A 55428-nucleotide genomic window follows, 5' to 3' on the forward strand; every position below is an offset into this window, starting at 1 on the left:
CGCCCTGCAACTGAGCCCTCGGCCCAGCCGTCGAACCGGCTCCGTGAGGACTCTGCTCGTCCGGCGACGCCTCCTGGCCCGGTGACTCCGCCGCGCTCCGAGGGCGAGCCCCCGCGTGAGGCATCCGGCTCGCAGCGGTATATCCCCACGCGCCCGGGAACATCTGCCAGCCCCGCCACCCCGCCCCGCCCCACAGCCGAGCCCTCGCCCCAGCCGTCCGAGCGACTCTGCGAGGACTCCACTCGCCCGGGAACACCGCCCCGCCCCGCCCCCGAGTCCCCCTCGGAGACCACCGATCGGCGCCGACCGGACACCCCTTGGCGAGGTGAGTCGTTCACGGACCCCACCGGCGGTGCGCCCACCCGTGGTGCGTGGTCGCCCTCCGGTGCCAACCCGCCCTACCCCTCTGACACTCGGCCGGCCGACGCCCACCCCGCATCGCCCTACCCCTCCGGTACCCGCCCGACCGACGCCCACCCCAGTGGTCCCGCCGGCTCCGATTCCTCCGCGCCCGCCGCACAGAGCCCGACCGTCGACGACACCGCCGCCTGGTCACCAGCCGCTCCCAGTACGGCAGTTGGGCCCACCACCGACGACCCAGACACCCGAGCCTGGTCACCAACCCCTCCCGGTACCGGAGTTGGCCCCACCCCCGACACCACCGCCCCCCGATCCTGGCCAACGACCACCCCCGGCACCCCCGTTCACCCCACCCCCACCGAAACCACCCCCCACACCCCCGCCTGGTCCCCCTCCACCCCCGGCACCCCCACCCGCCCCGCATCCGAGATGCCGCGCCCCGCGCCCAACTCCACCCCCACCTCTCCCCCCGACCCCGCCTTCTCCTGGAACTCCCCCCTCCCGCCCCCCGCCGAAGGACGCCCGATCGTGTCGTTCGGGGAGCCCGAGGGGTACGACGAGCGGGTGCGGGCGCGGCCGTTGGGGGCGCGGATACGGTCCCGGACCGCTGCTGTCGGGGTGTGTGTCGTGCTCGGGATCGGGCTCATCGGCGGTGCGGTGACCGGGAGTTGGCTCACGGGGGACGACGGAGCGGACGGTGGCGCCACTTCCTTCGCCACCGCCGGGCAACTGTGGCACAGCGTGCCGGTCGATCAGCTCTTCCCGCCCAGCGTGGAGGGGCAGGGTGCCGGTCCCGGCGGTGCCGACCGTACCTGGACCCGGATCGCCGTCGCCCCGGACAGCGGGTGTGCCAACGCCTTCGACCCGCTGCTGAGCGACGTGCTCGCCCCCGTCGGCTGCCAGCGGCTCCTCCGCGCCACCTACACCGACGCCACCCAGAGCTACGTCACCACCGTCGGCATCCTCTTCACCAAGGCCGACATCGCCGCGATGACCGCCCTCTCCACCCGGTTCAAGAACGAGAACCTCGGCAACCGCACCGACCTCATGCCCCGCCCGTACGCCGCCAAGGGCACCCTCGCCGCCGCCTTCGGCGACAAACAGCGGGCCTCGTGGACCGTCTCCGTCCTCACCGACGCCCCCGTCGTCGTCTACGCCGTCTCGGGCTGGGCGGACGGCCGTACGGTCGACGTACCCGAACCCGCCGACCAGGCCGTCACGTCCGGCGGCACCGAAGCCCCCGCCCAGGCCGGTCTCGGCAACGAGGCACAAGGGCTCGCCGACCGCGTCGAGCGGAGCCTGCGCAAAACCGTCGACTCGCCCTCGGGGGCCTCGACGACCTCAGAGAGCTCGGAGAAAAAGACCTCATGAGCGTCATCGTCCGTCGGGCCGGTGTGCTGAGCGGCCTCCTGGCCGCCTCCCTCGCCCTGGTCCCGTCCACCGTCGCGCACGCCGACGGCATACGCGCCCAGGAATGGGCCCTGGACGCCATGCACACCCGGCAGGCCTGGCAGACCACCAAGGGCAAGGGCATCACCGTCGCCGTTCTCGACACCGGCGTCGAGGCCGACCACCCCGACCTCGCCGGCAACGTCCTCACCGGCAAGGACATGGTCGGCTTCGGAGCCAAGCCGGGCGACCGCGCCTGGGCCCGGCACGGCACCGCCATGGCCGGCATCATCGCCGGCCACGGACACGGCCCCGGCGACACCGACGGAGTCATCGGCATCGCCCCCGAGGCCAAGATCCTCCCCGTCCGCGTGATCCTCGAAGACGGCGACTCCGCCCGCGCCAAGGCCCGCACCACCCGCGGCAACGCCCTTGCGGACGGCATCCGTTGGGCCGCCGACCACGGCGCCGACGTCATCAACCTCTCCCTCGGCGACGACTCCGCCTCCGCACACCCCGAGCCCGCCGAGGACGAGGCCGTGCAGTACGCCCTGAAGAAGGGTGTCGCCGTCGTCGCCTCGGCCGGCAACGGCGGCGAGAAGGGCGACCACGTCTCCTACCCCGCCGCCTACCCGGGCGTGATCGCCGCGACCGCCGTCGACCGCTTCGGCACCCGCGCCTCCTTCTCCACCCGCCGCTGGTACGCCACGGTCAGCGCCCCCGGTGTCAACGTCGTCATCGCCGACCCCGACCACAAGTACTACGAGGGGTGGGGTACGAGTGCTGCCTCCGCCTTCGTCTCGGGCGCCGTCGCGCTCATCAAGGCGGCCCACCCGGGACTGACCCCGGCCCAGATCAAGAAGCTCCTCGAAGACACCGCCCGCAACCCCCCGGCCGCCGGCCGCGACGACTCCCGCGGCTACGGCTTCATCGACCCCGCCGCCGCCATCAAGGCAGCTGCCGCCCTCAAACCGACCGGCCTGCGCTCGGTCGCCTACGGCAAGAAGTACTTCGGCTCAGGACCGGACGCCGCCAAGACCGACAGCAGTACGTCCGACTGGGCGGGCCCCCTCGCCGGCAGCGTCGGCGGAGTCCTGCTGGTCGTCGCGGTCGTCCTGTGGCGCGGCCGACGCCGGCGCCCCCACGAGGGGTTCTGAGCGCGGCGGTGAGCGGCGGCGTCAGTCGGACGCGGTCGCGGACGCCGATGCCGTCGTAGCCGAGTCGCCGCTCTTCGCGAGCGCCGCCACCCCCGCCTTCGCCGCCGCCTCGATCAGCGTGATGCCCTTGGTCTGCGTCGTGCTGCCCTTCGACAGCACGGCGACCAGGTACGTGTCGCCGTCCGTGCCGGTCACCCGGCCGATGCTGTTGACGTCCCACAGACCGGTCGTGCTGCGCGCCAACCACCCGTTCTTCAACGCCCACTTGGAGCCGTCGGCCGCGGCCGACACCCCCCACTGCTGGTCGGCCTCTATCTCCTTCATCAGACCCTGGATGTACGACTGCGAGGCCGCACTCAGCTTCGAGTCGTCCCCGAACACCTGCTGGAGCAGGGTGAGTTGGTCGGCCGCCGTGGTCTGGGTCAGGCCCCAGAGCGGGCCCGCGCCACCCGTGGTGCCGGTCAGTCCGAACGTCTTGTTCGCCTTGCCGAGCCCGTCCGCCGTGCCGATGATGTTCCACAGCGCCGTCGCGGAGTCGTTGTCGCTGTTCTGGATCATCGTGGTGGCGTACGACTTCTCCGTCGCCGTCAACCGGCGCCCCGCGTCCTGCGCTTGGAGCAGCAGCGTCGCGAGGATGTCGACCTTGACGATGCTCGCCGTGTCGAAGGCGGCGTCGCCGTACGTGGCGCTCTCGCCGGAGGTCACGTCCAGGACCGCGACCGACACCTTCTGGTCGCCCGTCGGAGTCACCGACTTCATCGCCTTCGCCAGCAGCGCGTCGTAGTCCACCGTCGGCTGCGTCACAGGTTCCACCGTCGCCTCCCCGCTGCCCGACGCCGACGCCGAGGCCTCCGGCGCCGTCGACGACGATACGGCGCCGGAGTGAGCGTGTGCCTTCACATACACCGTTCCGGCCGCCGTGACGCCCACGACGGCCACAGCGGCGAGGGCGATGTAGGGGAGCGGACGGCGTCGGGAGGGACGCGCACGGTGGTTTCGGCGGTCGGCTCTGGAAGACTCCATGCCCGCGATGCTGCTGGCGCCGACTGTGCGAAACGTGAGACGGACGTTAGATGTCTGTCAACTGTGTCTGAGAAACGTGTGAAAGCTGTGTCCTTCGGGTTTCAGGACCCGCACAAGCCCTGCAGCATCCCCCCGATAGGGTCGGTCACCGTGGCGAACAAGAACATTCCCGACTCCGGCTACTCCGACGACGACGGCACGGCCGATCCCGCACTGAGCGCGGCGCTCGCCGCCTGGGCCGAGGACCGCACTGCCGTAGGACCCGTCCTGGAGGCCCTCAAGGGCGCCCGGTTGCTCGTGCCCGTGGTGGCCGTGCTCGGTGAGGTCGAGGAGGACGAGAACGGGCTGCGCCGCGAGAAGACCAGCGACATGGCCGTGCCCACGCTGAAGGCCGGTGGGCGGACCGCGCTGCCCGCCTTCACCTCCACCGACTCGCTGGCCCGCTGGGACCCGGCGGCGCGACCGGTGGCCGTACCGCTGCACCAGGCCCTCCAGGCCGCCGTGCACGAGAAGGCGGACACGATCGTGCTGGACCTGGCCGGGCCGGTGCCGTACGAACTGAGCGGGTCCGCGCTGCTCGCGGTGGCGGAAGGGCGGACTACCGCCGATCCGCTCACCGACCCGGCCGTGGTGGAAGCGGTACGGGTCGCGGTCGCCGCCGAGCCCGCCGTGCTGCGTGCGCACCTCGGTCCTGGCCAGGCCGACGGCACCCTCGCGCTCGTGCTCGACCCGGCCGCGCCCGCCGCCGACGCCGCCCGCGCGGTGGCCCGGCGTCTGGCCGACGACGAAACGCTGAGGGCCCGCCTGGTGCGCGGCCTCGACCTGGCACTGCTGCCGGCCGGGGCGACGCCTCCGGGCGAGCCCTTGTACGTACGTAGGGGGTGAGCTGCTAGCCGTAGATCGGGCCCGTGTACTTCTCGCCCGGGCCCTGGCCCGGCTCGTCGCGGACGAGGGATGCCTCGCGGAAGGCCAGCTGGAGGGACTTCAGGCCGTCGCGCAGCGGGGCCGCGTGGAACGAGCTGATCTCGGTCGCGCTCGCGTCGAGCAGGCCGGCCAGGGCGGTGACCAGCTTGCGGGCCTCGTCCAGGTCCTTGTACTTGTCGCCCTCCTCGGTCAGACCCAGCTTCACGGCGGCGGCGCTCATCAGGTTCACGGCGACCGTCACGATCACCTCGACCGCCGGGACCTCCGCGATGTCGCGGGCCATGGCGTCGAAGTCGGGGGCGTCAACATTCGGGGACTCGGGAGGCGTGTCACTCATGCCCCACACGATAGGGCCCGGTGTACGGCGGTTCGCACCACCCCCGGGGAGCTGCTAACCTTGTGTGATGACCGGCCAGGCACTGTGGTGCCCGGCCAACAAGTGGAGGCTCCGATCTCCCACCTGACTGTCCTCACGGACGGCGGGTCACCCCGGTCAGGCGGTCACCATCGTTCCGTACGGACGATGGAGTCGCCCGAAAGCGCGCCCCGCGATCATCGCGGCGGTGCTCCGGCAGTGTTTTGGAGCCCCGTCTTGTGATCGTCCGGGGCATTTTTTGTGTTCCGGCGCGGTTAGGTCTGTCTACCAGAGACAACGCGGCCGTCCGCCAGATGGCCGTGTGGTGCTAACCGAGGAGGATCCATCAGCACCGAGCCCCGTATCAACGACCGGATTCGCGTTCCCGAAGTGCGACTTGTCGGTCCGAGCGGCGAGCAGGTCGGGATTGTTCCGCTTGCCAAGGCCCTTGAGCTTGCGCAGGAGTACGACCTGGACCTGGTCGAGGTTGCGGCGAGTGCACGTCCGCCGGTCTGCAAGCTCATGGACTACGGGAAGTTCAAGTACGAGTCGGCCATGAAGGCCCGTGAGGCGCGCAAGAACCAGGCGCACACGGTCATCAAGGAGATGAAGCTCCGGCCGAAGATCGACCCGCACGACTATGACACCAAGAAGGGTCACGTCGTCCGGTTCCTGAAGCAGGGTGACAAGGTCAAGATCACGATCATGTTCCGTGGTCGCGAGCAGTCCCGGCCGGAGCTCGGCTACCGACTGCTGCAGCGTCTCGCGGAGGACGTGGCCGACCTCGGGTTCGTCGAGTCGAACCCGAAGCAGGACGGCCGAAACATGATCATGGTTCTCGGCCCGCACAAGAAGAAGACCGAGGCGATGGCCGAGGCCCGTGAGGCCCAGGCCGCCCGCAAGGCGGAAGCGAAGGCCAACCCGGGCAAGTCGCAGAACGCCGCGGAGTCCGAGTTCGACGACGAGAACCTCGCCGGCGAGGACAACGTCGACGCGGCCGAGATCGTCGAGGCCCCGGCCGAGGCTCGCGCCGACGCCTGATCCCCGGACTCCGGTCCAGGGATGTAACCGATACAAGAGCGACGCTCCACCGTGCCCGGTTTCACGACCGGGCACCGGAGCGCCACCGACGAGGAGATACGGCGCTATGCCGAAGAACAAGTCGCACAGCGGTGCCAGCAAGCGCTTCAAGATCACCGGCTCCGGCAAGGTGCTCCGCGAGCGTGCCGGCAAGCGCCACCTGCTTGAGCACAAGTCGTCCCGCGTGACGCGTCGCCTCACCGGCAACGCCGAGATGGCCCCGGGCGACGCCAAGAAGATCAAGAAGCTTCTCGGCAAGTGACGTACGCGGCGCTCCTGTTGAGCGCCGTACGTCTGGACCGGGACCCCATCGATTCCGGGCCGTGTGAGTCCCACCACGGCCCCGCTACAAGGAGTTAAACAAGTGGCACGCGTCAAGCGGGCAGTCAACGCCCACAAGAAGCGCCGGGCGATCCTCGAAGCCGCCTCCGGCTACCGCGGTCAGCGTTCGCGCCTGTACCGCAAGGCCAAGGAGCAGGTCACCCACTCGCTGGTCTACAACTACAACGACCGCAAGAAGCGCAAGGGCGACTTCCGTCGGCTGTGGATCCAGCGCATCAACGCTGCTGCCCGCGCCAACGGCATCACGTACAACCGCTTCATCCAGGGTCTGAACGCGGCGAACATCGAGGTCGACCGCAAGATCCTTGCGGAGCTGGCTGTCAACGACGCCGGTGCGTTCGCTGCGCTGGTCGAGGTTGCGCAGAAGGCTCTGCCCAGCGACGTCAACGCCCCCAAGGCTGCGTGACGCTGCGCTGGCTTGAGCGGTGACTTGAAGGACCCGCAGGTTTCTGCCTGCGGGTCCTTTGTTGCTGGGGCGGCCCGGTTCGTTGTCGGGTGCGGGTGCGTTGTCGGGTGCGGGTGCGTTGTGGCTGGTCGCGCAGTTCCTCGCGCCCCTAAAAGGAACACGGTCGGCCTGAGATTGAAGGTGAAGCGGAGTATGTCCCCGAACGGTCCCGAGCTTATTTCTCCCCGTTCCTCTCGTGTTGCCGCTGCTCGGCGGCTTGAGCGGCGGAATTTTCGGGGGAAGGAGCGGCTGTTCCTTGCCGAGGGGCCGCAGGCTGTGCGGGAGGCCGCGGGGTTCGGGGACACGCTCGTTGAGTTGTTCGCGACCGTTGAAGCCGCTGAGCGGTACGCCGACATCGTCGGTGAGGCTCGCGACGCCGGGGCCCGCGTGCATCTCGCCGATGAGCAGGTCATCGCCGACATCTCCACGACCGTGACCCCGCAGGGGCTCGTCGGGGTTTGTCGGTTTCTTGACACTTCCTTCGAGGAGATTCTCAAGGGGCGGCCCAAGCTGGTTGCCGTGCTTGCCAATGTGCGGGATCCCGGGAATGCCGGCACCGTGCTGCGGTGTGCCGATGCCGCCGGGGCCGAGGCTGTCGTACTGACCGATGCTTCTGTGGATCTTTACAACCCGAAGGCTGTACGGGCGTCCGTGGGCTCCCTGTTTCATCTTCCCGTTGCCGTCGGGGTGCCCGTTGAGCAGGCTGTGGCCGGGCTCAAGGGGATCGGGGTGCGGATTCTTGCCGCGGATGGGGCCGGGGGCGATGACCTCGACGACGAGCTGGATCGGGGGACCATGGGTGGGCCCACCGCTTGGGTGTTCGGGAACGAGGCGTGGGGGCTTCCGGAGGAGACTCGGGTGCTTGCGGACGCCGTTGTGCGGGTTCCGATCCACGGGAAGGCCGAGAGCCTGAACCTCGCCACCGCCGCCGCCGTATGTCTGTATGCGTCGGCGCGTGCACAGCGCGCCTCCGGAGGGTGCCGCTCTGTCACCGGCAGCTAGTAGGGTGACCAGCTCGGGGGCCACCTGCGCCGTATGAGAAGAGGTGGGGTACGGGGATGACTGTCGGCACGAGCAGCGCGCCGGGAGCACGGGGCGTGCCCCGGCCGTCCGAGGCCCGGCACGACGACCTCGGCATCGACCCCGACGAGCTGCCCGACGGTCTCGTGATCGCCGACGAGCACGGTCATGTCGTCTGCTTCAACGCCGCCGCAGAGCGCATCACCTCCATCGCCGCCTCTGATGCTCTCGGGCAGAGGTTGGAGAAGGCCCTTCCGTTAGAGGACCTTGAGGGGCGACGGTGGTGGCAACTGACCGATCCCTACGGTGGGTTGGCCATTCGGGTGCGGCAGCCCGAGCGGAATTTGCTGTTGCCGGGTGGGCATGAGGTTCTTGTCACCGCGCGCTATGTCCGTGCCGAGCCTCTCGGGCCTGTGCGGCGGGTTGTCGTCTCCCTTCGTGACACCGAGGCCCGGCGTCGTACCGAGCGCAGTCACGCCGAACTGATCGCCACCGTCGCGCACGAGCTGCGTTCTCCGCTCACCTCCGTCAAGGGGTTCACCGCGACCCTGCTCGCCAAGTGGGAACGGTTCACGGACGACCAGAAACGGCTGATGCTGGAGACCGTCGACGCCGACGCCAACCGCGTCACCCGGCTCATCGCCGAGCTGCTCGACATCTCCCGCATCGACTCCGGGCGGCTGGAGCTGCGCCGCCAGCCCGTCGACATGGGCGCCGCCGTCGGCCGGCACATCCAGGCGTACGTCGCCGCGGGGCAGACCGCCGACCGGTTCCTGCTCCGCGTCGAGCAGCCGTTGCCCGATCTGTGGGCCGACCCCGACAAGGTCGACCAGGTGCTGAGCAACCTGCTGGAAAATGCGGTGCGCCACGGCGAGGGAACCGTCACCATCGACGTCACGGCCTCCGCGTCCCCGCGCGAGGGCGAGGAGACCGGCACATCCGTGACGGTGAGCGACGAGGGCCCAGGCATCCCGGAGGAGTCCATGAACCGCGTCTTCACCCGCTTCTGGCGGGGCAGCAAGCGCGGCGGCACGGGCCTTGGGCTGTACATCGTCAAGGGCATCGTCGAAGCCCACGGTGGCACCATCACGGTCGGCCGCGCCCCCGGTGGCGGCGCCGAGTTCCGATTTACGTTGCCCGTGGGCACCCCGGCGTATCTGCAGTAGCCCTGCAGCGGCCGCCGACGAGGGCCCACGGGCGAGGTCACCTGCCTCACCCCCGTTAGACTCGGCCTTTGGCACCTTTGCGTCCCCGTTTCAGGGACGACGACGCGTCCCCCGAGTCGAGTCGGGACGGGGACCATCCGCCAGCCAACCGGAAGCACGGGAAGAGATGTCGGCACCGAATAAGTCGTACGACCCTGTAGAGGTCGAGGCCTTGAAACCGGAAGAGATCGAGCGCATGCGGGACGAGGCGCTCGCCGCCTTCGCCGCCGCCGGCGACCTCGACGCGCTCCAGGAGGCCAAGGTCGCCCACACCGGCGGCACCTCGCCCCTCGCCCTCGCCAACCGCGAGATCGGCGCGCTGCCCCCGCAGGCCAAGGCCGCGGCAGGCAAGCTCGTCGGCCAGGCCCGGGGTGCGGTGAACAAGGCCCTCGCCGCCCGCCAGGCCGAGCTGGAGGCCGACCGCGACGCCCGCGTCCTGGTCGAGGAGGCGGTGGACGTCACGCTGCCGTACGACCGCGTCCCGGCCGGCGCCCGGCACCCGCTCACCACGTTCATGGAGCGCGTCGCCGACGTCTTCGTGTCCATGGGGTACGAGATCGCCGAGGGCCCCGAGGTCGAGGCGGAGTGGTTCAACTTCGACGCGCTCAACTTCACCCCGGACCACCCGGCCCGGCAGATGCAGGACACCTTCTTCGTCCAGGGCCCCAAGGGGACTGAGGGCGACGAGTCCGGTGTCGTGCTGCGGACGCACACGTCCCCCGTGCAGGCCCGCGCCATGCTGGACCGCGAGCCGCCGGTCTACATCGTGTGCCCCGGCCGCGTGTACCGCACGGACGAGCTGGACGCCACGCACACCCCGGTCTTCCACCAGATCGAGCTCCTCGCCATCGACGAGGGCCTGACCATGGCCGACCTCAAGGGCACGCTCGACCACATGGTCCAGTCGCTCTTCGGTGCGGAGATGAAGACCCGGCTGCGGCCGAACTACTTCCCCTTCACCGAGCCGTCCGCCGAGATGGACATGCTCTGCTACGTCTGCAAGGGCGAGTCCGTCGGCAACCCCGACCGCCCCTGCCGTACCTGCTCCTCCGAGGGCTGGATCGAGCTGGGCGGCTGCGGCATGGTCAACCCGCGCGTGCTCGTCGCCTGCGGTGTGGACCCGGAGAAGTACAGCGGATTCGCCTTCGGGTTCGGCATCGAGCGGATGCTGATGTTCCGCCACAACGTCGAAGACATGCGAGACATCGTCGAGGGCGACGTCCGGTTCACCCGGCCGTTCGGGATGGAGATCTGATGCGCGTCCCGCTTTCTTGGCTGCGGGAATACGTCGACCTGCCGGCGACGGAGACCGGCCGTGACGTCCAGGCCAAGCTCATTTCCGTGGGCCTTGAGGTAGAGACCGTCGAGCAGTTGGGCGACGGCCTCAAGGGCCCGCTCGTCGTCGGCAAGGTCCTCACCATCGAGGAGCTGGAGGGCTTCAAGAAGCCCATCCGTTTCTGCACGGTCGACGTCGGCCACGCCAACGGCACCGGTGAGCCTCAGGAGATCGTCTGCGGCGCCCGCAACTTCGCCGTCGGCGACAAGGTCGTCGTGGTCCTCCCCGGCGCGGTCCTGCCGGGCGACTTCGCGATCGCCGCGCGCAAGACGTACGGCAAGACCTCGCACGGCATGATCTGCTCCGGCGACGAGCTGGGCATGGGCGACGACGGCTCCCACGGCATCATCGTGCTGCCGCCCGAGCACGAGGTCGGCACCGACGCGATCGAGCTGCTCCAGCTCGTCGACGAGGTCCTCGACATCGCCGTCACGCCCGACCGCGGCTACGCCCTGTCGATCCGCGGCGTCGCCCGCGAGACCGCCATCGCCTACGGCCTCCCGCTGCGTGACCCGGCCCTGCTGGACGTCCCGCAGCCGAACGCCTTCGGCTACCCGGTCCAGGTCTCCGACCCGATGGGCTGCGACCGCTTCACCGCCCGCACGGTGACGGGCCTCGACCCCGAGGCCCGCTCCCCGCTCTGGCTGACCCGCCGCCTCCAGAAGGCGGGCATGCGCCCGATCTCGCTCGCCGTCGACATCACCAACTACGTGATGCTGGAGCTGGGCCAGCCCCTGCACGCCTACGACCGTTCCCGCGTCCAGGGTCCGATCGGTGTACGCCGGGCCACGCAGGGCGAGAAGCTCACCACCCTCGACGGCACCAAGCGCACGCTGGACGCCGAGGACCTGGTGATCACCGACGACCGGGGTCCCATCGGCCTCGCGGGCGTCATGGGCGGCGCCAACACGGAGATCGACGACACCGAGGGCACCACCACCGAGGTCGTCGTCGAGGCCGCGCACTTCGACGCGCTCTCCATCTCGCGTACGGCCCGCCGCCACAAGCTGGCCTCCGAGGCGTCCAAGCGCTTCGAGCGCGGAGTCGACCCGCAGGCCGCGTCGGCCGCCGCCCAGCGCACGGTCGACCTCCTGGTCCTCCTCGCCGGCGGCACGGCGGACGCGGGCGTCACCGAGGTCATCGCACCCTCGGCCCCGCACACCATCACCATCCCGGCGGACCACCCGGACAAGGTCGCGGGTGTCGAGTACGGCCGCGAGACCGTCGTACGGCGTCTCCAGGAGGTCGGCTGCGACGTGTACGGGCAGGACGAGCTGATCGTCACCGTCCCGTCCTGGCGCCCCGACCTCACCGACCCGAACGACCTGGCCGAAGAGGTCATCCGCCTGGAGGGCTACGAGAACCTGCCCTCCACGCTCCCCAAGCCCCCTGCGGGCCGGGGCCTCACCGACCGCCAGCGCCTCCACCGCCGGATCGGCCGCGCGCTGGCCGGTGCCGGTTATGTCGAGGCGCCGAACTACCCCTTCATCGGCGAGCACGTCTTCGACCAGTTCGGCCTGACCGCCGACGACCCGAACCGCAAGGTCGTCAAGCTGGTCAACCCGCTCTCGGACGAGGAGCCGGCGCTTCGTACGACGTTGCTGCCGGGGCTGCTGGGTGCGCTGCGGCGGAACGACGGCCGGGGCTCGCACGACCTCGCCCTGTTCGAGACCGGGCTGGTCTTCCATCCGCGTGAAGAGCTGAAGATCGCGGTACGGCTGCCTGTCGACCGGCGTCCTACCGACGAGGAGATCGCCTCGCTCACCGAGGCGCTTCCTGTCCAGCCTCGGCATGCCGCCGTTGTCCTCGCGGGCGCGCGTGAGCAGGCCGGGTGGTGGGGCAAGGGGCGTCCGGCTGATTGGGCCGACGCGGTCGAGGCGGCGCGGGTGCTTGCGCGTGAGGCCGGGACCGAACTCGTTGTGCGGGGTGGGCAGTACGGGCCCTGGCATCCGGGGCGGTGTGCGGAACTCGCGGTTGTCGTCGAGGGTGTTGAGCAAGTCATCGGGTACGCCGGTGAGTTGCACCCGCGTGTGCTGAAGACCCTGGGTCTGCCCGCGCGTACCAGTGCGATGGAACTCGACCTGGATGTCCTTGAGTTGGCGTCTTCGGGGGTTCCCAAGGGGCCGAAGATCTCCACGTTCCCTGTTGCTACGCAGGATGTCGCGCTCGTTGTTGATGTGGCTGTGCCGCATGCGGGGGTTGAGGCTGCGTTGCGTGAAGGGGCGGGTGAACTGCTGGAGTCCATCCGGCTGTTCGACGTCTACGAGAATGCCGCGCAGCTGGGCGAGGGCAAGAAGTCGCTGGCGTATGCGTTGCGGTTCCGGGCGGGTGATCGGACGTTGACTGTCGATGAGGCGTCCGCGGCTCGGGATGCGGCGGTTGCGTTGGCCGGGGAGCGGGTTGGGGCGGTGCTTCGCGGATAAGACGCGGCTAAGGGGTGGGGAGCTGCTGTCGTTTGCCGGCTGCGGGTTCGTTGTGGCTGGTCGCGCAGTTCCCCGCGCCCCTGAAAGGGGCGCTCCTCCTGGCCTGTGTTTTAAGGCCCACCTGCATAAATGCACGCATCCCGGGGTGTCTCACTCGTTCGGGTGAGAAGTCTCGGTGATGTGGCCCGATCGGGGCATGTGGTCGACAGAATCGGACCGGCCTTTCGGGGTCGGTCCGATTGCGCTGTCGGGGCCTATTTGGGGGGCCACAGGCATGATCCGCATCAAGGCTGGGGTGCCCCGTAGGACGCGCCCGAGGACGCGTGCCCGCCGTCCGCTGCGCAGGGCGCTCGCCCTGGGGCTGCCCACGGTCTGGGGAGCCATAGCGATCACCTACAAACTCACCTGCCCGCTCGCCCAGCAGAACAGCCTGGGCGCCCGCATCGTCACCAGCGCGGTGTTCTTCGCGGTCGGCACCGGGCTCATCGTCCAGGTCCGCCGTTCCCTGCTCCGCGAACTCCGGCAGGTCCGCCAGATCGCCGGCGCCGCGCAGAACGCCCTGCTGCGACCGTTGCCGCCCCGTCTCGACGGGCTGAACATCGCCGCCGCCCAACTGTCCGCGGAGCGCGGTGCGGTGGTCGGCGGCGACCTGTACGAGGTGATCGCCACCGAGCACGGCGTACGGGTCGTGATGGGCGACGTGCGCGGCCACGGCATCTCCGCGATCAGCACGGTCGCCGCCGTCCTCGGCAGCTTCCGCGAGGCCGCCCACGACGAGCCCGACCTGGAGGGCGTCCTGCGCAGGCTGGAGCGCGCCCTCGCCCGCCACCTCCGCGAACGCGCCCGCGCGGAACACCCGTCGACGGGCACCCTCGATCCCGACAGCCCGGTCGCCGAGGAGTTCGTCACCGTACTGCTGCTGGAGATCGGGAGGGACGGGGAAGTACGGGGGCTGAACTGTGGCCACCCGTGGCCGTATTTGTTGAGTGGGGCGAGTGTCGAACCACTTGCCCGGGCGGATCCACTCCCACCTCTCGGCCCGTTCCCGTTGCCGACAGAGCTGCCGTTCGTCTGCTGCGGCCAACTCCTCCCGGGCGAGGCGCTGTTCCTGTACACGGATGGGGCGGAGGACGCCCGTGACACGCGGGGCCGTTTCTTTCCGTTGAAGGATGCGTTGACCGCCGCGGTGGCCCAACACCCGCTCCCCGTACCCCAGTCGGTTCTGGGTTCGGTCTTCACAGCATTACTCCGCCACGCGGGCGGCACCCCGACAGATGACGTGGCGATACTCATCCTGCGCAATGACAGAAAGCTGGCGTTTCCTAACCTAGGGGCGCAGGGAACTGCGCGACCAGTCACGGGCGACCCGCACCCGACCAACTACCCACAACACAACGGCGTTTAGTCGCACTGTTCCGAACCCCACCGCAAAGCCAGGCCGCCGCACTTACGAGGGGGAGCCGGCGGCCCGGCCGGCCTCTTGCGAGGCAATCCAGTCAACCGGTTCGGAACTCTCCGCAATAGCGCGCACACGCCACGGATTCGCGCACTCCGTTCACACCCGGTGTGAACCGAACCGCACTACTCTGTCCGCACCGATTCACCCGGGGGGCCTCCCATGCAGCCCAACACACTCCTCGACGCGATCCTGGACGAGGCGGGAATCTCGCACGCGGGACTCGCCGCCCACGTGAACCAGGCGGGACGGGCCCGAGGGCTCGCGCTACGGTACGAACACACCGCCGTGGCAAGGTGGTTGAAGGGCCAGCGGCCACGGGGGCAGGTCCCGGACCTGATCTGCGAGGTACTCGCGACCCGCCTCCACAGACCCGTGACCCTCGACGACATCGGCCTCGGCGTACCGGGCGAACCGTCCGCCCCGCACGGCACCTCCCTCTCCGGCTTCGTCGAACGGGCCACCGCCCTGTGGCGCTCCGACGAACAGCAGCGCCCGCACATCCTCGGCGCCCCCGCCGTCACCGGAACGCCCGCGGTGATGCCCGTGTGGGAGTGGGAGAACCCGCCCGACGACGTCGACGTCTCGCGCGGCGGCCGGCACCGGGTGAGCATGGCCGACATCGAGATGCTGCGCGCGGCCCGCGCCCACTACGAGCAGATGTACCGCAAGGCCGGCGGCATCGCGACCCGCACCCGCATCGTCGGCTTCCTCAACTCCGAGACCGCACCCCTGCTGCGCGGCAGCTACACCGATGCCACCGGCCGCCAACTGCACCGCGCCACCGGCGGGTTGGTGGCCATCGCCGGCATCTGCGCCTACGACTCGGACGCGCACGGGCTCGCCCAGCGCTACTTCCACCAGGCGCTCAGGCTCGCAAAGGCCAGCAATGACCGGGGACTTGGCGCGTACGTCATCGCGCTGCTCGTCAACCAGTCGTTGTTCATGCGGGAGTTCCGTCAGGCCGTCGCCTTCGCGGAGGCCGCGCTGCGGGCGGCGGGACGGCAGATCACCCCGGCGCTCGCCTCCGACCTGTACGCGATGCAGGCGAAGGCGTACGCGCACCTCGGCGACGGCACGAGCGCCCTGTCCTGCATCCGGCGTGCCGAGCAGGCCGCCGAACGCATCCGGCGCGGTTACGAACCCGACGAGACCGGCTATGTCCAGCCGGGCCTCGTCAACGTCCAGGTGGCGGAGGCGCTGCTCAGCCTCGGCGATCTGACGGCGGCGGGGGAACACGCCACGGCTGCCGTGGACACTCCGGCGCACGACCGGGGCCGGGTGCACCGGCTGGCCATGCTCAGCCAGATCGAACTGCGCCAGGGAAACGCCGACAAAGCGGTGGCCACGGCGGTGCAGATGGCCGAGCAGGCACGGGGGATGGAGTCCCAGCGGCTGCGCGACAGACTCCGCGCGGTCCGCGAGTACCTGGTGCGCAGCGACTGCGCGGGTACCACCGAGGCGGCCGAACTCATCGACGGGGCACTGCGCGTACCGCTGTAGAAGCGCCCTGGAAAGCGCCGTAGACCACAACACAGTCCCTGCTGCGATATTGCCACTTACTCGACGGAAGGTGGCAGAACCGTGCAGTGGACGAAACAGAACGAACAAACTGTGTACTCAAACCGCTGGTTCAGCGTCAATCTCGCGGATGTCGAACTACCCGACGGCCGACACCTCGACCACTTCCTCATACGGCTGCGCCCGGTGGCCGTGGCGACGGTGGTCAACGAGGCGAACGAGGTTCTCCTGCTCTGGCGGCACCGTTTCATCACCGACAGCTGGGGGTGGGAGCTCGCGGCCGGCGTCGTCGAGGATGGCGAGGACATCGCGTGCGCGGCCGCCAGGGAACTGGAGGAAGAGACCGGCTGGCGGCCGGGGCCCCTGCACCACCTGATGAGCGTGGAGCCGTCCAACGGGCTCACGGACGCCCGGCACCACATCTACTGGGCCGACGAGGGCGAGTACACCGGACACCCCGTGGACGACTTCGAGTCGGACCGCCGGGAGTGGGTACCGCTCAAACTCGTACCCGACATGGTCGCCCGCGGGGAGGTCCCGGCCGCCAACATGGCGGCCGCGTTACTGCTGTTGCACCATCTGAGGCTGGGGCAGGATGCAGCGCCCCGTTCGGCCGCGCCCCAAAGGGGCGCGGGGCAGTGACATTGGCGGCTCCGCCGCGGAGCGCGACCAGCCACAACGGATCCGCAGCCAACCCACCGGCCTTCGAACACTAGCGCCCCAGCACCTGCCAGACAGTCACGACAAGGGCACCCACGGCGGTGAGCGCGGCGATAGCCGGCAGCGGCCACCGCGTGTGCTCCAGTGCAACGATTCGCGCGCTCAGATCGTCCAGTTCCTTGTCCGTCTCCTCGGTGCGATGACTGAGCAGGGCCAGCCCACCCTCGACCCGCGCGTACGCGACATCGAGGCGGCGGCGTAACTCTGCGAGTTCTCCATGGACCACGGGATGCTCGGGGTCGGCGGTCACGGGTCCGCTCCTTTCCGTAGTCGGAACATCCCTTGCATGCGCATGAAGAGTCAACTCGCCTGGTGGACACCGGGGGAGAGTGTGCGAGCGGCATATGCGGGCCCGGCGCGCACACGGTGTGTGAATGCCGCGGGCCCGGCACTCCGAAGAGTGCCGGGCCCGCAACCGCCAAAGTATTACGGTGAGTTGCCGCGAGGGAAGTGCTCAGGCGTAGGTGTAGAAGCCCGAGCCGGACTTACGGCCCAGCCGCCCCGCGTCGACCATGCGCTGGAGCAGCGGGGGAGCGGCGTACAGGGGTTCCTTGTACTCCTCGTACATCGAGAACGCGACCGAGGCGACCGTGTCCAGACCGATCAGGTCGGCCAGCTTCAGCGGGCCCATCGGGTGGGCGCAGCCGAGCTCCATGCCGTTGTCGATGTCCTCGCGGCTGGCGATGCCCGACTCGAACATCCGGATCGCGGACAGGAGATAGGGGATCAGCAGCGCGTTGACCACGAACCCGGAGCGGTCCTGCGCGCGGATCGCGTGCTTGCCGAGCGCCTTCTCGGCGAAGAGCTGAGCGCGGCTGAGCGTGCCCTCGGAGGTGGTCAGCGCCGGGATCAGCTCGACGAGCTTCTGCACCGGGGCCGGGTTGAAGAAGTGGATGCCGATGACCTGGTCGGGGCGCGAGGTGGCGACCGCGAGCCGTACCAGCGGGATCGAGGAGGTGTTGGAGGCGAGGATCGCGTCGGGGCGGGTCACGACCTGGTCGAGCACCTGGAAGATCTCGGTCTTCACCTGCTCGTTCTCGACGACGGCCTCGATGACGAGGTCGCGGTCGGCGAACTCGCCGAGATCGGTGGTGAAGCTGAGCCGCGCCTGCGTCTCCGCCAGCTCCTCGGCCGTGATCTTGCCGCGCTCGGCCGCCTTGGTCAGCGAGTTGAACAGCCGGGTCCGGCCGATCTCCAGGGCCTCACCGGTGGTCTCGGCGACCTTCACGTCCAGGCCGGAGCGGGCACACACCTCGGCGATACCGGCGCCCATCTGGCCGCAACCGACCACTCCGACGCGCTCGATGTCGGTCACATCGTCCCCTTCGCTGATCTACGGGCTGGTCGCAGGACCCCGTTGTTCGACGCCTGCTCCGATCGTGCACGTTACCCGCAAGTATCGATGATCGATCGCCGGGGTCGGGCATTCTGGGGCGCGGAGACGATCCGTGACGGCACGGATCCACAGCGTATGGGGGTGTGCAGATGGGGCGATTGTCACGTCGGGCGTTCGCGATGGCAGCGCTGTCGACGCTGGCCACGACGGGCAGCGCGGCGGCCGACACCGGGCACGCGCCGAGGCCGGCAGGGCGTCCGCGCGGGGTCACCGAGATGCGGGGCGTGTGGCTGGCGACGGTCGCCAACCGCGACTGGCCCTCCCGCCCGGGCCTCACCCCGGCACAGCAGCGCACCGAACTGATCGCCCACCTCGACACGGCGGTCCGCGACCGCCTCAACACGGTGATGTTCCAAGTCCGGCCCACCGCCGACGCGTTGTGGCCCTCACCGTACGAGCCCTGGTCGCAGTACCTGACCGGCACCCAGGGTGTGGCCCCCGGCTGGGACCCGCTCAAGACGGCCGTAGAAGAGGCGCATGTGCGGGGGCTGGAGCTGCATGCCTGGTTCAATCCGTACCGGATCGCCAACAACACCGACCTGACCAAGCTCGTGGCCTCGCACCCCGCGCGCAAGCATCCGGACTGGGTGGTCGCGTACGGCGGGAAGCTCTACTACAACCCTGGACTGCCGCAGGTACGGGCCTTCGTCGAGGACGCGATTCTCGACGCGGTGAAGAAGTACCCCGTGGACGGGGTGCACTTCGACGACTACTTCTATCCGTACCCGGTGGCCGGGCAGACCTTCGACGACGACGCGGCCTACGACAAGTACGGCGGCGGCTTCGCCGACCGGGCGGCTTGGCGGCGCGACAACATCGACAAGTTGATCCGCGAGACCGCGGCCCGTATCGAGCAGATCCGGCCGGGCACCCGCTTCGGAATCAGCCCCTTCGGGGTGTGGCGCAACATCGCGACCGACTCGCGCGGCTCCGACACCCGGGCGGGGGTGCAGACGTACGACGATCTCTGCGCGGACACCCGGAAGTGGGTGCGTGAGAACTGGATCGACTACATCGTCCCGCAGCTGTACTGGAACATCGGCTTCGCCGCCGCCGACTACGCCAAGCTGCTGCCCTGGTGGGCGGAGGTCGCGCGCGGTACGAAGACGCGGCTGTACGCCGGTGAGGCGCTGTACAAGGCGGGCGACCCGGCGCAGCCCACGGCCTGGCAGGACCCGGCCGAGCTGTCCCGGCATCTCACCCTCGCCGCCAAGTACCCGCAGGTCGGCGGGCATGTCTTCTTCGCGGCCCGGGACGTCGCGGTGGACCCGGTCGGGGCCATGGCGCGGGTGGTCGCCGACCACTATCAGCAGCCGGCGGGGGCTCCGCGCTGAACTACCGTTCCGGGGCCGGGTGGTTGAGCTCCTGGTGCTTGATCTCGCAGTCCGGGCCGGGTGACATCACGGCCTCGTGCCCGTCGGCGAAGCGGACGCGGTAGGGCGGACCGCCCTCCGCGCCCATCACCTCGACGACTTCCGAGACCTGGTCGTGCACGCCGACCACGCGGCCGTGCTGGACGAGCCGATCACCCACGATCGCACGCATCTGTCGCGCCTCCTCACCGAGTACGGGAGCAGCGGTCCATGCCCTCCGATTCTACGGCGGCACGCCCGGCCGGGACCGGGCCGTGCACGCCCCTCAACTCCGCGCCCGCTGTGTGACGGCGATGCACACCAGCACTGCCGCCGCGGTGAGCGGGGCGGCCACGGGCAGGTGTTCGCCGAGCAGCAGTACCGACCACACCAACGTGAGGAGCGGCTGGGCCAGTTGGAGCTGGCTCGCCTTCGGGACGCCGATCGCGGCCATGCCCCGGTACCAGACGACAAGACCGAGGAACTGCGAACCGGCGGCGACCCACAGCAGTCCGGCCACACTGTGCGCGGTGAGGTGCGGGGTGTCGTACGACAGGGCGAGCGCGGCGGCGGGCACGCTCAGGGGGAGGCACAGGACCAGCGCCCAGGCGATGACCTGCCAGCCGGGCATGACCCGGGCCAGCCGGCCGCCCTCGGTGTAACCGGCCGCGCAGACCAGGAGCGCGGCGAGGAGATACAGGTCGGCGGTGGTCACGGCGCCGCCGCTCTGCTGGACCGTGAACGCGAGCACCGCGCCGGCGCCCGCGAGCGCGGCCGTCCAGAAGGTGCGCGAGGGGCGGATGCCGGTGCGCAGCGCGGAGAGCGCGGCGGTCGTCAGCGGCAGCAGACCGACAACCACCGCCGCGTGGGCGGTGGTCGAGGTCTCCAGTGCGAGCGTGGTGAGCAGCGGGAAACCGACCACCACTCCGGCGGCTACGACGGCCAGCCCGCCCCAGTGCCGACGGCCGGGGACCGGGACGCGCAGCGTCAGCAGACAGCCGCCCGCGATGACCGCGGCGAGGACGCTGCGCACGGCCACCAACGACCAGGCGCCGAAGCCCTCCAGCCCCCACGCGGTGGCCGGGAAGGTGAGGGAGAAGGCGATCACACCGAGCGCGGCCTGGACCGTACCGGCGCGGACCGTCGCTGTCGTACTGGGGGAGGTGCTGACCGCTATCGGACTCGGGGCAGTAGCGCTATCGTGTGCTCTCATGCAAGAGCGTAGCAGTGTCGGCGAACTGGCGAATCACCTGCGGCAGGAACTCAACCGCTACTCTCCCGGTGGAAAGCTGCCGTCGAGCCGGGCGCTCGTCGAGCGGTTCCGGGTGAGCCCGGTGACCGTCTCGCGCGCGCTCGCGCAGCTCGCCGCCGAGGGACTGGTGGTCACCCGGCCCGGCGCCGGCGCGTTCCGGGCGACGCCTCGCCCCGCGACCGCCACCGCCTCGGGGGACACCTCGTGGCAGGAGGTCGCGCTCAGCGCGGACGGCACCGCCGACTTCGTGCCGCGCACGGTGGACGCCTCCGCGGTCCTGGCCACCCTGGCCGTCCCGCCGCCGGGCGTGATCGAGTTCAACGGCGGCTATCTGCACCCGTCCCTGCAGCCCGAGCGCGCGCTGGCGGCGGCCCTGTCCCGGGCGGGCCGCCGCCCGGGCGCCTGGAGCCGGCCGCCGATGGAGGGTCTGCCGGAACTGCGCGAGTGGTTCGCGCGCGGTATCGGCGGCGCGGTGACGGCCGCCGACGTTCTGATCAGCGCGGGCGGCCAGACCGCGCTCACCACCGCACTGCGCGCCCTCGCACCCCCCGGCGCACCGGTCCTCGTCGAATCCCCCACCTACCCGGGCATGTTGGCGATCGCCAGGGCGGCGGGCCTGCGCCCGGTCCCGGTGCCGGTGGACGCGGACGGCGTGAAACCGGACCTGCTGGCCGACGCGTTCCGCGCGACCGGCGCCCGGGTCTTCGTCTGCCAGCCCCTGTTCCAGAACCCGACCGGCGCGGTCCTCGCCCCGGCCCGCCGCCCCGAGGTCCTGCGCATCGCCCGGGACGCGGGCGCGTTCGTCATCGAGGACGACTTCGTACGACGGCTGGTGCACGAGGACTCCGGCCCGCTGCCGCGTCCGCTCGCCGCCGACGACCCCGACGGAGTCGTCGTCCACGTCGGCTCGCTCACCAAGGCGACCTCGCCCAGCTTCCGGGTCAGCGCCCTCGCCGCGCACGGCCCGGTACTGGAACGCCTGCGCGCCATCCAGGTCGTCGACACCTTCTTCGTCCCCCGCCCACTCCAGGAAGCGGCCCTCGAACTCGTCGGCTCCCCGGCCTGGCCCCGCCATCTCCGCGCGATCTCAACGGAGTTGAAGACCCGCCGCGACACGATGACGACCGCCCTGCGCCTCGAACTCCCCACCTTCTCCCTCCCGCACATCCCCTCCGGCGGCTACCACCTCTGGCTCCGCCTCCCCGACGGCACTGCGGGCACCTCCCAGGCTTTCGGCTCTGGGGGAGAGCAGTCCCTGACAACAGCGGCCCTCCGCGCGGGCGTCTCCATCACCCCCGGCCGCCCCTACTTCAGCGCCGAACCCCCGGCCGCCCACATCCGGTTGAGCTTCGCGGCGGTCGCGGGGCCGGGGGAGATCGTGGAGGGCGTACGGCGGCTGCGGGCGGCCTGGGACGAGGTGCGCTAGACCAGGGCGCCGGTGAACTCCAGGGACGCGAGCAACTCCGGCGTCAGATGGACGCCCGTGAGGCGATGGGCGAGGGCGAAGGCGGCCTCGGTGTGCAGGTCGTAGCTCCGCTCCTCGCCCTCCCGCAGATCGAAGCCCGACTCCCGCATCCCGGTGAGGAGTTCGGGTTCGTCGGCGTGACTGCCGTCCCGGGAATAGGCGAAGAGCGGCTCGAAGCGCAGCCGTGTCTCCCCGTCCTCCCACCAGTAGAAGCGGTCCACCGCGTTCACGTTGCGGAAGTGGGAGACCACCGTGCGCCCGCGCGAGATGGGGAGCATGACCGCGTCGGTGACGCCCAGATATCCGTTGTGCTCGACCATCAGCGACCAGTCGCCGACCGCCGCGACACCGACGAAGAGCGGGTCCCCGAAGTGCTCGCTCCAGGTGTCGTACGACGGCTCGCGCAGGGGCTCGACACCCGTGACCCGTATCTTCTCCGGCTCCGCTCCCAGTTCATGGAGCAGCCGGTCCGGGGTGATGTCCCGGACCAGCGTGACGCAGTAGGCATGCAGCAGCGCGGAATGCTCCGTCTGGAGCCAGGTGTAGTCGGCGGCGGTCGGCGTCCGTGTCATGTCTCGAAGCCTGCCACCCACCACTGACAACGCCCGCCCCACCGGCCAAAACCGCTCGACACCCCAGCCCGTGGCCTGGGATTCTCCCGCCATGAACGACATCCCGAGCCTCCCCGACGGCTACGAGTTCTCCGCCGACCCCGCCCGCGTCGACATCGACCGCACCTACCGCTGGCTGTCCACCGACGCCTACTGGGCGATGGGCAGGCCCCGCGAGAAGCACGAGCGGGCGGTCGCGTCCTCGATGAACTTCGGGGTGTACGACACGGCTTCGGGGGAGCAGGTGGCGTACGCGCGCGTGGTGACCGACCAGGCCGTCTTCGCGTGGCTCTGCGATGTGTACGTGGACCCGTCGGCGCGCGGCAAGGGCATCGGTACGGCGTTCGTCGGCGCCGTACGCGAGGAGCTGCGGCCGTTCGGACTGCGCCGGATCCTGCTCGCCACGCACGACGCCCACGGGGTGTACGAGAAGGTCGGATTCAAGCCGTTGGAGCGGCCCGACCGGTGGATGGCCCTCGGTTTGGAGTGAGTTGTCCGCCTGGTCCCCGACCTCGACGTGAGGTTTTGCCCACCCTGGGTAACTCTCATCCGGCCCCCCTTGACCTGCGTACTTCGGCGGGATCACGATCGCCGCATGCAACTTCGGGTCACGTTCGTCGCCGCCGCGCGCAGCTCCCCGCTGCTCGCGGAGCGCTTCGAGGACGATCGCCCGCTGGACCAGGCGGGATGGGACGAGGTGCAGCGCGCCGCACCGGTTCTGCTGCCGCTGGCCGCGGCGGAGCTGCGCTACTGCTCACCGACCCCGCGCAGCCGGACCACCGGCGACGGCCTCGGTTACACCCCGCTGGTCCAACTCGCCCTGCGGGACTGCGACATGGGCCGCTGGCGCGGACTGACCCTGGGTGAGGCGATGGCCCGCGAACCGGCCCTGGTCGACGCCTGGCTCGCCGACCCGCGCTCCACCCCGCACGGCGGCGAATCCCTCCTGGCCTTCATCGCCCGTGTGGGCGGCTGGCTGGACACCCGCCCCGACGACGACGGCGGCCGCATAGTCGCCGTGGCCGAACCCTCCGTCATCCGGGCCGCGTTGGTCTACGCCCTCAAGGCACCCCCGTCGACCTACTGGAACTTCGACGTACGCCCCCTGTCGACCACGACGGTCACGGGGCATGCGGGGCGCTGGAATCTGCGGTTCGACGGGGCGGCGGTTCAGGCGAGGCGGGGGTAGGGCGGCCCGAACTCCCTTTACGGTGGGCCGAGTTCACTGCCGCTCGGTGCGCTCGGTGCGTGCGGTGGGGTGAGCCGGGGTTGTCGCGGTCCGGCCCGTGCGTGCGCGCTCCGGTGCGAACTCCGCCTGGAATCAGCCGTATTCGGCGACACCAACCCCTGCACCCGCGGCCGACTCGAACCCCGCCCGGCACGGCCTGGCTCCGCCACCCCTCAACTCCCGCGCACATACTCCGTACTGAGCACCAGATCCTTCGCCGGCCCGCCCACCCGCCACACCGTCCGCCAGTGGTCCGCATCCTGTACGGCGAACTCGCCCCGGTAGAGATCCGCCGAGCACGGATGGTCGGCCACATGGTGCCCCGAGGTCAGATCCAGGTCGTGGAAGGGCCGCCCGTCCCCGAAGCGCACGTCGGCCAGCCCGGGCACCCCGCCCGGCAGGAACCGTAGCGTCCGCTCGGCGGGGCGGGCCACGCCCTGCCAGGTGAAGGTGCCCAACTCCGTGTGCAGCAGGCCCCCTTCGGGCAGTGCGGTGAAGACGGTCGTGCCCGCGAAGTCGCCCTCGTCCCCGCTCGCCAGGTCGCGTACCGACCGCCGCACCCGCCAACTCCCGGACAGATACGCCAGTACATCCGGAACCGGCCAGAACTCGTCCATCGTCACGCCTTCCCGCGCCGCCGCCGTCGCCACCCGTCCGGCGAGCCGGTGGGCGCCTTGCGTTCGCCCTGGGCCCGGATCTCGTAGTGCGAGGCGTGGCTCGTGGCCCGGAATGCCTCCTCGTACGCGGCCAGGGCGCCGCTCATGCCGCCTCCGGCGGTGCCGCGGCGGCGGATCCGCCGGGCCAGCCAGGTGAAGAAACCCGGGACGGCGGCGAGGAAACCGAGGAGAGCCAGGCAGGGCAGCAGCGCATCCATGCCCTCGACCTTACGTCCCTCCCCGCCCCCGCCCCATTGACGTGCTCACGTCCCGTCCCTATCTTGCCGTTCGAAGTGCTGACCCATGTCCGATATTTCGAACCGCCCAGAGGGGTGTCCCCCGGGACAACCTCCCTCGGGGCAACTTCAGAGCACCTTCAAGAGCCGCGGAGTATCCATGTCACGCACCAGCCGCACCCGCCTGAGACTTGCCTTGGGGGCAAGCGCTTTCCTGCTGGCGACGGCCGTCGTCCCCGCACCTGCCCACGCCGACGACGTCACGGACGTCACCGACTACGCGATCACCGTCGACCCGTCGACGCGGGGCGCCGCGATCGACAAGACGATGTACGGCGTCTTCTTCGAGGACATCAACCGCGCGGCCGACGGCGGCCTGTACGCCGAGCTCGTGCAGAACCGGTCCTTCGAGTACTCCACCGACGACAACAAGTCGTACACCCCGCTGACCGGTTGGACGGTCGCAGGTCGGGCCCAGGTGGTGAACGACGCCGGCCGCCTCAACGAGACCAACCGCAACTACCTCTCCCTGGCGGCGAGTTCGTCCGTCACGAACGCCGGCTACAACACCGGTATCGCGGTGGAGGACGGCAAGAAGTACGACTTCTCCGTGTGGGCCCGCGCCGACAGCGGCACCACCCTCACCGCGAACCTCCAGGACGCCGGCGGAACCCTGGCGACCGCACGTCAGGTGAGGGTGAGGAAGGACGGCTGGGCCCAGTACAAGGCGACGTTCACCGCGACCCGCACCAGCACCACCGGCCGCCTCACCGTCGCCTCCTCCGACGCGACCGCCCTCGACATGGTGTCCCTCTTCCCCCGCGACACCTACAAGCACGAGCCGAACGGCCTCCGCAAGGACCTCGCCGAGAAGATCGCCGCCCTGCACCCGGGTTTCGTACGCTTCCCCGGCGGCTGCCTGGTCAACACCGGTTCCATGGACGACTACAGCGCCGCCTCCGGCTACCAGCGCAAGCGCGCGTACCAGTGGAAGGACACCGTCGGCCCGGTCGAGACGCGTGCCGTGAACTCCAACTTCTGGGGCTACAACCAGAGTTACGGCCTCGGCTACTACGAGTACTTCCGCTTCGCCGAGGACATCGGCGCGATGCCGCTGCCCGTCGTACCGGCCCTGGTGACCGGCTGCGGCCAGAACAAGGCCGTCGACGACCCGGCGCTGCTCAAGCGGCACGTCCAAGACACCCTGGATCTCATCGAGTTCGCCAACGGCCCGGTGACCTCGAAGTGGGGCGGGCTGCGCGCCGAGATGGGCCACCCCAAGCCCTTCCACCTCACCCACATCGAGGTCGGCAACGAGGAGAACCTCCCCACCGAGTTCTTCGCCCGCTTCACCCAGTTCCGCACGGCGATCGAGGCCAGGTACCCGTACATGACCGTGATCTCCAACGCGGGCCCGGACGACAGCGGTTCGACCTTCGACACGGCCTGGCAGCTCAACAAGGACGCCAAGGTCGACATGGTCGACGAGCACTACTACAACAGCCCGCAGTGGTTCCTCCAGAACAACGACCGCTACGACTCCTACGACCGCACCGGCCCGAAGGTCTTCCTCGGCGAATACGCCTCCGGCGGCAACGCGTTCAAGAACGGCCTCGCCGAAGCGGCGTACATGACCGGCCTGGAACGCAACGCCGACGTCGTCAAACTCGCCTCCTACGCACCGCTGTTCGCCAACGAGGACTACGTCCAGTGGAGTCCGGACATGGTGTGGTTCAACAACCACGCCTCCTGGGGCTCCGCGAACTACGAGGTCCAGAAGCTGTTCATGAACAACGTCGGCAGTCGGGTGGTGCCTTCGACGGCCACCGGCACCCCGTCACTGCTCGCCCCGATCTCCGGCGCGGTCGGCCTGTCGACCTGGGCGACGAGCGCGGCGTACGACGATGTGACGGTGACCGGCGCCGACGGGACGTCGCTGCTGAGCGACGACTTCTCCGGTGACGCGTCCCGGTGGACCCATACGGGGGGCGGGAGTTGGAGCCTGGAGGACGGGCAGTACGTCCAGACCGACACCGCCGCCGAGAACACCATGGTCTCGGCGGGCGACCCGGCCTGGCACGACTACGACCTGCATGTGAAGGCCACCAAGAAGGCAGGAAAAGAAGGCTTCCTGGTCGCGTTCGGGGTCAAGGACACCGGCAACTACTACTGGTGGAACCTGGGCGGCTGGAACAACACCCAGACCGCCGTCGAACAGGCCGTGGACGGCGGCAAGTCGACGCTGATCACCAAGCCGGGGACCATCGAGACGGGCCGTGCCTACGACGTCGACATCAAGGTGAGGGGTCGTCAGGTCACCCTGTACCTCGACGGACAGGAGTGGGGCAGCTTCACCGACGACAAGCCGGCCGAGCCGTTCCGCCAGGTCGTCACCAAGGACGCCAAGACCGGTGACCTGATCGTCAAGGTCGTCAACGACCAGTCCTCGGCGGCCCGTACGGCGATCGACCTGGGCGGCGCCAAGGTCGCGTCCAGGGCGAAGGTGACCACGCTCGCCGCCGCGCCCGACGCGGTGAACAGCGAGACGGCGACCGCGGTCGCGCCGGTCGTGTCCACCTTCAAGGGGGTTGCGGGCAAGTTCAGTTACACCTTTCCCGCGAACTCCGTCACGTTCCTGAGGATCAAGCAGAAGTAGCAACTGCCCGGAAATCAGGCGGAGTTGGCTCCGGCCTGGGTGTCCGGCGTGGGCTGCTGTCCCAGCGGCAGCAGTCCACGCTCGGCGAAGACCTTCTTCGCGGCGAAGGTCGCGTTGAGCGCCTTGGGGATGCCGCAGTACACGGCGGAGTGGGTGAGGGCCTCGACGATCTCCTCGGGCGTGAGGCCCACGTTCAGCGCCGCGTTCACATGCACGTCGAGCTGCGCCTCGCAGCCGCCGAGCGCGGTGAGCATGCCCAGCGTCACCAACTGCCGGTCGCGCGGGGCGAGTCCGGGGCGGTCGTAGATCTCGCCGAAGGCCCAGGCGACGACCTGGTGACCCAGTTCGGGGTTGATGTCGGCGAGCGAGTCGACGACCCGCTCCCCGGCCTCGCCGTCGATGCGCTTCAGGACCTCCAGGCCGTGGGCGAAACGCTCTTCGCGGGTGGTGCTCGCGCTCATGTCGGTTCATCCGATCCCGGCTGCTCGTGATCGTGCTCGTGATCGCGATCGTGCTCGATCTCGTCGAGGAGCAGCTGTTCGTAGTGGTCGATCTTGTTGTCCAGCACTGCCGCGTTGCGGCGCAACGCCCTGATCCGGTCGGCCAGTTCGGCGCGGTGCTCGCGGAGCATCGCCAGCCGGTCGGCGACCGTGACGTTCCCCGCCGCCCGCAGCGCCGCGAACCGCTGCATGTCGGCGATCGACATGCCCGTCTCGCGCAGCCGCAGCAGAAACTCCAGCCAGGCCAAGTCCGCTGCCTGGTATCGCCGTTGGTTGCCGGTGGTCCGGCCGACCCGTTCGATCAGGCCGGCCTTCTCGTAGTAGCGGAGCGTGTCGTGCGAGAGGCCGGTGCGCTCGGCGACCTGGGCGATGGTCAGGGTCGGTTCCCGATCCTGACCCCGGTCCCGGGCGAGGGGCTTCGGGGGCTGTCCGCTGCTCATGAACACAACCGTAGAACCTGGAGCGCGCTCCAGGTCAAGCGGGCAGGGGACCGCCGTAGGCGCGGGACTCGTCCCCGAACCGTTGAATGCCGCTTGACCTGGGCATTACCCGCCCCGCACACTTGTCCGGCTCCCGGGGAGGGAGTGGGCGAGGGGGATTCCACATGAGCGGGACGACCGCGATCGACGTGTACCAGGACCGCTGCGAGCAGCTGTTCCTGGCCGGGGGAAACGCGGCCGTCCGGCGTGCCGCGCAGGAGGGGCTGGACGAGCTGGGGCCGCAGCCCGATCTGTACTGCTGGCTGGCTCTCGGGCATGCCGTCGAGGACGACGACGACCATGACGACCGTGCGGAGGAGGCGTTCCGGGCGGGACTCGCGCTGGACGCCGACCATCTCGGGCTTCTCGCCGGTTACGCCGAACTGTGCCTGCGCGCCGACGGGTTCGAGCACCCCGGCCGTGCCGCGCGCGCCTCCGTTCTCGCCCGGCGCCTGAAGGAGTCGGCACCGGAGTCCGCCGAGGCCGAACAGTTCGCGGCCGCTGAGCGCTGGGCCCGGCGCGGTTACTGGGACGACATCAGGATGAGGGCCGTGGTCGGTGCGCTCCAGGGCCGTGACACCGAGGCCCAGGCCCGCGCCCTGGCCGAGGACCTTCGGCAGCGGGACGGCGACGGCGACGGCGACGGCGGCGCGATCACGCAGGGGGCCGGGACCGTCGACCGGGCCGCCACCGTGCGCGCCGCGACCCTGGAGGCGCTGTCGGGTCCGTGGAACGCGCCGGTGCGCCTTCTCGGCCGGTACCGGACGGCCGCGTGGGCGGTCAGCCTCATCCTGTGCTTCGCCACCAACACGATGCTGCGGCGGACGGGAGTCGTGGACCACTTCAGCCTGTGGGGCTACCTCTGGCTGATCCCCGTACTGATCGTCGACCGCCGCTTCGCCGCCGTCCGCAAAGAGGCCGAGGCCCGCCACGTCGCCCACCTCGAAGCCGTACTCGCCGAGCGGTCCTGACCGGGCGGGAGGTGTCAGCCCTGAGCCGGCCGGTGCCGGAAGTGGCCGAGGGCGTAGTGCGCGGGGACGATCGTGATCCAGAACCACATCGCCGCGGTCGTGTCGACGTAGGCCAGGGGGATGGACAGGCCGAACACCAGGACGCTGGAGGCGAGTTGGACGGTGAAGCGGCGGCGGTCCAGGGCGGCGGGGGATGTGGGTGAGGGGTGCACCCGGCGTTGGGTGAGCAGGAGCAGGGTCGCATGCACGGTGTGGATCGCGGCCATGGCGCCCGCGTAGAGGGCGACGGCGTCGGGCTGGGAGGCGTACTCGGCCAGGGAGGCTGGTGGGGGAGGGGAGAAGGAGGACCAGGCGCAGGCGCAGGCCCATGCCCAGGCCGAGGAGGGTGAGGAATGCGCGCTTTGTACTTCCTGGACTGCCATTCCGGTAAGACCGGAAAGTCCTCAATGTTCATAGACCGCCTTGCCTGTTTGGGACGAGGTGGTCTTTTCTGGCAGCTCGCGGCATGGCAGCTTAGAGGTATGGGTGGAGGCGGAGGGCGAACGCTCACGGGGAGGCTCGGGGTGCTGCTCATCCGTCGGGGAGTGTTGTTCCGCAGGGTCACGAGTCTCGGATCCGGGCGACAGATTCGACGCCGAGGCGGCGCTCCGACCGCCAGTGCCGACTTGTCCCCGCATCGACGCGGTGGAACGGCGCACGCGTATGTGAACGGATTCGGTGCCGCGTTTCTCTGGGAAATGCCGGGCGGTGCCCAAGAGTTGATCGGTGGGTGCGAGGTCTGTCCAGCCGATTGCGATTCGCTGGGCTTTTCCATACGGACATTGAGCGAATTCAAGGAAACCCGCGCCTGCCCAAAAATTGCGGCAATAATCCAGAATGGGTGCCACCCATGAACGACCATCTCGCAGAGAATGTGCGGCCTCGGCGTCTGCAATAGCGGGCACCGGAGACAAGGCCCAGGATTCTCGACGCCGATGGTCAGATGTTTCTGGCGAGCGTCCTTCACGCGGCAGCAGGTAACGGAACTCCCTGGCCGGATTGGATCGAGTTCAACATCGACCAAATGACCGAAGTGAAAAAGCAGGGTGAGCTGAGGTCGCATATCGTCCTGGAGGATCACGTCGTCCAAATATCTGGAACGTGGTCCGGTCTGTTTCCATCATGCACAAGAGCGTTGTGGCGGTAATTGATCAACCGGAAGTTCTTCCTTTCGTGGACTTCTCGGAGGTTCGGGGCGAGAAGCTTTGCGCCGCCTTGCTCGAAAAGCGCGGCAATGAGGCTGACACCGAGACGGCATAGCTCCTCCAGCTCCCGTCAGGCCTCCCTCAGTTGTCCAACGCTGCTCGTCCCGGCCGTCCGCAGGACGAGGTGGACGGACCACGCCCCGCCTGACGTGTATTTACCTGCGGCCAGAGACTTTGGCGCGGGCTGAATGCCCGCGACTTCCTGTGAAAGTCCAGTGTGTCTTTTCCTGCGGCGCACATCCGCGCCCTCGCGCGTCACCGGTTGTTGCATCCCTGTAAATAGGGACGCGCAGGCGAACTGAGGGACGTCGTTTTTGGCAGGTCAGGTTCGATGATGAAAGCCTGAATCGGTCAAACGTGATCCGCACAACAGCAGACACCGCGCATGAACGTTCAATCACAGGGGTATGCAGGCTTCCGGTTACGTCCTGGCTGCTAGAGGAAGAGTTGTCGTGGAATCCATAGTTGCTTCTAGCAACGTCGATCGACGCGCACTGGTTTCGCTTTTCGCTCGTCTTCGCAGGGGTGAAGGACAGTCCAATCCGCTACCCATATACAATCATCTCAGGTCACTTGGTGAGGTGATGCCGGCGCCGTGGGGAGGGTATTTGGTGACTTCCTATCGGCTGTGCCACAGCATTCTGCGGGATAAGTCGTGGAGGGTTCCCGATCGTCAATGGCGCGCCAGCCAGACGGGCTCGAACCGATGGAATTCAGCGGCATCGTTCCAGATGGCTGCCACTCTGCCGATGCTGAATCCTCCGCTCCACACGCAGACGAGGGAAATCCTCGGAAGCGTGTTCAACAAAGGCTCACTCCCGCAGTTGAGCTCTTCGATAGAAAAGACGGTCGACCGTCTCCTCGACCAATTCTTCGAGGAGCTGAGTCAAGGGCCGGCGGATTTCGTGAAGAGCGTCGGTGAGGAACTTCCCGTAATCGCGATCGGTGAGTGGTTGGGCCTGCCCTCAGCCGACTACGGCCTCCTGCGAACCCTGACCCACGACCAGGTCTTCACCCAGGAGTTGTTTCCGTCCGCGACCGAGCTGTCACTCTCGGATGCCGCGACCGCTCGACTCCGGTCCTACTTCTCCGCGCTGATCAAGGACCGCCGGGAGAATCCTGGCACCGATCCCATTTCGAACTGGCTCAGGATCTGGGATGAACGAGAGCGCGACCGGGCCACCGTCGACGAGGCCGTCCACTCCATGGCCATGTTCATGATTCTCGCGGCCCTGGAGACAACGAGCCACGTGCTGTCCGCAATGCTTCGTCTCGTGCTCGACCACCGAGAACAGGAGGATTGGCTGCGCCAGTCCCCTCATCTCGTACCGGACGCGGTCGAAGAGGTCCTGCGCTACGACCCACCGATTCACATGATCAGCCGCATCGCCGGCACCGACACCGACTTCGGCGGAATCCGCGTGCCCGCAGGCGGGATGGTCCAACTCATGGTGGGAGCGGCCCATCACGACCCGGCCCACTGGACGGATGCCCACCGCTTCGATGTCCGTCGTCGTGAGACGAAGACGGCCGGGCCCCCGCACCTGAGCTTCGGAGCGGGCATTCACTACTGCCTCGGCAACCAGCTCGCCCGCCTGGAAGCGACCGTCCTCCTCAGATCCCTGCTCAAGCGCCCCCGGCGCCTTCGCATCAACGCACCTGTCCAGTGGGCGTCGCGGATCGCCTTCCGGCGCATGACTTCGCTGGAACTCGTCCTCGTATGACCCCCACCCACTCCAAGAGAGCTGACATGCCGACCGACTTCAAGACTCTGCGCGTGGTCGAAGAGGGCCCCGTCCTCCAGGTACAGCTCAACCGACCCGAGCACGGAAACGCCCTGTCCGGAGAGGTTCTCACCGACCTCCTGGAGGTGCTGCACATGCTTCAGGAGGACACCACGATCCGCGTCATGGTGCTCTCCGGAGCAGGAGACGATTTCTGCCAGGGAGGCGACCGCAGCGAGTTTCCCGCCCTGCTGGCCGAAGACCCCTCCGGTGGCTCACTTCGCGCGCTCGCCGCCAAGGCTGAGCGTGTGTGTGCCGCACTCTCCACACTGGAGGTGGTCACCATCGCCCGGCTCCAGGGAGACGTCATCGGGGCCGGCTTGGGACTCGCCATCTACTGCGATCTGCGCGTCGGTGCCGAGACCTGCCGCTTCCGGATGCCCGAGCTCGGGCTCGGGCTCCCGCCTGCCTGGGGAGGAGTCCTCGACCGGCTCCCCACAGAGGTGGGGCAGTCCTGGGTCCGCTACCTGCTGCTGACCTCGGAGCCTTTCGATGCCCATAGGGCCCGGGAGCTCTCCGTCCTCCACAATGTCGTTCCACCCGACGGCCTCGACGCGGCCGTCAGCCGTCTGGCCAAGACGATCGCACGCCGGGACCCTGCGGCCATCCGAATAACGAAGCGGATGCTGAGCGCACGGGCCAACGCTGCCCAGCTCTCCGTCGGCGGCTACTTCGACGGAGAGTTGCTCACATCCGCGGTAACCCGGGCGGTCAACGCACGTTCGTCGAGAGGACAGATGAGTTCCGACCCGAGCTGAGCCGACGGCTCCCCGGGCCGGTCCGCCCGGAGCCAGGGTCCGGTCGGTCACCCGCTCCGGGCGGATGGAAGGCGGCGGGACCTTCCGCGACTTCCGCCGGACGGATCTCTCCGCCGAGAGATCCCCGAACAGGCGGCGTGGCCTTCCCTGCGGGGGAGACCACGCTGTCGGCAGAAGTCCCGGGCACCACTGGGGGCTTCACCTTCGCCGGGCCCATCGCGTCCGGGCTCTGGTACGCGTGCGAGCGCTGTCGCCAGCACGTCAAGGCCGACCGGCGGGCCGACCTGGCCCCCGAGTGCGGATACCTCGCGGGCGGCAACCGGGCCGACACCCGGCAGCCCTTCCGTGCCGCACACCTTCCGCGGCGCACGCCTTCCCGGGCCGGGCTACGCCTGGCCGCATGCCGAGCGGTCCCTGGCCGGCCGTCGGCGCGAGGACAGCTGATCAAGGGCGCTCCAGACATACGGGCGCCGGCCTGCGACCACCGAGTACCGCCATCCGCAGGCGGCCGCCACTTCCCTGGCCGCCGCGAACTTCAGCGCGTCCTCTTCCTTGATCGGCCCCACCTCCGGTGCCCTCAAGAAGTCCGGCGCGACCAGCAGGCGCATCTCCTCCAACGACTCGAAGCCGTGCGTCCTGCCTGTTGAGGCCATCACCTCAAGCCTGGATCGGATTGCATAAACGTGCAACGAAACGTATAGTCATGCCATCGAAGAGGAGGGTTCCATGGCGGTACGTGCGGCAGTGGCCGGAGCGAGTGGGTACGCGGGCGGAGAGCTGCTGCGTCTGCTCCTGGCCCACCCCGAGGTCGAGATCGGTGCTCTGACCGGCAACTCCAACGCCGGACAGAAACTCGGCGCGCTGCAACCGCATCTGCTGCCGCTCGCCGGTCGAGTCCTCCAGGAAACTACCCCCGAAGTCCTCGCCGGACACGACGTCGTCTTCCTCGCGCTGCCGCACGGCCAGTCCGCCGCCGTCGCCGAGCAACTCGGCCCGGACGTCCTCGTCGTCGACATGGGCGCCGACTTCCGGCTGAAGGACGCGGCCGACTGGGAGAAGTTCTACGGCTCCGCGCACGCCGGCACCTGGCCCTACGGCTTGCCCGAACTCCCGGGCGCCCGCGCCGCGTTGGAGGGGTCCAAGCGCATCGCCGTACCCGGTTGCTACCCGACGGCCGCCTCGCTCGCGCTCTTCCCGGCGTACGCCGCCGGACTCGCCGAGAACGAGGCCGTGATCGTCGCCGCCTCCGGCACCTCGGGAGCCGGCAAGGCCCCCAAGGCTCACCTCCTCGGCAGCGAGGTCATGGGCTCCATGTCGCCCTACGGCGTCGGCGGTGGCCACCGGCACACCCCCGAGATCATCCAGAACCTCGGCGCGGCGGGCGGCGAGCCCGTCACCGTCTCCTTCACGCCCACCCTCGCGCCGATGCCCCGCGGCATCCTCGCCACGTGCAGCGCCAAGGCGAAGCCCGGTGTCACCGGCGAGTCCGTGCGCGCCGCGTACGAGAAGGCCTTCGCCGACGAGCCCTTCGTGTACCTCCTCCCCGAGGGGCAGTGGCCCGCGACGGCGTCCGTCTACGGTTCCAACGCCGTTCAGGTGCAGGTCGCGTACGACGAGGCCGCGGGACGGATCATCGCGATCAGCGCCATCGACAATCTGACCAAGGGCACCGCGGGCGGTGCCGTCCAGAGCATGAACCTCGCCCTCGGGCTCGACGAGTCCACCGGGCTGACGACGATCGGAGTCGCGCCGTGAGTGTGACGGCAGCACAGGGATTCACGGCCGCGGGCATCGCCGCCGGGATCAAGGAGAACGGCAACCCGGACCTGGCCCTCGTGGTCAACACCGGGCCCCGCCTCGCCGCCGCGGGCGTCTTCACCTCCAACCGCGTCAAAGCCGCGCCGGTCCTCTGGTCCGAGCAGGTGCTGAAGGGCGGCAAGGTCTCCGCCGTCGTCCTCAACTCCGGTGGCGCCAACGCCTGTACGGGGCCGAAGGGCTTCCAGGACACCCACGCCACCGCCGAGAAGGTCGCCGACACGCTGGGCCTGAATGCCGCCGAGGTCGCCGTCGCCTCCACCGGGCTCATCGGACTCCTGCTCCCGATGGACAAGCTGCTGCCGGGAGTTGAGAGCGCCGCCGGTCAACTCTCCCCGCACGGGGGCGAGAAGGCCGCCATCGCCATCAAGACCACGGACAGCGTGCACAAGACCGCCGTCGTGACCAGCAAGGCCGGCTGGACCGTCGGCGGTATGGCCAAGGGCGCGGGCATGCTCGCCCCCGGTCTCGCCACCATGCTCGTCGTCCTCACCACCGACGCCGATGTCGCAAGTGACGTACTGGACACGGCACTTCGGGCCGCGACCCGCACCACCTTCGACCGCGTCGACTCCGACGGCTGCATGTCCACCAACGACACCGTGCTGCTGCTCGCCTCCGGCGCCTCCCAAGTCACCCCCGACCAGGCAGAGTTCGCCGAGGCCGTCCGCGCCGTCTGTGACGACCTCGGGCAGCAGCTCATCCGGGACGCCGAAGGTGCCAGCAAGGACATCAAGGTCGAGATCGTCAACGCCGCGAGCGAGGACGACGCCGTCGAGGTGGGTCGTTCCATCGCGCGCAACAACCTCCTCAAGTGCGCGATCCACGGCGAAGACCCCAACTGGGGACGGGTGTTGTCCGCGATCGGGACCACCAAGGCCGCCTTCGAACCCGACCAGCTCAACGTCGCCATCAACGGTGTGTGGGTCTGCAAGAACGGGGGCGTCGGCGAGGACCGCGACAAGGTCGACATGCGCTACCGCGAGGTGCACATCGTCGCCGACCTCGCCGCCGGCACCGAGACCGCGACCATCTGGACCAACGACCTCACCGCGGACTACGTCCACGAGAACAGCGCGTACTCCTCATGAGCACTACTCGTAAGCACACCGCGCTGCCCAAGGCGCAGATCCTCATCGAGGCGCTGCCCTGGCTGACCCGGCACAACGGCAAGACCGTCGTCATCAAGTTCGGCGGCAACGCCATGATCGACGAGGACCTGAAGGCCGCCTTCGCCCAGGACGTCGTCTTCCTGCACCACGCGGGCCTCAAGCCCGTCGTCGTGCACGGCGGCGGCCCGCAGATCAGCGCCGCCCTCGACAAGCACGGCATCGTCAGCGAGTTCAAGGCCGGCCTGCGCGTCACCACCGAGGACGCCATGGACGTCGTACGGATGGTCCTCGCGGGCCAGGTGCAGCGCGAGTTGGTCGGACTGCTCAACCAACACGGGCCGCTCGCCGTCGGGTTGACCGGCGAGGACGCGCACACCATCACCGCCACCAAGCACCAGCCCGAGATCGACGGGGAGTTGGTCGACATCGGGCGGGTCGGCGAGATCACCGCGATCGACACCGGCGCGATCGAGGCTCTGCTCGCGGACGGCCGTATCCCGGTCGTCTCGTCGATCGCCAGGAGCGAGGACGACGGACATGTCTACAACGTCAATGCTGACACGGCTGCTGCGGCTCTCGCTGCTGCGCTGGGGGCCGAGACTCTCATGGTCCTCACGGACGTCGAGGGTCTCTACGAGGACTGGCCCAACAGCGACGAGGTGATCAGCCGCCTCACCGCCACCGAACTCGAAAAGCTGCTCCCGGAGTTGAGCTCCGGGATGGTGCCGAAGATGGAGGGCTGTCTGCACGCCGTGCGCAACGGCGTGACCACCGCCCGCGTCATCGACGGCCGGGTCCAGCACTCGATCCTGCTGGAGATCTTCACCGACGAGGGCATCGGCACGATGGTCGTGCCGGACGAGCTGCCCGACGCGAAGCCCGCGAAGAAGAAGTCCGCCAAGAAGTCCGGCAAGAAGCAGGGGGATGCCGTATGACCGCGAATGAGGAGCTGACCCAGCGCTGGCAGGGGTCGCTCATGAACAACTACGGCACCCCGAAGCTCCCCCTCGTCCGCGGCGCCGGCGCCAAGCTGTGGGACGCCGACGGCAACGAGTACGTCGACTTCGTCGGCGGTATCGCCGTCAACGCCCTCGGGCACGCGCACCCGGCGATCATCGAGGCCGTCAGCACGCAGATCGCCCAACTCGGCCATGTCTCCAACCTGTTCATCGCCGAACCGCCCGTCACGCTCGCGGAACGGTTGCTTGAGCGCTTCGGCCGGGACGGCAAGGTGTTCTTCTGCAACTCGGGTGCCGAGGCCAACGAAGGCGCCTTCAAGATCGGCCGGTTGACGGGCCGTCAGCACATGGTCGCCACCCAAGGCGGCTTCCACGGTCGGACGATGGGCTCCCTCGCCCTCACCGGCCAGCCCGCCAAGCAGGAGCCGTTCCTCCCGCTGCCCGGCGATGTGACGCACGTGCCCTACGGCGACGCGCAGGCGCTGGCCGCCGCCGTCACCGACGAGACCGCGCTCGTCATCATCGAGCCGATCCAGGGCGAGAACGGCGTGGTCGTACCGCCCGCCGGCTACCTGAAGGCGGCCCGCGCGATCACCGCCGCGCACGGCGCGCTGCTCGTCCTCGACGAGGTGCAGACCGGCGTCGGCCGTACCGGGCACTGGTTCGAGTACCAGGCCCACGAAGGCGTGCTGCCCGATGTCGTGACCCTCGCGAAGGGGCTCGGCGGCGGGCTGCCGCTCGGCGCGACCGTCGCGTTCGGACGCGCCGCCGACCTGCTCCAGCCGGGCCACCACGGCACGACGTTCGGCGGCAACCCGGTCGCCTGCGCCGCCGGACTCGCCGTCCTCGACACCATCGCGAACGAGGGGTTGCTGGAGAACGTCAAGCGGCAGAGCGAGAAGCTGCGGGACGGAATCGAGTCGCTGGGCGACCCGTTGATCGATTATGTCCGGGGCGCGGGCCTCCTCCTGGGTATCGTGCTCACCGAGCCGCTCGCGCCCCAGGTGCAACAGGCGGCTCAGGACGCCGGTTTCCTGGTCAACGCGCCCGCCCCCGATGTCGTACGGCTGATGCCACCGCTGAACCTCGGCGACGACGAGGCGGACGCGTTCCTCCGGGCGCTGCCCGGTGTCCTGGACGTGGCCAAGGGGGACGGATGATCCGGAGAATGAGTCGACGATGAGTCAGGCGCAGGAGCACGAGCACACCGCGGGGCCTGCCGTGCCGCAGACCCGCACCGCCCGCCACCGCCGGATCGTGGACATCCTCAACCGGCAACCGGTGCGTTCCCAGAGCCAGTTGGCGAAGCTGCTGTCCGACGACGGGCTGAGCGTCACCCAGGCGACGCTCTCCCGGGACCTGGACGAGCTGAACGCGGTGAAGATCCGCAACAACGACGGCGACCTCATCTACGCGGTCCCGAGCGAGGGCGGTTTCCGCACCCCGCGCGTGCCGCTGGGGGAGTCGGCGAAGGAGGAGCGGATGCGGCGGCTCTCCTCCGAGCTGCTGATCTCCGCGGAGGCCTCCGCCAACCTCGTGGTCCTGCGCACCCCGCCGGGCGCCGCCCAGTTCCTCGCCTCGGCGATCGACCAGGCCGAACTCCAGGACATCCTCGGCACCATCGCCGGCGACGACACCCTCCTGCTGATCAGCCGGGACCCGCTCGGCGGCCAGGCCCTCGCGGACCATCTGCTGCGGCTGGCGCAGAACGACCACTGACACACCCGTACGGCCAACGAGTCGGGGGCGCACCGGAGTTGTCCGGTTCGCCCCCGACTCGCATGGGGGATCCCTACCCGAGGCGGGCCGCCAGTCCGCCCGTGCAGCGCACCTCGTCGCCCGCCGTGATGAGCAGCGCCTCGACGTCCGGCAGCGACTCCAGCCAGGCCAGACCCTCGCGCGAGCCCATCGCGAACGCGGCCGTGGCCCAGCAGTCGGCCCAGGTCAGACGGGGTGCCACTACGGTGACGGCGACCAGGTCGGTCACCGCGGACTTGCCGGTGGACGGGTCCACGATGTGCGCCCCGCGCTCGGCCGTACCGGAGGTGGCCACGGCCAGCTCGTCGGTGCCCGCGGCCGAGATGACCGCCGCGAGACCGCCCGGGCGCAGCGGGTCGGAGACGCCGACGCGCCAGGGCCGGTGCGGTCCCGGTGTGCCGAACATCTGGACGTCACCGCCGCCGTTGACGCTGACCCCGCTCACCCCGGCCGCCGTGAACAGCCCGGCCGCGCGCTCGGCGGCCCAGCCCTTCACGATGCCGGTCGGGTCGAGCCGGCCCTCGTACGTCGTGCTGAACCAGCCGGCGCTGACCCGTTCCGCCTCGGCGCCCAGCTCCAGCACCTCGGCGACCTCGGCGTCGCACTCGGCCAGGGTCAGCTCGCCGCGGGCCAGCTTCGAGACCTGACTGTCGTCGCGGTAGGTGCTGAACACCTCGTTCACACGGTGGAGTTGGGCGATCGCCTGCTCCAGCGCGGACTGCACGGCCTCGGGCTCCCCGCCGCGGATGTCGAAGGAGAACACCGTCCCCATGACCTCCTCGGCGTGCCGCAGGGCGACGGGAGCCTCCGCGGGATCGGTCACCGTGTCAGCCACCGGCCTTGTCCAGCGCCGACTGCAGGGACTGCTTGTAACCACCGCTCGTGTACGACGCGCCCGACACGGAGTCGATGGTCGCGCTCCCGGCCGCGACGGCCTCCTGGTTGAGCTTGGGGATCGCCAGCGCCGTCTTCTGGTCGCTGGTGCCGCCCTTCGGCGCCTGGATCGCCTCGGCCTTGGTGATCTTGCCGTTCGCGACGGTGATGCGGACCTGGACGGGCCCGTACTCGGTCGTCGCGACATCACCGGTGACGGTCTTGGCCTGAGCGGCCTGACCCGCCCCGGCGGCCGAACTCTTCGACGGGGCGGGCGTGTTGGCGCCGGCCGCCTTCATCTTGTCGATCGCCGACTGCAGGGACTGCTTGTAGCCGCCGCTCGTGTAGGTCGCCCCGGACACGGACGTGATGTCCGCGCTCTGGGTGGCGACGACCTCCTGGTTGAGCTTGGGCACGGACAGCGCGGTCTTCTGGTCGCTGGTGCCGCCCTTGGGCGCCTGCACGGCCTCGGCCTTGGTGATCTTGCCGTTGGCGACCGTCAGACGGACCTGGACGACCCCGTACTGGGTCTGGGCCACGGCGCCGGTGACCGTCGAGGTCCCGGCCGCCGCTGCACCGCCCTGCGGCGACTCCTGCGCGGCGGCGGCTCCCTGGGCCGCCGCACCCTGCGCGGACGCCGCTGGATCCGACGCCGGCTTCAGGGAGAGCAGCAGCACGATCCCGGACACGGTGGCGGCGCTCGCGAGCAAAACACGCCGGATGGGGTGGCTCTTCTTCATCGCTCCTGACTCCCGTCGCTCACATCTCGAACGACTCGTGATGGATGCGGCGGGCGGGAACCCCCGCGCCGCGCAGTGCTTCGTAGACCGACTGCGCGAAGCCGGGCGGCCCGCACATGAAGACGTCGTGGTTGTCGATGTCGGAGATCTTCCGCCGCAGGGACTCCGCCGAGATGTCGGGGCGTTCCCCGTCGGGGCTGTTCACCGCGTACATCAGCCGGGCGCCGCGCTCGTCGGCGATCTTCGCCAGCTCGTCCCACAGCGCCAGGTCCTGCGTGGTGTTGGCCCGGTAGAGCAGCGTGATGTCACCGGCCGCGCCGGGCAGCGTCTCGAACAGCGCCCGCATCGGCGTGATGCCGACGCCGCCCGCGACCAGCAGCACCTTGCCGCGGGTGCGCCGCTGCGAGGTCAGCGCGCCGTACGGGCCCTCGGCCCACACCTTGGTGCCGGGGCGCAGTTCGCGCAGCCGGGCGCTGTGGTCGCCGATCGCCTTGACCGTGATCCGCAGCATGTTCGGGCGGGGCGCCGCCGACAGCGAGTACGGGTGCGAGCTGAACCGCATGCCCGGCGCCAGGAACCGCCACCGGAAGAACTGCCCGGCCTCGGCGCCGATCCGGTGCAGCTTGCGCCCGCTGATCAGCACCGACACGATGCCGGGCGTCTCCTCGATGACCGCCTCGACCCGCATCCGGTGCCGCATGTTGAGACGGATCGGGGTGAGGATCCGGTACCAGACGACCAGCGCGGTGACCGAGCCGTAGAGCCCGTACCAGACGGTCTTGGCGATCGGCGTCAGCGCGAAGTCGTTGCCGGTGCTGATCTGGTGCCAGAAGGTGAAGAACACCGCCGCGTACGTCAGCAGATGCACGTGGTACCACATGTCGTACGGCAGCCTGCGGCGGACGGCGCCGATCGACGAGAGGCCGATGAGCAGGAACAGGCCCGTGCCGATGGCGGCCTTGCCCATGTCGGGCAGCTGGTTCACCGAGTCGATGGTCTGCTGGACGATGTCGCTCAGCGTCTTGCCCGCCTGGAGGGCGTAGCCCCACATGATGAGGAAGACGTGCGCGAAGACCAGGCAGAGCGTGTAGCGACCGCTCATCGCGTGCCAGCGGGCGACCCGGTCGGAGCCGACCCGGCGTTCCAGGGCGGGCACCCGGGCCATCTGCAGCACGACGAGTGCCATCAGATAACCGGCCAACAGGCCGGTGATACGGCCCGCGTTGAGGATCTTGCCGTTCTGGTCGGCGATGGACGGCGTGTTGTGCCACCACAGCCACAGCACCCCGACCGCACCCGCCCAGACGGCGAGCAGCAGCAGGGTCGCTGGGGAGCGGCGCGGGCGGATGCGGCGCATCGTCTGTCGGCGGGCGGCACGTCCGCCTGCGAGCGTGGTGGTCACGGTTCCTCCGTGGACGGGGCAAGGGGGGGTGGGCTGGTCCCTTGGCCCTGAAGTACGTGCCGTTGCGCCTGTGCGTTCAGAGTCCCGCGGAGTCCAGTGCGGACTGGAGTGACTGGCGGTAACCGTCACTTGTGTAGGTGGCTCCCGACACCGTGTCGATACTCGCGCTCTGCGCGGCGAGTGCCTCGCTCTTCAACTGCGGCAGGGCATAGGAGTTGATCTCCTGGTCGCGCGGATTGTCCGACGGCGACTGGACCGCGGTGACATCGGTTATCTTGCCGTTCTTCACGGTGATCTTCACCTGTACGGGACCCCAACGGGTCTGCACCGTGTCGCCGGTGACGGTCTTGGTGCCGGTGGCGGTCGAACCCCCGGACCCGGTACCGGAGTTGGCGCCGGCCGAGCTGGAGGCGGCCGGCGCGGGCGCCACCGCTATCGCGGGTGCCGTGTGCGGCTTCAAGGCCAACAACATCACCAGACCGGACGCGGTGACCGCGCTCGCCAGCACGATGCGGCGCAGCGGACGGTTCTGCTTCAACGGATGCATGACGGCCTCACAGCTCGAACGACTCGTGGTGGATACGGCGGTCCGGCACACCGGCGGCGCGCAGAGCCCCGTACAGGTCCTGGGCGAAGGCGTGCGGACCGCAGATGTACACGTCGTGCCCGGCGAGATCGGGCACGGCCTCGCGCAGCGCCGCCGCGCCGAGCGAAGGGCGTTGCCCCTGCGGCCCGTTGAGCGCGTACAGCACCTTCGCCCCGCGCCACTGCGCGATGGCCTCCAACTCCGCTCCCAGCGCCAGGTCTTGGGCGGTCCGCGCCCGGTACAGCAGCGTCACCTCACCCGGCAGCGTCTCGAACAGCGCCCGCAGCGGGGTGATCCCGACCCCGGCCGCGATCAGCAACGACCGCTGCCCGGTGCTCCGTTGGGCGGTCAGCGAGCCGTACGGCCCCTCCGCCCACACCCGCGCGCCCGGCCGCAGCAACGGCACGGCCGCGCTGTGGTCGCCGAGCGCCTTGACCGTGATCCGCAGCAGGTCCCGGCGGGGCGGCGCCGACAGCGAGTACGGCGTCGAGGTCCAGCCCATCCCCTCCCCGAAGAACCGCCAGCGGAAGAACTGCCCCGCCTCCGCGCGGAGTTCGTCGACTTGGCGCCCGCGGACGACGACGGAGTACACACCCGGCGCCTCCCGGTGCACGGACTCGACCCGCAGCCGGTGCCGCAGATTGAGCCGCACCGGCGCGAGGATCCGGTACCAGATGACCAGAGCCGCGACGCCGAGGTACAGGCCGTACCAGGCGGCCGTGGCTCCGGCGTGGCCGTTGAACTCGTTGCCCAGGCTCAGTTGGTGGAAGAAGGTGAGGAACACGGCGACGTACGTGAGGAGATGGACGTAGTACCAGAACTCGTAACTCAGCCTGCGGCGCGCGGCGCGGGCCGAGGTGATGCCGACCGCGAACAGGATCAGGGCACCGAACGTGGCCTTCAGCATGTCCGGATAGTCGAGGACCACCGTGACCGTCTCGTGCACGATCGAGGCACGGTCCTGGGCGGCGTAACCGAGCAGGATGAACACGACGTGCACGACCAGCAGGCAGACCGTGTACCGGCCGGCCATCGCGTGCCAGCGGGCCACCCGGTCCGAGCCGACCCGCCGCTCCAGCAGCGGCACCCGCGCCATCAGCCCCACGAGCACCGCGCAGGCGTACCCGCACAGCAGCCCGGCGATCCGCCCGACCCCGGTCAGCCAGCCCGCGGCCCCGACGACCGAGCCGGTGTCCGCCCACCAGAGGGCGACCGAGGCCGCCGCCCCGGCCCAGATCAGCCCGAGCACAGCGCCCGCCGGTGAACGCCGGGGAGCCGGCGCCACGGGCGGTGCCGTCCGTCGTTCGTACACGGTGGTCATGTGTGTGTCCTTTCACCCGTCCTGCACACAACTGTGGGGGCCGAACTTCTGAGGGATCTCTGAGCGGACGACTTTCTCAGCTTTCTCAGAGGAAACTCAGAGCCGCTCACGGCGGCCGAGGACGTCACGAGGGGAGATGCTGGTAAGTGCCATGAACACGACCCGCTCCGGCCGACCGGCCCTCACCCGCCCCGACGGCACCCCCGTGCGCGTCCTCGTCGTCGACGACGACCCCGACCTCGCCGAGGTGCTCTCCGGCGCCCTGCGCTACGAGGGCTGGGAGGTCCGCACGGCGGCCGACGGCGCCTCGGCACTCGTCGGGGCCCGCGCGCTGCGCCCCGACGCCGTCGTCCTCGACGTGATGCTCCCGGACACCGACGGCTTCGCCGTGCTGCGCTCCCTGCACGAGGTCAAGCCCGACGTCTGCGTACTCTTCCTCACCGCCCGGGACACCGTCGAGGATCGCATCGCCGGCATCACCGCGGGCGGCGACGACTACGTCACCAAGCCCTTCAGCCTGGAGGAGGTCGTCGCCCGGCTGCGCGGACTGCTGCGCCGCGCGGGCATGGCCCGCCAGCAGGAGGAGGGCCCCCGGATGACCGTCGGAGACCTGGTCATGGACGAGGAGGCCCGCGAGGTCACCCGCGCGGGCGACCTCGTCGAACTGTCGCCGACCGAGTTCGAACTGCTCCGCTTCCTCATGCGCAACCCGCGCCGCGTCCTCAGCAAGGCCCAGATCCTCGACCGCGTCTGGTCCTACGACTTCGGCGGCCAGGCCCATGTCGTCGAGCTGTACATCTCGTACCTGCGCAAGAAGGTGGACGCGGGCCGCGCGCCCATGATCCACACGGTGCGCGGGGCCGGGTACGTGCTCAAGCCGGTGGCGTGATGATCACGGTACGACGGCCCGCCGGTCGGTGGCGCCTGCCCCGCATGTACACCCTGCGGGCGCGCCTGACGGCGGGCCTGGTGGTGCTGCTGGCGGTCAGCTGCGCCGCCGTCGGAGTGGCCGCGGTGATCGAGCTGGACGGCTTCCTCACCGGCCGGCTCGACCAGCAGCTGACCGAGGTCGGCACCCAGTTCCCGGCCAGCCTGGAGCACCCGTCCACGCTGACCGACCACGACGCGGACGACCGGGAACGCGGCGACACCCGCCGGCAGGCACCGGGCACGTTCGGCGCCCGCCTGGTCGACGGCACCGTCACCAACGCGGCCGTCGTGCCCGCCGACAAGGACGACACCACGACCGACCTGAAGGTCGCCCTGAGCGCGCGGGACCGGCGGGAACTCGCCGCGATCCCGGTCGGCGGCAGGGCCCACACCATCCACCTCTCGTCCCTCGGCAAGTACCGCGTCCTCGCCGCCAAGGGCAGGGACGGCGACGTGATGATCACCGGGCTCCCGCTGGAGTCGGTGGAGGCCACCGTCCACCGACTGGAGGCGGTCGAGGCGATCGTCTTCGGAGCTGCCCTCCTGATCACCGGCTTCGCGGGCGCGCTCTGGGTCCGTTGGTCGCTACGACCCCTCAGCCGCGTGGCCGCCACGGCCACCCGGGTCAGTGAACTCCCCCTGGCCAGCGGCGAGGTGACCCTTCCTTCCCGGGCACCGGAATCCGACCCCCGCAGCGAGGTGGGCCAGGTCGCCGGCGCCTTCAACCGCATGCTCGGCCATGTCGAGGACGCGCTCACCCACCGGCACGCCAGCGAGGAACGCCTGCGCAGCTTCGCCGCCGACGCCAGCCACGAACTTCGCACCCCGGTGGCGACGATCCGGGGCCACGCCGAACTCGCCCTCCTCCACCCGGACCCCGTCCCCCCGAAGGTCACCCGCGCACTGGAACGCATCGCGTCCGAGTCCACCCGCATGGGCGTCATGGTCGACGAAATGCTCCTCCTCGCCCGCCTCGACGCCGGCCGCCCCCTGGAACACAGCCCCGTCGACCTCACCCACCTGGTCCTCGACGCCATCACCGACGCCCGAGCAGCGGGCCCCGACCACCGCTGGACCCTCCAACTCCCCGAGGAACCGGTCACGGTCACGGGCGACGCCCACCGCCTCCAACAGGTACTGGCCAACCTGTTGGCCAACGCGCGCCTGCACACACCGCCCGGCACAAAGGTGACGGTGACCGTGGAGACGGGCGACGGCGTGACCTACTTGGTGGTCCACGACGACGGCCCGGGAGTCCCGCCCGAGATCCAGCCAGGAGTCTTCGAACGCTTCACCCGAGCGGACCGACGCCGAGCGGACGGCGGGGGAGGAGGAGCAGGCCTGGGCCTGTCGATCGTGGCGGCGGTGACGGAGGCGCACGGGGGAAGCGTGAGCCTGGAGAGCCACCCGGGCTCAACGACGTTCACGGTCCAACTCCCGTCGGCCTGACTCCCTCAGGGGCGCGGGGAACTGCGCGCTCAGCCCCATCCGGCGCGCACTCGCCACACGTCCGAAACCCCAACGGCGCTTCCGCGACTCAGTACCGAGTAATAGCCGTAGCCCCGCTCACAGTCCCGATAGCGATATGCGGCCCCCGCCCAGGATCAATCCAAGCAAGAAGCCGTCGCATCACACCCACCGGCACAGACACACAACCGGCAGTAGCCCCACGCCCGTTGACATGCAAAAAGATCCCGGCCCCCCGCCCCTTCACAGGCTTGGCGTAGTTGAACCCAACGACAAACCCGTACGCGTACTGGGTCGGATAAGAGATCAACCGCTCGGACTCGGACGCCCTGCAATCACGCGCCAGGGGCTCACTCCACCGGTTGTAGACCCGAGACCGAGTGTCCTCACACCACCAAGAACTCCCGCCCACCCGCCGGTACTTGACACGAGTCCCACCCGGAGCGCCCTGAATCCCAAAGGCATACGGCAGCTCGTACAACCCGGCGGGAGTCGTGTAGGACCCCTGCTTACGCACCCGCCCCTCGACAAGCCCCTTCGCCCCGAACCGAGCAGCGGCAGACCCGACCTCGACCCACACCCCGCTCCTCAACTCCCACCAACTCAACGTCCCGGACGTGGAGTTGGCCCGCGACGCCTCCGCCAGGATCAACTGACTCCCACCCCCGGTATCCGCGAGCAACGACGGACGCGGCGGCTCAGCAGCCCGCGCGGGCACCGCACCGAGCAGCAGAAGAAGGGACGCGGACGCAAGGGCGAGAACACCGGGACGCATGGCTCAGACGGTAGAGCGAGGACGAGGTGACGGCAGCTCAGATGGGCCAAACAGGGAAGACGCGGCCGGTCCGGACATCACCGTGGCCGCCCCGGCCGGCGTTCATCGGGGCGGCCACGGCTGCCTGTCACGTCACTTGGTGAGCGTGCAGGCGGCCAAGGAGTCGAGACCGGAGGGCTTGGTGCCCTGACGGCCGATGGCGATGGCGATCCGGTCGATCGTCGAGACCCGCTTGTCCTTCAGCGGGCCGAGGATCGCGTTCTGAACGAAGTTGGCGCCGCCCTGTCCGACCGTGTCGACGAGCCGCTTGTTGGCCTCGGCGATCTGGGTGTCGAGAAGGGCGAGGTTCCGGTCGACCTCGGCCTGCGCGGACGCCGGAACAGCGGGCAGCTGCGACTTCACGTCGGGGCAGGAGATGGTCCCGACCGCCGTGCTGGTGTCGGTCCCGCCGGCCGCGTCGTCGGCGGCGGACGCCGTGGCGCTCGGGGTCGCGGTGTCGGTCGCACCGGTATCGGTGCCGGTGTCGGTCCCGCCCGTCTCGGTACCGCCGACGTCGGTCCCACCGGTGTTGAGGGCGCAGGTGGCCAGCGAGTCAAGGCCCGTCGGCTTGGTGCCCTGACGCCCGATGGCGATGGCGATCCGGTCGATGGTGGACACCCGCTTGTCCTTCAGCGGGCCGAGGATCGCGTTCTGAACGAAGTTGGCGCCGCCCTGTCCGACCGTGTCGACGAGCCGCTTGTTGGCCTCGGCGATCTGGGTGTCGAGGAGAGCGAGGTTCCGGTCGACCTCGGCCTGCGCGGACGCCGGAACAGCGGGCAGCTGCGACTTCACGTCGGGGCAGGTGATCGTCCCCGGGTCCGCCAACGTACGGGCAGTCTGCGCGGAGCTGCTCTTGTCCGGCGTCCCGGCCAGAGCGGAACCGGCGATGACCGCGCCGGACAGCACCACGGCGGCGGCACCGCCGATGAACACGACGCGACGCTTGTTGTACTTGGGGAGAGCCCTGGACATGCGAATGCCTCACTCGGGTCAGGGATGAACGGGGGGGTGACTCGTGGGGGGAAACGCGGCGCCTGCGTTCGGCGAGAGGTACGGGAAAGCGGTTGCTGGCGTTCAAGGGCTCTTAAAATTGACGAAACATGCAGGACTCTGCATAATCATGCATGCGAGACAATGCGCGAGACGGTGCGAGACAACGCAGCGGAACAACGCGGAACGACGACCCATCCACGGCCTTTGAGGAGCAGCGCAAGTGAGCAGCAACAGCGGTGACGTACGGCTCTGGGGCGGTCGTTTCGCCGACGGTCCCGCCGAGGCCCTGGCGAAGCTGTCCGCGTCCGTCCACTTCGACTGGCGGCTCGCGCCCTACGACATCGCCGGTTCCCGCGCCCACGCGCGCGTGCTGCACAAGGCGAACCTCCTCACGGACGACGAGCTGACCCGGATGCTCGCGGGCCTGGACCAGCTCGAAGCGAATGTCGCCGACGGCACGCTGGTCGGCACGATCGCCGACGAGGACGTCCATACGGCCCTGGAACGCGGCCTGTTGGAGATCCTCGGCCCGGACCTCGGAGGCAAGCTCCGCGCGGGCCGCTCGCGCAACGACCAGGTGGCCACCCTCTTCCGCATGTATCTGCGGGACCACGCCCGCACGATCGGCGGCCTGATCGCCGACCTCCAGGACGCGCTGGTCGGCCTCGCGGAGGCCCACCCGGACGTGGCGATGCCCGGCCGCACCCACCTCCAGCACGCCCAGCCGGTGCTGTTCGCCCACCACATGCTGGCCCACGTCCAGCCCCTGTCCCGGGACGCGGAACGCCTGCGCCAGTGGGACGAGCGCACGGCGGTCTCGCCGTACGGCTCGGGAGCGCTGGCGGGTTCGTCCCTCGGCCTGGACCCGGAGGCGGTGGCGGAGGACCTCGGCTTCGAGCACGGCTCGGTCGCCAACTCGATCGACGGTACGGCCTCGCGGGACTTCGTCGCGGAGTTCGCCTTCATCACGGCGATGATCGGGGTGAACCTCTCCCGGATCGCGGAGGAGATCATCATCTGGAACACGAAGGAGTTCTCCTTCGTGACCCTGCACGACGCGTTCTCCACGGGTTCGTCGATCATGCCGCAGAAGAAGAACCCGGACATCGCGGAGCTGGCGCGCGGCAAGTCGGGCCGCCTGATCGGCAACCTGACGGGCCTGATGGCAACCCTCAAGGCCCTCCCGTTGGCCTACAACCGAGACCTCCAGGAGGACAAGGAGCCGGTCTTCGACTCCATCGACCAACTCGAAGTCCTGCTCCCGGCGTTCACCGGCATGATGGCCACCCTCACCATCCACCGTGACCGCATGGAAGAACTGGCCCCGGCCGGCTTCTCCCTCGCCACGGACATCGCCGAGTGGCTGGTCAAGCAGGGCGTCCCGTTCCGCGTTGCCCACGAGGTCGCCGGCGAGTGCGTCAAGGTGGCCGAGTCCGAGGACAAGGAACTGGCAGACCTCACGGACGAACAGTTCGCCAAGATCTCCGCCCACCTGACCCCGGAAGTCCGCACGGTCCTCAACGTCCCCGGCGCCCTGGCCTCCCGCAACGCCCGAGGCGGCACGGCCCCGAGCGCGGTAGCCATCCAACTGGCAGAGGTGAAGCGGGACTTGGCGGTTCAGCAGGCTTGGTCAACGGCGAAGAGCTAAGTGCTTTTAGGGGCGCGGGGCTGTATCCGACATGCGGCTCCGCCGCGTGGGCGCGAGCAACCACGACGCTCGCGCACCCGCCATACGACCGCACCGACCGAGCTCCAGGGCGAAGGTCATCCCGGGTTACGTTGGTCGGCAGCCGCACCACAGCCGACCAACCGGAGCCCGCGATGCCCTTCGCCCGACTGGCCAACGCAACAACCCCCACCAGCCACCTCGGACTGGGCCTCGCCGCAGTAGGCCGCCCCGGCTACATCAACCTCGGCCGCGAAGAAGACCTCGGAGAGCACCGCACCGTAGAAGCTCTCCGAGCCCGAACCCACGACCTCCTGAACGCCGCGTACGCGCAAGGCGTCCGCTACTTCGACGCAGCCCGCTCCTACGGCCGCTCCGAGGAGTTCCTCGCCGACTGGCTGAAGTCCCACCCCGACCTGGACGACATCGTGGTCGGCAGCAAGTGGGGCTACACGTACACGGCAGACTGGACCACGGACGCCGAGAAGCACGAGGTCAAGGACCACAGTGTCCAGACCTACGACCGCCAGCGCGCCGAGACCACCGACCTGCTCGGCAACCGCCTGGACCTCTACCAGATCCACTCGGTGACCCCCGACAGCCCGGCCCTCACCGACAAGCAACTCCACGCGAAACTGGCCGAGTTGGCGGCGACGGGCGTAACCATCGGCTTCTCGACGAGCGGCCCCGCCCAAGCCGACGCCATCAGGGCCGCGCTCACCGTGACGGTGGACGGCGAGCCCCTCTTCCGTACCGTCCAGTCGACGTACAACGCCCTGGAGACCTCCGCGGCCCCCGCCCTGGCAGAGGCCCACGACGCCGGCCTCACGGTGATCGTCAAGGAGGGCATGGCCAACGGCAGGCTCGCGGAGCCGTACGCACCGGACGCCCTGAAGGCCGTAGCCGAAGAGACCTCGCTCGGCGCGGACGCGATCGCCCTGGCCCTGATCCTGCGTGAACCCTGGGCCGGCGTCGTCCTCTCCGGCGCCGCGACCGTGGGCCAGCTCGCCTCCAACCTGCACGCGGCGGTCGTAGACCTGAACGACGACCAGCTCGCCCGCCTGGGCGCGCTGTCCGAGGACCCGCACACGTACTGGGACCGGCGCGGACAGCTGCCCTGGCACTGACGGACGCCTACACCTACACCCACTCCGCCCCGAAGCCGTGAGTCACGCATGCCCGCGCTGAGACATGAATGTCTCATGTGGGTTATGGTTGTCTCATGGCCTTCGATCGCGACCACATACTCCGCGCCGCCGCGGCCCTGCTGACCCGCAAATCCACCGCGACCATGGACGAGGTCGCCAAGGCGGCCGGGATCAGCCGGGCCACGCTGCACCGCCAGTTCGCGGGGCGCGACGCGCTCGTACGGGCGCTGGAGGCGCTCGGTATCGCCGAGTGCGAGGCCGCCCTGGAGGCGGCGCGGCTGGACGACGGCCGTGCCGAGGACGCCGTACGGCGACTCGTCCGCGAGGCCGAACCGGCCGCCGGCCTGCTGGCCTTCCTCTACACGGAGAACCAGCTGTTCGAGGGCGAGGAACAGCACGCCGGCTGGGCCAGGCTCGACGACCGCATCACCGCCTTGTTCCGGCGCGGCCAGCAGAGCGGCGAGTTCCGCATCGACCTGACGCCCGCCTGGCTCACCGAGGCACTGTTCGGCCTGCTGGCCTCCGGGGTGTGGATGGTGCAGAGCGGCAAGGGCGCGCCCAAGGACTTCACGCACATGACGGTCGAGCTGTTGCTCGGCGGCGCACTGCGCAGAGATGCAACACGCAGAGACGAAACACGGAGAGAGGAATCATGACCAGCACCCTGCGGCCGGCGATCGTGTCGGAGACGGAGAAGCGCCCGGGCCGGTGGCTCGCGCTCTCCGTCCTCGTGCTCGCCGTGCTGCTGGTGGCCGTGGACGCGACCGTCCTGGGCCTCGCAACCCCTTACATCAGCGAGGACTTGAAGCCGTCCGGCACCCAACTCCTCTGGATCGGCGACGTCTACTCCTTCGTCATCGCGGGCCTGCTCGTGTCGATGGGCAGCCTCGGCGACCGCATCGGCCGTAAGAAGATCCTGCTGATCGGAGCCACGGCGTTCGGCGCGATCTCGATCCTCAACGCCTATGCGTCCACACCGGAGTTGATGATCCTGGCCCGGGCGCTGCTCGGCGTCGCGGGCGCGACCCTGATGCCCGCCACCCTCGCCCTGATCCGCAACCTCTTCCACGACCCACGCGAACGCAGCCTCGCCGTAGGCATCTGGGGTGCAACCGCCTCCGCCGGTACGGCAGTCGGCCCGGTCGCGGGCGGCTTCCTCCTCGAACACTTCTGGTGGGGCTCGGTCTTCCTCATTAACCTGCCCGTGATGGCGGTCCTGGTCCTGGTGGGCATCAAGACGCTCCCGGAGTCCAAGAACCCCAACCCGGGCCCCTGGGACCTGATCAGCGTCGTCCTGTCCCTAGTGGGTGTGATCGGTGTGGTCTACGCAGTCAAGGAGGCCGCGACCCACGGCTTCGAGCTGCCCTCGCTCGCGGTGGGCGCCCTGGGCGCGGCGGCCCTGTACTGGTTCGTCCGTCGCCAACTCACGCTCCCGGCCCCCTTGTTGGACATGCGCCTGTTCCGCAACCGAGGCTTCAGCGCGGCCGTGTTGGCCGACCTGCTGACGATCCTCGGCCTGTCCGGCCTGGTGTTCTTCCTCTCCCAGTACCTTCAACTGGTCCAGGGGCGGGGCCCGTTCGAGGCGGGCCTGGCCGAAATCCCCGCAGCGGTGGGCGCGGTGGCGGCCGGCCTGATCGCGGGAAGGGTGGCCCGACGCTTCTCGGTCCGCGCGGTGGTGGCGGGCGGCCTGGCGGCGGTGGGCGTGGCACTTGCCGTACTGACAACGCTCAACCAGTCGACCGGCTACCCACTCCTCGGCGCCGCCCTCCTGGTCGTCGGCATCGGCGCCGGCTTCTCCTTCACGGTGACAGCCGACGTCATCCTCTCGTCGGTACCGAAGGAACAAGCGGGAGCGGCCTCAGCGGTCTCGGAAACGGCCTACGAGCTGGGCGCGGCCCTCGGAATCGCCGTACTCGGCTCCATCGTTACGGGCGTGTACAGGGGCTTCGTGGCTCCGGCGGGAACACCGAGCGGCGCGCACGAATCATTGGGCGGCGCGGTGGAAGCGGCGGCAACCATGCCCACGCAGGCGGCTCAGCAGATGCTGACGTCAGCGAGAGAGGCCTTCGTGAACGGCCTGAGCGTCGCATCGGCGGTAGGCGCAACAGTCCTACTGGCAACGGCAGTTGCGGCATGGTTCATGCTGCGAGGCCAACGGTTGGAAAGCGCCCCGTAAGGGGCGCGGGGAACTGCGCGAGCAACCACAACGCACCCGCGCCCAAAGAACAGCCTTACGCAGCCTTGGCCTTGGTCGCGTACATATCCACGTACTCCTGCCCGGACAACCGCATGACCTCAGTCATCACAGAGTCAGTCACAGCCCGCAACACATACCGGTCCCGATCCATCCCCTCATACCGAGAGAACTCCATCGCCTCACCGAACCGAACAGTGACCTTCCCCGGCCGAGGGAAACCCGCCCCACCCGGTTGCAACTTGTCCGTGCCGATCATCGCGAACGGAACAACAGGCGCCCCGGTCATCATCGTGAGCCGAGCAATCCCGGTCCGCCCCCGATACAACCGCCCGTCGGGCGACCGCGTCCCCTCGGGATAGATCCCGAAGACCTTGCCCTCTTCCAGGACGCGCCGCCCGGTCATCAGCGCGGCGACACCCCCGTTCGCCCCGTCCCGGTCCACCGGAATCATCCCGACCCCGGTGAAGAACCAGGCCATGAGCCGCCCCTTGAACCCCTCACCGGTGACGTACTCGTCCTTGCCGATGAACAGCACCTGCCGGTCGCAGACCAGCGGAAGGATCATGGAGTCGATGAACGTGAGGTGGTTGCCGGCCAGGATCACCGGACCGTCTCCCGGGATGTGCTCGATTCCCTCCACCTGGGGGCGGAACATCAGGCGCATGATCGGTCCGAGCACTGCCTTGATGAGCGCGAAGCGGGACAACGGGCCCTCCGGTGTCAAGGGGGTTCGATATAAATCTGTGCAGGTGAGGACGATACTCGCGGCCCCCGGGGTAATGCACATCGGGTTCACCGAGGTCTTACGCAGTGTTGACGCACGTTTACCTGCGGTGCCGCGCCAGGACCGCCCCGTAACCGGGCCGCCATGTTGTGACGCATCTCGCGTTCCTTGGTGACGGCGGGTCAAACCTGCCAGCCGGTACGACATCCAGCGTCACCGCCGTGTTCCGGCCGAGGTCTCCCGCCCGTCATCTACGCGCACCTACGATCGGCGCGCACCGACGGGGCGACGCCAGGAGGTTTCATGGACACGCAGGGAACACAGGGGCCGAACGAGCGAGCGGGCGGCACCGAACGACGGGCGCTGCTCGGCGCCGCCGTACTCGGCGCGGGAGTGGCCGCACTCGGACCGGCGGGCGCGGCGAGAGCCACCGAGGCCACGTCGGCCCGTCACGGTGGCGGTCTGAAGTACCTGCCCAAGCCGACGATCGTCGGTCACCGCGGCACCAGCGGCTACCGCCCCGAGCACACCTTCGGCTCGTACAACCTGGCCCTCGACCTGGGCGCCGACATCGTCGAGGCCGGTGACCTGGTCCCCACCAAGGACGGTCACCTGGTCTGCCGGCACGAGCCGGAGATCGGCGGGACCACGAACGTCGCGGACCACCCCGAGTTCGCCTCCCGCAAGACCACGAAGCTCCTCGACGGCGTCTCCACGACCGGCTGGTTCACCGAGGACTTCACGCTCGCCGAGCTGAAGACCCTGCGCGCGATCGAGCGCATCCCGGCCAACCGCCCGCACAACACGCTCTACAACGGCCGCTGGGAGATCCCCACCTTCGAGGAGGTCCTCAAGTGGCAGGACGAGCAGACCCGTAAGCGCGGCAAGCAGGTCTGGATCTACCCCGAGATGAAGCACCCCACCTACTTCCGCAAGCGCGGGTTCGAGATGGAGAAGCTGCTCTCGACGATCCTGCGCAAGCACGGCAAGGACCGTAAGAACTCGCCCGTCCTGATCCAGTCCTTCGAGCCGACCAGCATCCAGAAGATCAACAAGCTCGTCGGCAACCCGCTGGTCGTGCTGCTGTCCGGCACGGGCACCCAGCCCTTCGACTTCATCGACCAGGGCGACCCCCGCACGGTCGACGACCTGGTCACCCCGAAGGGCCTCGCGGAGATCGCGAAGTACGCGGACGGCCTGGGCCCGACGCTCGACCTGATCATCACGAAGAACGCCGACGGCAGCCTCAACAAGGAGACCACCCTGGTCGCCGACGCCCACAAGGTGGGCCTGATCCTGCACCCCTACACCATGCGCAACGAGAACCCCTTCCTGCCGCTGGAGTACCGCAAGGGCACGGCCGTGGACGCCTACGGCGACGCGTTCGGCGCCTTCAAGCGCTACTTCGCCACCGGCATCGACGGTGTCTTCACCGACAACGCCGACACCGGTCTGCTGGCCCGCGCGGACTTCGTCAACGGCTGAGCCCCGCGCCCCGTTGGAGTGACAGACGGCCGCCCCGGCAACCCAGTGCCGGGGCGGCCGCGTCGTGCCGCATATGACACACCAACTCGTCACC

General features: G+C 69.5%; 54 protein-coding genes and 1 pseudogene (1 of these 55 running past the window's edge). 34 read left to right on the forward strand and 21 right to left on the reverse strand.

Annotation, left to right across the window (positions count from 1 at the left end; translation table 11 throughout):
• Positions 1–888 precede the first annotated feature (888 nt).
• Positions 889–1731: a hypothetical protein gene (locus ACIBK4_RS34670; RefSeq protein ID WP_399001234.1), complete on the forward strand. Its 843-nt coding sequence runs from the start codon at positions 889–891 to the stop codon at positions 1729–1731.
• On the forward strand, positions 1728–2906 hold the full coding sequence (gene mycP / locus ACIBK4_RS34675) for a type VII secretion-associated serine protease mycosin (RefSeq protein ID WP_399001237.1): 1179 nt from the start codon (positions 1728–1730) through the stop codon (positions 2904–2906). Before ACIBK4_RS34670 ends, mycP begins: the two co-directional genes overlap by 4 nt.
• A 21-nt stretch (positions 2907–2927) precedes the next feature.
• Here mycP and ACIBK4_RS34680 read toward each other — a convergent pair whose 3' ends face one another.
• A complete protein-coding gene (locus tag ACIBK4_RS34680; RefSeq protein WP_399001241.1) occupies positions 2928–3929 on the reverse strand; it encodes a serine hydrolase in 1002 nt (333 codons plus the stop codon).
• Between the two features lie 150 nt (positions 3930–4079).
• Here ACIBK4_RS34680 and ACIBK4_RS34685 point away from each other — a divergent pair, with 150 nt between their 5' ends.
• Positions 4080–4814 (forward strand): SseB family protein, encoded by a 735-nt coding sequence (locus ACIBK4_RS34685; RefSeq protein WP_399001243.1) that lies wholly within the window; start codon positions 4080–4082, stop codon positions 4812–4814.
• Positions 4815–4818: 4 nt separating this feature from the next.
• Here the strand turns inward: ACIBK4_RS34685 and ACIBK4_RS34690 are convergent, their stop codons facing one another.
• The gene (locus ACIBK4_RS34690) at positions 4819–5190 is read right to left on the reverse strand and encodes a DUF1844 domain-containing protein (protein WP_033282172.1); all 372 of its coding nucleotides are present in this window, start codon (positions 5188–5190) and stop codon (positions 4819–4821) included.
• A gap of 338 nt (positions 5191–5528) precedes the next feature.
• Here ACIBK4_RS34690 and infC point away from each other — a divergent pair.
• The 10 genes and pseudogenes from infC to ACIBK4_RS34740 all read left to right on the forward strand — a co-directional run bounded on the left by infC (position 5529) and on the right by ACIBK4_RS34740 (position 16678).
• Positions 5529–6249 (forward strand): annotated as a pseudogene (gene infC / locus ACIBK4_RS34695) (translation initiation factor IF-3).
• A 106-nt stretch (positions 6250–6355) separates the two neighbouring features.
• Entirely contained in the window at positions 6356–6550 is a 195-nt protein-coding gene (rpmI, locus tag ACIBK4_RS34700) for a 50S ribosomal protein L35 (protein ID WP_019065473.1), read from the forward strand.
• A gap of 102 nt (positions 6551–6652) precedes the next feature.
• Positions 6653–7036, forward strand: a complete 384-nt coding sequence (gene rplT / locus ACIBK4_RS34705) for a 50S ribosomal protein L20 (protein WP_019066261.1) — start codon at positions 6653–6655, stop codon at positions 7034–7036.
• Between the two features lie 192 nt (positions 7037–7228).
• Positions 7229–8077, forward strand: coding sequence for a TrmH family RNA methyltransferase (locus ACIBK4_RS34710; protein ID WP_399001245.1), 849 nt, complete (start codon positions 7229–7231; stop codon positions 8075–8077).
• Positions 8078–8133: 56 nt separating this feature from the next.
• Positions 8134–9261, forward strand: a complete 1128-nt coding sequence (locus ACIBK4_RS34715; protein WP_399001247.1) for an ATP-binding protein — start codon at positions 8134–8136, stop codon at positions 9259–9261.
• Positions 9262–9427: 166 nt separating this feature from the next.
• Positions 9428–10555: a phenylalanine--tRNA ligase subunit alpha gene (gene pheS / locus ACIBK4_RS34720; protein WP_317775128.1), complete on the forward strand. Its 1128-nt coding sequence runs from the start codon at positions 9428–9430 to the stop codon at positions 10553–10555.
• A complete protein-coding gene (pheT, locus tag ACIBK4_RS34725; protein WP_399001250.1) occupies positions 10555–13059 on the forward strand; it encodes a phenylalanine--tRNA ligase subunit beta in 2505 nt (834 codons plus the stop codon). Before pheS ends, pheT begins: the two co-directional genes overlap by 1 nt.
• A 274-nt stretch (positions 13060–13333) precedes the next feature.
• A complete protein-coding gene (locus ACIBK4_RS34730; protein WP_399001252.1) occupies positions 13334–14464 on the forward strand; it encodes a PP2C family protein-serine/threonine phosphatase in 1131 nt (376 codons plus the stop codon).
• Positions 14465–14677: 213 nt separating this feature from the next.
• Positions 14678–16018, forward strand: a complete 1341-nt coding sequence (locus tag ACIBK4_RS34735) for a transcriptional regulator (protein WP_399001254.1) — start codon at positions 14678–14680, stop codon at positions 16016–16018.
• Between the two features lie 81 nt (positions 16019–16099).
• On the forward strand, positions 16100–16678 hold the full coding sequence (locus tag ACIBK4_RS34740; RefSeq protein ID WP_399001256.1) for an NUDIX hydrolase: 579 nt from the start codon (positions 16100–16102) through the stop codon (positions 16676–16678).
• Positions 16679–16748: 70 nt separating this feature from the next.
• On the opposite strand, the gene ACIBK4_RS34745 is transcribed toward ACIBK4_RS34740, so the two are convergent.
• Together ACIBK4_RS34745 and ACIBK4_RS34750 are read right to left on the reverse strand one after the other, a co-directional pair.
• On the reverse strand, positions 16749–17006 hold the full coding sequence (locus ACIBK4_RS34745) for a hypothetical protein (RefSeq protein ID WP_266767051.1): 258 nt from the start codon (positions 17004–17006) through the stop codon (positions 16749–16751).
• A gap of 204 nt (positions 17007–17210) precedes the next feature.
• The gene (locus ACIBK4_RS34750) at positions 17211–18071 is read right to left on the reverse strand and encodes a 3-hydroxybutyryl-CoA dehydrogenase (RefSeq protein ID WP_106971078.1); all 861 of its coding nucleotides are present in this window, start codon (positions 18069–18071) and stop codon (positions 17211–17213) included.
• A gap of 200 nt (positions 18072–18271) precedes the next feature.
• Between ACIBK4_RS34750 and ACIBK4_RS34755 the strand changes: the two genes are divergently transcribed.
• Positions 18272–19486, forward strand: a complete 1215-nt coding sequence (locus ACIBK4_RS34755; protein ID WP_399001258.1) for a glycoside hydrolase family 10 protein — start codon at positions 18272–18274, stop codon at positions 19484–19486.
• Between the two features lies 1 nt (position 19487).
• On the opposite strand, the gene ACIBK4_RS34760 is transcribed toward ACIBK4_RS34755, so the two are convergent.
• A complete protein-coding gene (locus ACIBK4_RS34760; RefSeq protein ID WP_399001260.1) occupies positions 19488–19697 on the reverse strand; it encodes a DUF1918 domain-containing protein in 210 nt (69 codons plus the stop codon).
• 93 nt (positions 19698–19790) lie between these two features.
• Positions 19791–20717: a DMT family transporter gene (locus tag ACIBK4_RS34765; protein ID WP_399001262.1), complete on the reverse strand. Its 927-nt coding sequence runs from the start codon at positions 20715–20717 to the stop codon at positions 19791–19793.
• On the opposite strand from ACIBK4_RS34765, the gene ACIBK4_RS34770 reads away from it, so the two are divergent.
• Positions 20716–22182, forward strand: a complete 1467-nt coding sequence (locus ACIBK4_RS34770) for a PLP-dependent aminotransferase family protein (protein WP_399001265.1) — start codon at positions 20716–20718, stop codon at positions 22180–22182. The genes ACIBK4_RS34765 and ACIBK4_RS34770 overlap by 2 nt on opposite strands.
• Here the strand turns inward: ACIBK4_RS34770 and ACIBK4_RS34775 are convergent.
• On the reverse strand, positions 22179–22793 hold the full coding sequence (locus tag ACIBK4_RS34775) for a DUF6461 domain-containing protein (RefSeq protein ID WP_399001267.1): 615 nt from the start codon (positions 22791–22793) through the stop codon (positions 22179–22181). The two genes, ACIBK4_RS34770 and ACIBK4_RS34775, sit on opposite strands and share 4 nt — an antisense overlap.
• Positions 22794–22884: 91 nt before the next feature.
• Here ACIBK4_RS34775 and ACIBK4_RS34780 point away from each other — a divergent pair, with 91 nt between their 5' ends.
• Complete coding sequence (locus ACIBK4_RS34780; RefSeq protein ID WP_399001269.1) at positions 22885–23322, forward strand: GNAT family N-acetyltransferase; 438 nt, start codon at positions 22885–22887, stop codon at positions 23320–23322.
• 105 nt (positions 23323–23427) lie between these two features.
• A complete protein-coding gene (locus ACIBK4_RS34785) occupies positions 23428–24021 on the forward strand; it encodes a histidine phosphatase family protein (RefSeq protein WP_399001271.1) in 594 nt (197 codons plus the stop codon).
• A 212-nt stretch (positions 24022–24233) separates the two neighbouring features.
• Here ACIBK4_RS34785 and ACIBK4_RS34790 read toward each other — a convergent pair whose 3' ends face one another.
• Together ACIBK4_RS34790 and ACIBK4_RS34795 are read right to left on the reverse strand one after the other, a co-directional pair.
• A complete protein-coding gene (locus ACIBK4_RS34790) occupies positions 24234–24677 on the reverse strand; it encodes a DUF6314 family protein (RefSeq protein ID WP_399001273.1) in 444 nt (147 codons plus the stop codon).
• Positions 24678–24679: 2 nt separating this feature from the next.
• Entirely contained in the window at positions 24680–24934 is a 255-nt protein-coding gene (locus tag ACIBK4_RS34795) for a hypothetical protein (RefSeq protein WP_399001275.1), read from the reverse strand.
• A 178-nt stretch (positions 24935–25112) separates the two neighbouring features.
• On the opposite strand from ACIBK4_RS34795, the gene ACIBK4_RS34800 reads away from it, so the two are divergent.
• Positions 25113–27608, forward strand: a complete 2496-nt coding sequence (locus tag ACIBK4_RS34800) for an alpha-L-arabinofuranosidase C-terminal domain-containing protein (RefSeq protein WP_399001277.1) — start codon at positions 25113–25115, stop codon at positions 27606–27608.
• 14 nt (positions 27609–27622) lie between these two features.
• On the opposite strand, the gene ACIBK4_RS34805 is transcribed toward ACIBK4_RS34800, so the two are convergent.
• Entirely contained in the window at positions 27623–28069 is a 447-nt protein-coding gene (locus ACIBK4_RS34805) for a carboxymuconolactone decarboxylase family protein (protein WP_399001279.1), read from the reverse strand.
• Entirely contained in the window at positions 28066–28548 is a 483-nt protein-coding gene (locus tag ACIBK4_RS34810; RefSeq protein WP_399001281.1) for a MerR family transcriptional regulator, read from the reverse strand. Before ACIBK4_RS34810 ends, ACIBK4_RS34805 begins: the two co-directional genes overlap by 4 nt.
• 164 nt (positions 28549–28712) lie before the next feature.
• On the opposite strand from ACIBK4_RS34810, the gene ACIBK4_RS34815 reads away from it, so the two are divergent.
• The gene (locus ACIBK4_RS34815; RefSeq protein ID WP_399001283.1) at positions 28713–29558 is read left to right on the forward strand and encodes a hypothetical protein; all 846 of its coding nucleotides are present in this window, start codon (positions 28713–28715) and stop codon (positions 29556–29558) included.
• Between the two features lie 14 nt (positions 29559–29572).
• Here the strand turns inward: ACIBK4_RS34815 and ACIBK4_RS34820 are convergent, their stop codons facing one another.
• A complete protein-coding gene (locus tag ACIBK4_RS34820; protein ID WP_399001285.1) occupies positions 29573–29980 on the reverse strand; it encodes a hypothetical protein in 408 nt (135 codons plus the stop codon).
• 1433 nt (positions 29981–31413) lie between these two features.
• Here ACIBK4_RS34820 and ACIBK4_RS34825 point away from each other — a divergent pair.
• Together ACIBK4_RS34825 and ACIBK4_RS34830 are read left to right on the forward strand one after the other, a co-directional pair.
• Positions 31414–32526, forward strand: a complete 1113-nt coding sequence (locus ACIBK4_RS34825) for a cytochrome P450 (protein ID WP_399001287.1) — start codon at positions 31414–31416, stop codon at positions 32524–32526.
• Positions 32527–32552: 26 nt separating this feature from the next.
• Positions 32553–33344 (forward strand): enoyl-CoA hydratase/isomerase family protein, encoded by a 792-nt coding sequence (locus ACIBK4_RS34830; protein WP_399001289.1) that lies wholly within the window; start codon positions 32553–32555, stop codon positions 33342–33344.
• A gap of 386 nt (positions 33345–33730) precedes the next feature.
• Here the strand turns inward: ACIBK4_RS34830 and ACIBK4_RS34835 are convergent, their stop codons facing one another.
• Complete coding sequence (locus ACIBK4_RS34835; protein ID WP_399001291.1) at positions 33731–33997, reverse strand: hypothetical protein; 267 nt, start codon at positions 33995–33997, stop codon at positions 33731–33733.
• Between the two features lie 73 nt (positions 33998–34070).
• Between ACIBK4_RS34835 and argC the strand changes: the two genes are divergently transcribed.
• Genes argC through ACIBK4_RS34860 form a run of 5 tightly spaced genes read left to right on the forward strand, consistent with a single transcriptional unit; the run spans position 34071 to position 38949 of the window.
• Positions 34071–35099 carry an N-acetyl-gamma-glutamyl-phosphate reductase gene (gene argC / locus ACIBK4_RS34840; protein WP_399001293.1) on the forward strand — a complete coding sequence of 343 codons (1029 nt, stop codon included), beginning with the start codon at positions 34071–34073 and terminating at the stop codon, positions 35097–35099.
• Positions 35096–36250, forward strand: a complete 1155-nt coding sequence (gene argJ, locus ACIBK4_RS34845) for a bifunctional glutamate N-acetyltransferase/amino-acid acetyltransferase ArgJ (RefSeq protein ID WP_399001295.1) — start codon at positions 35096–35098, stop codon at positions 36248–36250. Before argC ends, argJ begins: the two co-directional genes overlap by 4 nt.
• Positions 36247–37206: an acetylglutamate kinase gene (gene argB / locus ACIBK4_RS34850; RefSeq protein ID WP_399001297.1), complete on the forward strand. Its 960-nt coding sequence runs from the start codon at positions 36247–36249 to the stop codon at positions 37204–37206. The genes argJ and argB overlap by 4 nt, the downstream gene beginning before the upstream one ends.
• Positions 37203–38390 (forward strand): acetylornithine transaminase, encoded by a 1188-nt coding sequence (locus ACIBK4_RS34855; RefSeq protein WP_399001299.1) that lies wholly within the window; start codon positions 37203–37205, stop codon positions 38388–38390. Before argB ends, ACIBK4_RS34855 begins: the two co-directional genes overlap by 4 nt.
• A 19-nt stretch (positions 38391–38409) precedes the next feature.
• A complete protein-coding gene (locus tag ACIBK4_RS34860; protein WP_019059868.1) occupies positions 38410–38949 on the forward strand; it encodes an arginine repressor in 540 nt (179 codons plus the stop codon).
• 73 nt (positions 38950–39022) lie between these two features.
• Here ACIBK4_RS34860 and ACIBK4_RS34865 read toward each other — a convergent pair whose 3' ends face one another.
• From ACIBK4_RS34865 to ACIBK4_RS34885, 5 genes are all read right to left on the reverse strand, one after another.
• Complete coding sequence (locus tag ACIBK4_RS34865) at positions 39023–39823, reverse strand: FAD:protein FMN transferase (RefSeq protein ID WP_399001301.1); 801 nt, start codon at positions 39821–39823, stop codon at positions 39023–39025.
• The gene (locus tag ACIBK4_RS34870; protein ID WP_399001303.1) at positions 39816–40601 is read right to left on the reverse strand and encodes an FMN-binding protein; all 786 of its coding nucleotides are present in this window, start codon (positions 40599–40601) and stop codon (positions 39816–39818) included. The genes ACIBK4_RS34865 and ACIBK4_RS34870 overlap by 8 nt, the downstream gene beginning before the upstream one ends.
• A gap of 19 nt (positions 40602–40620) precedes the next feature.
• Positions 40621–42003, reverse strand: coding sequence for a ferric reductase-like transmembrane domain-containing protein (locus tag ACIBK4_RS34875; protein ID WP_399001305.1), 1383 nt, complete (start codon positions 42001–42003; stop codon positions 40621–40623).
• Positions 42004–42079: 76 nt separating this feature from the next.
• On the reverse strand, positions 42080–42550 hold the full coding sequence (locus ACIBK4_RS34880; protein ID WP_399001307.1) for an FMN-binding protein: 471 nt from the start codon (positions 42548–42550) through the stop codon (positions 42080–42082).
• Positions 42551–42557: 7 nt separating this feature from the next.
• The gene (locus ACIBK4_RS34885; RefSeq protein ID WP_399001309.1) at positions 42558–43910 is read right to left on the reverse strand and encodes a ferric reductase-like transmembrane domain-containing protein; all 1353 of its coding nucleotides are present in this window, start codon (positions 43908–43910) and stop codon (positions 42558–42560) included.
• Between the two features lie 151 nt (positions 43911–44061).
• On the opposite strand from ACIBK4_RS34885, the gene ACIBK4_RS34890 reads away from it, so the two are divergent.
• Both ACIBK4_RS34890 and ACIBK4_RS34895 read left to right on the forward strand, forming a co-directional pair.
• Positions 44062–44799: a response regulator transcription factor gene (locus tag ACIBK4_RS34890; RefSeq protein WP_399001311.1), complete on the forward strand. Its 738-nt coding sequence runs from the start codon at positions 44062–44064 to the stop codon at positions 44797–44799.
• Positions 44799–46289, forward strand: coding sequence for a sensor histidine kinase (locus tag ACIBK4_RS34895; RefSeq protein ID WP_399001313.1), 1491 nt, complete (start codon positions 44799–44801; stop codon positions 46287–46289). The genes ACIBK4_RS34890 and ACIBK4_RS34895 overlap by 1 nt, the downstream gene beginning before the upstream one ends.
• A gap of 88 nt (positions 46290–46377) precedes the next feature.
• On the opposite strand, the gene ACIBK4_RS34900 is transcribed toward ACIBK4_RS34895, so the two are convergent.
• Both ACIBK4_RS34900 and ACIBK4_RS34905 read right to left on the reverse strand, forming a co-directional pair.
• Positions 46378–47082 carry a L,D-transpeptidase gene (locus ACIBK4_RS34900; RefSeq protein WP_399001315.1) on the reverse strand — a complete coding sequence of 235 codons (705 nt, stop codon included), beginning with the start codon at positions 47080–47082 and terminating at the stop codon, positions 46378–46380.
• Positions 47083–47214: 132 nt separating this feature from the next.
• Positions 47215–48093: a hypothetical protein gene (locus ACIBK4_RS34905; RefSeq protein WP_399001317.1), complete on the reverse strand. Its 879-nt coding sequence runs from the start codon at positions 48091–48093 to the stop codon at positions 47215–47217.
• Positions 48094–48334: 241 nt separating this feature from the next.
• Between ACIBK4_RS34905 and argH the strand changes: the two genes are divergently transcribed.
• The 4 genes from argH to ACIBK4_RS34925 all read left to right on the forward strand — a co-directional run bounded on the left by argH (position 48335) and on the right by ACIBK4_RS34925 (position 53104).
• Positions 48335–49762 carry an argininosuccinate lyase gene (gene argH, locus ACIBK4_RS34910; RefSeq protein WP_399001319.1) on the forward strand — a complete coding sequence of 476 codons (1428 nt, stop codon included), beginning with the start codon at positions 48335–48337 and terminating at the stop codon, positions 49760–49762.
• 173 nt (positions 49763–49935) lie between these two features.
• Complete coding sequence (locus tag ACIBK4_RS34915; protein ID WP_399001322.1) at positions 49936–50907, forward strand: aldo/keto reductase; 972 nt, start codon at positions 49936–49938, stop codon at positions 50905–50907.
• Between the two features lie 95 nt (positions 50908–51002).
• A complete protein-coding gene (locus tag ACIBK4_RS34920) occupies positions 51003–51584 on the forward strand; it encodes a TetR/AcrR family transcriptional regulator (RefSeq protein ID WP_399001324.1) in 582 nt (193 codons plus the stop codon).
• On the forward strand, positions 51581–53104 hold the full coding sequence (locus tag ACIBK4_RS34925) for an MFS transporter (RefSeq protein ID WP_399001327.1): 1524 nt from the start codon (positions 51581–51583) through the stop codon (positions 53102–53104). The genes ACIBK4_RS34920 and ACIBK4_RS34925 overlap by 4 nt, the downstream gene beginning before the upstream one ends.
• Before the next feature lie 55 nt (positions 53105–53159).
• On the opposite strand, the gene ACIBK4_RS34930 is transcribed toward ACIBK4_RS34925, so the two are convergent.
• On the reverse strand, positions 53160–53912 hold the full coding sequence (locus tag ACIBK4_RS34930; protein ID WP_399001493.1) for a lysophospholipid acyltransferase family protein: 753 nt from the start codon (positions 53910–53912) through the stop codon (positions 53160–53162).
• Between the two features lie 240 nt (positions 53913–54152).
• Between ACIBK4_RS34930 and ACIBK4_RS34935 the strand changes: the two genes are divergently transcribed.
• Together ACIBK4_RS34935 and ACIBK4_RS34940 are read left to right on the forward strand one after the other, a co-directional pair.
• Positions 54153–55334 carry a glycerophosphodiester phosphodiesterase gene (locus tag ACIBK4_RS34935; protein WP_399001329.1) on the forward strand — a complete coding sequence of 394 codons (1182 nt, stop codon included), beginning with the start codon at positions 54153–54155 and terminating at the stop codon, positions 55332–55334.
• 73 nt (positions 55335–55407) lie between these two features.
• Positions 55408–55428: the 5' portion of a sigma-70 family RNA polymerase sigma factor gene (locus ACIBK4_RS34940; RefSeq protein WP_399001331.1), read on the forward strand. It continues 486 nt past the right edge of the window; the window shows 21 of its 507 coding nt (coding positions 1–21); the start codon lies at positions 55408–55410; its stop codon lies off the right edge, out of view.

Source organism: Streptomyces sp. NPDC050528 (assembly GCF_044457795.1).
Taxonomy (GTDB): Bacteria; Actinomycetota; Actinomycetes; order Streptomycetales; family Streptomycetaceae; genus Streptomyces.

Excerpts from the sequence above, each read along its gene's own strand:
- mycP (WP_399001237.1), top strand. The coding sequence starts at position 1,728 with ATGAGCGTCATCGTCCGTCGGGCCGGTGTGCTGAGCGGCCTCCTGGCC.
- ACIBK4_RS34680 (WP_399001241.1), bottom strand. The coding sequence starts at position 3,929 with ATGGAGTCTTCCAGAGCCGACCGCCGAAACCACCGTGCGCGTCCCTCC.
- ACIBK4_RS34690 (WP_033282172.1), bottom strand. The coding sequence starts at position 5,190 with ATGAGTGACACGCCTCCCGAGTCCCCGAATGTTGACGCCCCCGACTTC.
- rpmI (WP_019065473.1), top strand. The coding sequence starts at position 6,356 with ATGCCGAAGAACAAGTCGCACAGCGGTGCCAGCAAGCGCTTCAAGATC.
- ACIBK4_RS34710 (WP_399001245.1), top strand. The coding sequence starts at position 7,229 with ATGTCCCCGAACGGTCCCGAGCTTATTTCTCCCCGTTCCTCTCGTGTT.
- ACIBK4_RS34715 (WP_399001247.1), top strand. The coding sequence starts at position 8,134 with ATGACTGTCGGCACGAGCAGCGCGCCGGGAGCACGGGGCGTGCCCCGG.
- pheS (WP_317775128.1), top strand. The coding sequence starts at position 9,428 with ATGTCGGCACCGAATAAGTCGTACGACCCTGTAGAGGTCGAGGCCTTG.
- pheT (WP_399001250.1), top strand. The coding sequence starts at position 10,555 with ATGCGCGTCCCGCTTTCTTGGCTGCGGGAATACGTCGACCTGCCGGCG.
- ACIBK4_RS34730 (WP_399001252.1), top strand. The coding sequence starts at position 13,334 with ATGATCCGCATCAAGGCTGGGGTGCCCCGTAGGACGCGCCCGAGGACG.
- ACIBK4_RS34735 (WP_399001254.1), top strand. The coding sequence starts at position 14,678 with ATGCAGCCCAACACACTCCTCGACGCGATCCTGGACGAGGCGGGAATC.
- ACIBK4_RS34755 (WP_399001258.1), top strand. The coding sequence starts at position 18,272 with ATGGCAGCGCTGTCGACGCTGGCCACGACGGGCAGCGCGGCGGCCGAC.
- ACIBK4_RS34760 (WP_399001260.1), bottom strand. The coding sequence starts at position 19,697 with ATGCGTGCGATCGTGGGTGATCGGCTCGTCCAGCACGGCCGCGTGGTC.
- ACIBK4_RS34770 (WP_399001265.1), top strand. The coding sequence starts at position 20,716 with ATGCAAGAGCGTAGCAGTGTCGGCGAACTGGCGAATCACCTGCGGCAG.
- ACIBK4_RS34765 (WP_399001262.1), bottom strand. The coding sequence starts at position 20,717 with ATGAGAGCACACGATAGCGCTACTGCCCCGAGTCCGATAGCGGTCAGC.
- ACIBK4_RS34775 (WP_399001267.1), bottom strand. The coding sequence starts at position 22,793 with ATGACACGGACGCCGACCGCCGCCGACTACACCTGGCTCCAGACGGAG.
- ACIBK4_RS34780 (WP_399001269.1), top strand. The coding sequence starts at position 22,885 with ATGAACGACATCCCGAGCCTCCCCGACGGCTACGAGTTCTCCGCCGAC.
- ACIBK4_RS34785 (WP_399001271.1), top strand. The coding sequence starts at position 23,428 with ATGCAACTTCGGGTCACGTTCGTCGCCGCCGCGCGCAGCTCCCCGCTG.
- ACIBK4_RS34790 (WP_399001273.1), bottom strand. The coding sequence starts at position 24,677 with ATGGACGAGTTCTGGCCGGTTCCGGATGTACTGGCGTATCTGTCCGGG.
- ACIBK4_RS34795 (WP_399001275.1), bottom strand. The coding sequence starts at position 24,934 with ATGGATGCGCTGCTGCCCTGCCTGGCTCTCCTCGGTTTCCTCGCCGCC.
- ACIBK4_RS34800 (WP_399001277.1), top strand. The coding sequence starts at position 25,113 with ATGTCACGCACCAGCCGCACCCGCCTGAGACTTGCCTTGGGGGCAAGC.
- ACIBK4_RS34805 (WP_399001279.1), bottom strand. The coding sequence starts at position 28,069 with ATGAGCGCGAGCACCACCCGCGAAGAGCGTTTCGCCCACGGCCTGGAG.
- ACIBK4_RS34810 (WP_399001281.1), bottom strand. The coding sequence starts at position 28,548 with ATGAGCAGCGGACAGCCCCCGAAGCCCCTCGCCCGGGACCGGGGTCAG.
- ACIBK4_RS34815 (WP_399001283.1), top strand. The coding sequence starts at position 28,713 with ATGAGCGGGACGACCGCGATCGACGTGTACCAGGACCGCTGCGAGCAG.
- ACIBK4_RS34820 (WP_399001285.1), bottom strand. The coding sequence starts at position 29,980 with ATGGCAGTCCAGGAAGTACAAAGCGCGCATTCCTCACCCTCCTCGGCC.
- ACIBK4_RS34830 (WP_399001289.1), top strand. The coding sequence starts at position 32,553 with ATGCCGACCGACTTCAAGACTCTGCGCGTGGTCGAAGAGGGCCCCGTC.
- ACIBK4_RS34835 (WP_399001291.1), bottom strand. The coding sequence starts at position 33,997 with ATGGCCTCAACAGGCAGGACGCACGGCTTCGAGTCGTTGGAGGAGATG.
- argC (WP_399001293.1), top strand. The coding sequence starts at position 34,071 with ATGGCGGTACGTGCGGCAGTGGCCGGAGCGAGTGGGTACGCGGGCGGA.
- argB (WP_399001297.1), top strand. The coding sequence starts at position 36,247 with ATGAGCACTACTCGTAAGCACACCGCGCTGCCCAAGGCGCAGATCCTC.
- ACIBK4_RS34855 (WP_399001299.1), top strand. The coding sequence starts at position 37,203 with ATGACCGCGAATGAGGAGCTGACCCAGCGCTGGCAGGGGTCGCTCATG.
- ACIBK4_RS34860 (WP_019059868.1), top strand. The coding sequence starts at position 38,410 with ATGAGTCAGGCGCAGGAGCACGAGCACACCGCGGGGCCTGCCGTGCCG.
- ACIBK4_RS34870 (WP_399001303.1), bottom strand. The coding sequence starts at position 40,601 with ATGAAGAAGAGCCACCCCATCCGGCGTGTTTTGCTCGCGAGCGCCGCC.
- ACIBK4_RS34880 (WP_399001307.1), bottom strand. The coding sequence starts at position 42,550 with ATGCATCCGTTGAAGCAGAACCGTCCGCTGCGCCGCATCGTGCTGGCG.
- ACIBK4_RS34885 (WP_399001309.1), bottom strand. The coding sequence starts at position 43,910 with ATGACCACCGTGTACGAACGACGGACGGCACCGCCCGTGGCGCCGGCT.
- ACIBK4_RS34890 (WP_399001311.1), top strand. The coding sequence starts at position 44,062 with ATGAACACGACCCGCTCCGGCCGACCGGCCCTCACCCGCCCCGACGGC.
- ACIBK4_RS34895 (WP_399001313.1), top strand. The coding sequence starts at position 44,799 with ATGATCACGGTACGACGGCCCGCCGGTCGGTGGCGCCTGCCCCGCATG.
- ACIBK4_RS34900 (WP_399001315.1), bottom strand. The coding sequence starts at position 47,082 with ATGCGTCCCGGTGTTCTCGCCCTTGCGTCCGCGTCCCTTCTTCTGCTG.
- ACIBK4_RS34905 (WP_399001317.1), bottom strand. The coding sequence starts at position 48,093 with ATGTCCAGGGCTCTCCCCAAGTACAACAAGCGTCGCGTCGTGTTCATC.
- ACIBK4_RS34915 (WP_399001322.1), top strand. The coding sequence starts at position 49,936 with ATGCCCTTCGCCCGACTGGCCAACGCAACAACCCCCACCAGCCACCTC.
- ACIBK4_RS34920 (WP_399001324.1), top strand. The coding sequence starts at position 51,003 with ATGGCCTTCGATCGCGACCACATACTCCGCGCCGCCGCGGCCCTGCTG.
- ACIBK4_RS34925 (WP_399001327.1), top strand. The coding sequence starts at position 51,581 with ATGACCAGCACCCTGCGGCCGGCGATCGTGTCGGAGACGGAGAAGCGC.
- ACIBK4_RS34930 (WP_399001493.1), bottom strand. The coding sequence starts at position 53,912 with ATGTGCATTACCCCGGGGGCCGCGAGTATCGTCCTCACCTGCACAGAT.
- ACIBK4_RS34935 (WP_399001329.1), top strand. The coding sequence starts at position 54,153 with ATGGACACGCAGGGAACACAGGGGCCGAACGAGCGAGCGGGCGGCACC.